Source organism: Marinobacter orientalis (genome assembly GCF_004792665.1).
GTDB classification, from domain to species: Bacteria; Pseudomonadota; Gammaproteobacteria; order Pseudomonadales; family Oleiphilaceae; genus Marinobacter; species Marinobacter orientalis.
The window spans coordinates 1-51,212 of record NZ_SRZX01000012.1; the positions used below are offsets into that span (position 1 = coordinate 1).

Genomic DNA, 51,212 nt, shown 5'->3' on the forward strand with positions numbered 1-51,212 from the left:
CGACCGTGCAGGGCTCCTGCCGCACCAATTGCTCAAGCAATTGACTGCGGCGCACTTTGCGCTTCCAGCCGCACTGGCCTTTCGGCCCCAGCCCGTAAAGGACAAAGGTGTTCTTTGCGAGATCAATACCAATCGTTGTAAGCTTAGTCATGGTCTCCTCCCACTCATGTCTGATAGGAAATCTCCTTCCCTATCCTGGCGCATCGCGACGCCGATTAGGAGGGGAGGAGACCATCTCATCGACCTACGGTTTAAGAAATAACTGTGAGGTTTGCAGGCGGGATTGGAAGGGCTTTTCCAAAAATGTGCGGAGCCAGGGATGGCGGAGCCCAAGCGCACATGGATGTGCTTGAAGCGTTTTTGGAAAAGCCCTTCCAATCCCGCCCAGCACCAAACAAGCAGGCTACAAACCGAGCTTTAGAGATCCTCCAATGCTGAAAGTGCATCACTAAGCTTGGAAACGGGAATAACCTTCATCCCCTCAATAGCCTTGCGAGGTGCATTGGACTTGGGCACCAGCGCGCGGGTAAAGCCGTGCTTGGCGGCTTCGTAGATGCGCTCCTGTCCGCTGGGCACCGGCCGGATCTCGCCGGAAAGGCCGACCTCGCCAAAAATGACCAGGTCCTGGGGCAGGGCACGGTCGCGGAAGGACGACACAATGGCTGCCAGCAACGCCAGGTCTGCACTGGTTTCATTGACCTTTACGCCTCCCACCACATTCACAAACACGTCCTGGTCAGACACATGCATGCCCCCGTGGCGATGCAACACTGCCAGGAGCATCGCCAGCCGGTTCTGGTCGAGCCCGACTGCCACGCGCCTTGGATAGCCCCCCTGGGCCATATCCACCAATGCCTGGATTTCCACCAGCATTGGTCGCGTGCCTTCCCAGACGACCATTACCACGCTTCCCGGAGCCGCCTCCTCGCCCCGATTCAGGAAGATCGCGCTGGGATTCTTCACCTCCTTCAAACCCTGTTCGAGCATCGCAAATACGCCCAGTTCATTGACCGCACCAAAGCGGTTCTTGATGCCCCGCAGAGTGCGGTAACGGCTGTCACTGGAGCCCTCCAGCAGGATGGAGCAGTCGATCATGTGCTCCAGAACCTTGGGGCCGGCCAGGCTGCCGTCCTTGGTGACGTGGCCCACCAGAAACAGAATGGTGCCGGTCTGTTTGGCAAAGCGGGTCAGGTAGGCCGCGCTTTCGCGGACCTGGGAGACACTGCCTGGAGCGGATTCGGTTTCGGCCACATGCATTACCTGGATGCTGTCCACTACCAGAATGCGGGGTTTTTCGAGTTCCGCGACCTGCATCACCCGCTCGACACTGGTTTCCGACAGCATTTTCAGGTCTTTGGTGGGTAACCCGAGGCGTTTGGCCCGCATGGCTACCTGTTGCAGCGATTCCTCGCCAGTGACATAGAGCGCAGGAACACTGGAGGCCAGGTGGCAGACAGCCTGCAGTAGCAGGGTGCTCTTGCCGGCGCCAGGATGCCCGCCCATGAGAACGGCAGAGCCCTCCACCAGGCCGCCCCCCAGTACCCGGTCAAACTCCTGCATACCCGAGCTGATGCGTGGCTGTTCCGCCAGGCTGACGTCGTCGAGGCTCTTTACTTCCGACAGGCTGCCTGCAAAGCCCTCGAAGCGTGCACCACGGGCACCCCTGGCATTGGCACCACTGACGCCACGAACTTCGCTGACGGTGTTCCAGGCCTGGCAGGCGGTGCACTGGCCCTGCCACTTGGAATAGTCGGCACCGCATTCGGTGCAGACGTAGGCGGTTTTGACTTTTGCCATTAGGCCAACTTCTTGTACTTCATTCGCTGAGGCACCATGGCCGAATCGCCCTTGCGCTTCTTGTGGTCCTCGTCGTATTCGCTGAAGTTACCCTCGAAGTATACTACTTCGCCGTCGTCTTCAAACGCCAGGATGTGGGTGGCTACGCGGTCCATAAACCAGCGGTCGTGGGAGATGACCAGGACGGAGCCGGGAAAGTTGAGCAGGGCTTCTTCCAGGGCGCGCAGGGTTTCCACGTCGAGGTCGTTGGTGGGTTCGTCCAGCAGCAGAACGTTGCCGCCCTCCTTGAGCAGTTTTGCCAGGTGCAGGCGGTTACGCTCACCGCCGGACAGGTCGGCCACACGCTTCTGCTGGTCGGCGCCCTTGAAGTTGAAACGGCCCACGTAGGCCCGTGACGGGGTCTCGTAGTTGCCGATCTTGATGATGTCGTTGCCGTCACTGAGTTCTTCCCAGACGGTGCTGTCGCCGTTCAGGTCCCGCATCTGATCGACATAGGCCAGCTTCACGGTTTCGCCCACAGTGATGGTGCCGGAATCCGGTTCGTCGTAACCGGCAATCATCCGGAACAGGGTGGACTTGCCGGCGCCGTTACCACCGATAATGCCTACAATGGCGCCAGGAGGAACGCTGAATGATACATCTTCGTACAGAAGGTGATCGCCGAAGGACTTGCTGATGCCGTCTACTTCGATCACCTTGTCTCCCAGGCGAGGGCCGGGCGGGATGTAAAGCTCATTGGTTTCGTTGCGCTTCTGGAACTCCTGGGAACTCATTTCCTCGAAGCGGGCCAGGCGGGCCTTGCTCTTGGACTGGCGGCCCTTGGCATTGCTGCGTACCCATTCCAGCTCGTGCTTGATGCTTTTCTGGCGGGAGGCTTCCTGCTTTGCTTCAACCTCCAGACGTTTTTCCTTGTTTTCCAGCCACTGGCTGTAATTGCCCTCGAAAGGGATACCGTGGCCACGATCCAGTTCCAGGATCCAGCCGGCTACGTTGTCCAGAAAGTAGCGGTCGTGGGTAATGGCGACCACGGTGCCGCTGTAGTCGTGCAGAAAACGTTCCAGCCAGGCCACGGATTCTGCATCGAGGTGGTTGGTGGGTTCGTCCAGCAGCAGCATGTCAGGGCTTGAGAGCAGCAGCCGGCAAAGGGCCACACGGCGCCGCTCACCACCGGACAGGTTCTTTACCATCGCGTCCCATGCCGGCAGGCGCAGGGCGTCGGCAGCTACTTCTTTCTTGCGTTCGATATCGTGACCATCGCTGGCCTGGATAAAGGCTTCCAGCTCACCCTGTTTTTTTGCCAGGTTGTCGAAATCGGCATCCGGCTCGGCATAGGCAGCATAGACCTGATCCAGTTCGGCCAGGGCATCGTGGATGCCGGACACCGACTCATCGACAATCTCCTTGACGGTCTTGGCTTCGTCCAGCACGGGCTCCTGCGGCAGGTAGCCCAGATTGATGCCCGGCTGGGGGCGGGCCTCGCCAGTGTAATCCTGATCTATGCCCGCCATAATGCGTAATAAAGTGGACTTGCCCGCGCCATTGAGGCCCAGGACGCCAATCTTGGCGCCCGGGAAGAAGCTCAGGGAGATGTCCTTAAGAATTTCACGCTTGGGCGGAACCACTTTGCTTACGTGGTTCATGGTGTATACGTACTGGGCCATGTCGTCAGAATCCTTCTTGCGAAGCTTGTTTCGGAAATACTGAAGGTGTCTGGCTGAGGCTATCGGGCAGGGCGATGGCCGGTACTCACAGCAGCCGCAACCAATGAATATTGACCGGCTAAGGTATCGAAACCAGGCAGGGATAGCAATTGAGCAAAAACCGGAACCGGCAGCGTGTCGGTATCTGCGGACGGCATAAAGGATGATTTTTCACCCATTTGTAAGATAGAATAGCGGCCCATTTTTTCGGGTAGCTACGCACACAGGGGCAGCGCATCAATGTTTAATCGTGATATGAAAATCGCCGGCTTTGACGACGAGCTCTGGAACGCCATGCAGGCGGAAGAGAAGCGCCAGGAAGCTCATATCGAGCTTATCGCGTCCGAGAACTATACCAGCCCGCGGGTGATGGAAGCCCAGGGGAGTGTACTGACCAACAAGTATGCGGAAGGCTATCCCGGCAAGCGTTATTATGGTGGCTGCGAATTTGTGGACATCGCCGAGAACCTGGCCATCAGCCGCGCTAAAGAGCTGTTCGGTGCCGCTTACGCCAATGTTCAGCCCCACTCCGGTTCCCAGGCCAACTCCGCCGTTTTCATGGCGCTGCTGAAGCCGGGCGATACCGTTCTCGGCATGAGTCTGGCCCACGGTGGCCACCTGACCCACGGTGCCAGTGTGAATTTTTCCGGCAAGATCTATAACGCGGTGCAGTATGGTCTCAACCCGGAAACCGGCCTGATTGATTATGATGAAGTGGAAAGCCTGGCACTTGAACACAAGCCGAAGATGATTATTGCCGGCTTCTCGGCCTATTCCCAGAAGCTGGACTTTGCCCGTTTCCGTGAGATTGCGGATAAGGTCGGTGCGTATCTGTTTGTGGATATGGCACACGTGGCCGGTCTGGTGGCTGCCGGCGTCTATCCGGACCCGGTACCCCATGCCCACGTGCTCGCAACCACCACCCACAAGACACTGCGGGGCCCACGGGGCGGCCTGATTCTGGCCTGCGACGACGCTGATCTGCAGAAGAAGCTGAACTCGGCGGTATTCCCGGGGGGCCAGGGGGGCCCGCTGATGCACGTTATCGCGGCCAAGGCGGTTTGCTTCAGGGAAGCCATGAGCGATGAGTTCAGGGCCTATCAGAAGCAGGTCATCAAGAACGCCAAGGCGATGGCCGAGGTGTTCCTTTCCCGTGGTTTTGACGTGATTTCCGGCGGCACTGAAAACCATCTGTTCCTGGTAAGCCTGATCAAGCAGGACATTACCGGTAAAGATGCCGACGCCGCTCTGGGCCGCGCCCACATCACGGTGAACAAGAATGCGGTGCCCAATGACCCGCGTTCGCCGTTTGTGACCTCGGGTTTGCGTATTGGTACTCCGGCCGTGACTACCCGTGGCTTCGGCGAGTCCGAGTGTCGCGGTCTGGCAGGCTGGATGTGCGATATTCTGGATAATCTGGAAGACGAGACCACCAGTGACCGGGTCCGTGAGCAGGTTGAAGGCCTGTGTTCACGTTTCCCGGTCTATGCCGGTTAATCAGTCTGAACGCACCGCCAGGCGCTCTGCAGCGCAACGCCTGGTGGATTGCAGGAGCTTCTGTGTATGCATTGTCCTTTCTGTGGTGAAGCGGATACCAAGGTAATCGACTCGCGGCTGGTAGCCGAGGGCGATCAGGTGCGACGCCGCAGGGAGTGTCTGTCCTGCCGCGAGCGTTTTACCACTTTTGAATCGGCGGAGCTGGTGATGCCTCGTGTCGTCAAGCAGGACGGCACCCGTCAGCCTTTTGATGAGGACAAGCTGAGGGCCGGTCTGATGAAAGCCCTGGAGAAGCGTCCGGTCAGCATCGAGGAAATCGAGGCTGCGCTCAACCGTATCAGATTCCGCTTGCGAGCCACCGGCGAGCGGGAAGTGAAGTCGATGCAGCTCGGTGAAGAGGTAATGACCGAGTTGCGCCAGCTGGACAAGGTGGCCTACGTACGCTTTGCCTCGGTGTATCGCAGCTTCCAGGATGTGAACGAATTCAAGGAGGAGATTGAGCGGCTTGCCGCAACCTCGGGCGATGACCCTGTGGATGTGGCCAAGGTCCTGGCGGATAATCACTCCTCCAAAGGGCAGGCATGATCGACGCCCAGGACACGGCTTTTATGGCCAGAGCGGTGCAGCTTGCCTGGCGTGGCCGCTATTCCACCCACCCCAACCCCCGTGTGGGTTGTGTTATTGCCCGGGGCAGTGAAATTCTTGGTGAGGGCTGGCACGAGCGAGCCGGTGAGGCGCACGCCGAGATCCGGGCGTTAAGCCAGGCGGGGCCGGATGCCAGAGGGGCAACCGCCTATGTCACACTGGAGCCCTGCAGCCATTTCGGTCGTACGCCACCATGTGCCAAGGCCCTGGTGGAAGCCGGGGTGGCCCACGTGTTTGCAGCGACCAAAGACCCTAATCCGTCGGTATCCGGTCGTGGTCTGCATATGCTCCGGGAGGCAGGGGTTCGGGTCACCGAAGGCCTGCTGGCGGAAGAAGCGGTACGGCTCAACCCCGGTTTCATGAAGCGGATGAATGTTGGCCGGCCCTACGTCAGGCTTAAAATGGCGGCCAGTCTGGATGGCAGGACCGCGATGGCCTCGGGCGAGAGCCAGTGGATTACCGGCGCCGAGGCGCGTCGTGACGTTCAGCGGCTTCGGGCGATCAGCGATGCGGTTCTGACCGGCGTGGGAACGGTGCTGGCGGACAACCCCTCCCTGACAGTGCGTCGCGGAGAACTGGGGGATATCGGCGATGCGACCGAACCGTCACGGCAGCCGTTGCGGGTGATCGCAGACCGCGATGCACGCACGCCTCCGGGCGCCACAATCCTTCAGGGTGGCAACGTTCAGATTTACTGCGCGTCGCCGACCCTGGCAACCGCGCAGGCGCAGGACCTTGCTGCGCTGGGCGTGGGCCTGAACGGCGTGGCCTGGAAGGACAACGGCATTGATGTCCGCGAACTGCTGGATTCCCTCGGCGAGCTTGGCATCAACGAACTGCTGGTGGAAGCTGGCCCCACATTGGCGGGAACCTTTATCAATGAGCGCCTGGTGGACGAGCTCTGGCTTTACCAGGCGCCGGTGTTTCTTGGCAGTACTGGTCGGCCAACGGCCAATCTGCCACTGGAGTCCATGGCGGACAAGGTACAATGGAAAGTGCTGGATCGCCGTCAGCTGGGTGAAGACCAGAGACTGATTCTGGTGCCGGCTTAACGGATATTAAATTCATGGTGGGCCGGTGCCGGTAGAAGGGCGGCCAGACCAAAAGGGTGCGAAAACGGTATGGCACTGAACAGCATTGAAGACATTATCGCAGACATCCGTCAGGGGCGGATGGTCATCCTGATGGACGACGAAGACCGGGAAAATGAAGGCGACCTGGTCATGGCTGCCGAACACTGCACGCCGGAAGCCATCAATTTCATGGCCCGGTTTGGCCGTGGCCTGATCTGTATGCCGATGACCCGCCAACGCTGCGAGCAACTTGGCCTGCCGTTGATGGTGCAGCAGAATGCCTCCGGTTTTGGCACCAAGTTCACGCTTTCCATTGAGGCCAGCGAGGGTGTAACCACCGGCATTTCCGCCGCTGATCGCGCCCGCACCGTTCAGGCGGCAGTTGCCCGCAACGCAACCGCAGCGGACTTGGTCCAGCCCGGGCACATCTTCCCGCTGATGTCGGATCCGGGTGGCGTTCTCAGCCGTGCCGGACATACCGAGGCATCCTGTGATCTGGCAGCTCTGGCCGGTTGTGAGCCTGCCGGTGTGATCTGTGAAATCATGAATGACGACGGTTCCATGGCGCGCCGTGAAGATCTGGAGAAGTTTGCCGAGGTTCATGGACTCAAGATCGGCACCATTGCAGACCTGATCCATTATCGCACGTTGAACGAGCGCACCATCGAGTGTGTGGAACAGTACGATCTGGACACCGAATACGGTGTGTTCAACCTGCGCACTTATCGTGACAACATCCAGGGCTCCACTCACCTGGCGATGGTAATGGGAAATATCTCCCCTGATGAACCGGTACTGGTGCGTGTGCACATCACCGATACCCTGCGTGATCTGCTCGGCGCCCGCCGCGCGGATTCCCGTAGCTGGCCGCTTCACCATGCCCTGGAGAAGGTCGCCGGAGAGGGGCGTGGAGTGGTAGTGCTGCTGAACAGCGCGGAAGACAGTTACAATCTTGAAGACCGTATTCACGAATTTTTTGAGCAGGACAAGAAATCGGCGGGCAAAGGCAGTTCCGGTGTCTATTTTACCGTCGGCACCGGTTCACAGATTCTGCGGGATCTTGGCGTTGGAAAAATGCGGCTGCTGAGCCCTCCCATCAAGTTCTCCGCGATTTCCGGTTTTGAACTGGAAGTAGTGGAATACGTTCCCTACACCCCTGAATGATGAACCCCGGCAGCGCCGTACCGCAAGGGCGGGGCTGCCAACGAAGGAGCCATGCATGGCGGATATCAAAGTAATTGAAGGTGATTTCACCCACTGCAGCGGCAAATACGCGCTGGTTGTGGGGCGTTTCAATAGTTTTGTGGTGGAAAGTCTGGTTGACGGTGCTGTGGATACCCTGCAGCGCCATGGTATTGCCGACACCGACATCACCATTGTGCGCGTGCCCGGGGCCTATGAAATGCCGCTGGCGGTCAAGCGGGTGGCCGAGACAGGCAATCACGATGCAATCATTGCGCTGGGAGCGGTTATCCGTGGTGGCACGCCCCATTTCGAGTATGTCGCCGGTGAAGCATCCAGTGGTCTGGGCGCTGTGAGCCTGGAGACCGATGTGCCGGTAGCGTTCGGTGTATTGACCGTTGACTCCATTGAACAGGCGATCGAGCGTGCCGGCACCAAGGCTGGTAACAAAGGTGCCGAAGCGGCGATCACGGCCCTGGAAATGGTCAGCCTCTTCAGAAAGCTGGGTGAATGATGAATACATCGGAAGACAGCACGGCGCAGCCGGCCCCCTCGGGCAAGCCCAAGGCTGGCGACAGGCGAAGGGCCCGGGCCCTGGCCATGCAGGGCCTGTATCAGCGCCATTTCAGCAAGAGCTCGATCACAGATATTGAGTCCGAATTTATTGTCGATAATGACATGTCGAAGGTGGATACCGCTTACTTCCGCGACCTGCTTCGGGGTGTGCATCGGGAGCAGGCCGAGCTGGACCGCTTGCTGGAGCCTTTTCTGGATCGCCCGATTCACGAAGTGGACGCCATCGAACTGGCCATCGTGCGTCTCGGCGCTTACGAGCTCAAGCACAGGCTGGACGTTCCCTATAAGGTGGTGATCAACGAGGGCATCGAAATGGCCAAGAGATTTGGTGGTACCGAAGGCCACAGATTCGTCAACAGCCTGCTGGACAAACTAAGCCATCGGCTGCGCCTGGCCGAGCGACGCCCACGCTGAGTGATGGGTGAATTCGAGCTGATCCGCCATTATTTCTTCCCCATCGCCGAGGCGGGGCATACCTCCGCGGTTGTGCTCGGCCCCGGGGACGACTGCGCAATTCAACAGATCGAGCCGGGCCGGGATCTGGTTTTCTCGGTAGACGCCCTGGTTGAGGGTGTCCACTTCCCTCCGCATTACGACCCGGAAAAACTGGGCTGGCGATGCCTCGCAGTCGCTGCGAGCGACCTCGCGGCCATGGGTGCGGATCCAGTCTGCTTTACCCTTGCTTTGACACTTCCCGACGCCGATCCGGACTGGCTGCACGGGTTTGCCCGTGGGCTGGCAAGCGCGGCGAAGCATTTCGGTCTGGCGCTCGCCGGCGGTGACACCACCCGTGGACCACTGACGCTGAGCCTGCAGGTGCATGGCACGGTCCCCCGGGGTCAGGCGATTCGGCGCTCCGGTGCACGGGCGGGTGATTATATCTGCGTTTCCGGCACCCTTGGCGGGGCAGGAGCAGCGCTGGATTATCTGGGCAGCGATAACCCCGGCGCCGACGAACAGGCGCTTCTGGTCCGCTATCACTACCCTGAAGCGAGGCTGGACCTGGGCGTGGCCCTGCGAGGATACGCTTCCGCCGCCGTGGATATTTCCGATGGGCTGGTGGCGGATCTGGGGCATATTCTTGCGGCGTCCGGCGTAGCTGCCAGCATTGATGCTACCAGGCTTCCGGTTTCAGCGGCACTGAAACGGCTTGCCGGCGAGGATGCCGTTAATCATGCAATGAACGCCGGTGATGATTACGAATTATGCATTACGATCAGCCCGCAAGCCTGGGAGAGCCTGCCAGAGGATATTCGCGGCCGACTAACCATCATTGGCGAAGTGAAATCCGGAGAAGGCCTTGCCATCACGCACAATGGCCAGTCACAAGCCCTAGCGGCAGGTGGTTATGACCATTTCAGAACCTGAGGCACGAGTAGCGACCACTGTCTGAGCGCCTGGCTGAAGCAGGGAGTAAACCCTGCTCAGTGAAGCTGTGAGTCTTCCGGCAGAAGCCGCACAACGTGCAAGAAACGTCTCAGACCAGTTTCTGCACGTTGTCGCGAAGCAAAGGGGCCACTGTCAAAACCCTCCCTGGTGGTGAAATACCACTTGCTGCCGACACAGAAGAATCGACTGCTTCGAAACGGGGCGCGACCTTCTTCTCCGGACCGACGTTGGGTGTCCATGTTTTCTCCTGAGCCCTTTATCGTTTTTTTCGGACCGGGCGGTGGATGTTTTGTTGGCCGATTGCTTAAAATTAAATCAATTCCTGCCAAATTCAACATTTTTTTACATTTTTTATCGTTCCGGTATGACTTTTTGGGTGTAATGGTGGTGTCATCAGGCTGCTGTAAACCGGAGTCATGTCTTGCTCTTGGTCCCGCCACTCTTCAAAATGCCTTTTTAATGCCAGTGACCATCCACCGAGCGTTACCGATGCACCGCACAAGGATAAAGTATGAGCAACTATGACGTTTCAGCTTTTTTCAGGAAAGCACGCTATCCGGCAATCGCCCTGATCGCGGTGCTGGTTTTTGCCGGCTGCAGCTCCACCATGAGCAATGTCAAAACCTGGGAGGGAGACGCAGACGTCTCGGGGACCGCTGTGCTCAAGGCGCCTGCCGAGATCGACGTGCTGCAGGTTAACGGCCGCAGGCTGACCAATTTCCTGATGGACGATCTGGCGCTGGACTTCGAGTTGCTTCCGGGTGAAAACCAGGTGGTATTCACCTACAAAACCATCTGGGCCAAAAGTGGGGTGGTTCGTAATGGCGAGTCCAAGGTGCATGTCATTGAAACCGCCCCGCAGGCAGTAACCATTGACGCTGAGCCTGGTGAAACCTACCGTTTCAGTTTTGAAGCCCCGGACAGCAGAAGTGAGGCAGAAAGTTTTGCCAGTGATTTTTCCGCCGATATCGTGAACGCATCCGGTGAGGCTGTTGCCAGCGCCAAAGCCTGGGATGGCCGGTCTGCAGAGCGAACCGCAGTTGCCCTGACGCCTGTCGGTTCCCGCAGTGATGACTCTGGCAACGGTGGCAGCGAGGAAGCGGGTACCCTGGAGGAGCTCAAGGCGCTTTGGGGAGAAGCCAGTGAGGAAGAGCGACGCAGCTTTTTACGCTGGGCTTTCGAATAACATCCCGGGGGTGGCTCTGATGCCACCCCTGTCGCTTTCGCCTGCCATTAACTCCGAAAGTTTTTGAACACTCTCTTCAGGGTGCCTTCCATCAGGGCAAACGCTTCGTCCGTCAGGGTCTTATGGCCATCCGGGTGGTAGTCCGGTTCCTCGGTCTCCGGTGTCAGGGATATGGCTGCCAATTCGATAGCCGACAGGCTTTCTTCAAGCAAGCCCGCCAGCGAGTCGCCATCGGCCACCACATCCGGGCATAGCGTGAAATTGATGGTGAGGCTGCCCTGGTAACTGACTGCCACGATAACCAGCCCGAGAGTGTCAAACAGTGGCGCCGAGTTGAACTGTCGGACCAGTCGGGCACCCTGGAGGTATAGTGGAACCTGAGGCCCAGGTACGTTGGTGATCGGCAGATTGAATACCGGCTGGTATCGCTGGGCTATCTGGAGTTCCGAATAAAGCCGCGCCGAGAGTGCCAGCATGGTGGATGGGAACAGTTCCGTCAGCCGGTCTGCCGCAATAGCCTCCCGGTATGGCTCCGATTCCACTGCATTCCAGTGTATTCGGCGAATCCGCTTTGCGGGATTGGTTTCCCGGGTGGCCAGGTCCAGCAGCATCGCCGACATCTGGTTTCCGGTTGCTTTACGCAGGCTGCTGGAACGAACCGAAATGGGTGTCATGGCGACCAGGGAACGATCCGTTTTCACATCATGGTTGGCCAGGTAGCGGCGCAGGGTTTCAGCGCAGAGACCAAGAACCACGTCGTTTAATGTGACATTCCCCAGGGATGCCTTGATCGCCTTGAGCCTCGACAGCTCCAGGCTGGCGGAAACGATCTGGCGATTGGCGGTGATCTGTCGGTTAAACGGGCTATGGGGGGCGGAAAACAGCGGAAAGGGCAGGGGCAGTTTCCGCATCTGCTTCTGGATCAGGCCTCTCGCTGTTGCCTCGGCCGCGTGCACGGCCAGAGATGTCATCTGCAGGGGCTTGCGCAACAGGTTGGCGCCAGCCTGGAGCATAACCCTCTCTTCCGATGGTTCAGGTCGTGGGGTCCATGGCCGGGGAGACTCTATGAGGCGGGCGTTGGGGGCGTACTCCAGTAACTTGCCCATGATCTCCTCACCGCTGAACGCATCAATGGCGGCATGGTGTAGTTTGACGATCAGCGCAAAGCTCCTGCTGTCCGGGTCATTCTCGTCGAGCTGAAAGCCATCGACGAAAGTGATGTGCCAGAGCGGGCGATCTCTTTTCAGTGGCTCTTCCAGAATCCGGGAGGCAAGCCCCATGAGGCTTGCCGTCTGACCATGTTGGCCAAGGTTTACATAAGCAAGATGGCGTTCAATGCTGAAATCCGGATCGTCAATCCAGTAGGGGCGCCCGAGCCTCAGCGGGATTTCCTTGAGCCGCTGGCGGAACTGCGGCACTACATGAAGGCGGCTGCGCAGGTAATCCACAAAGGTGCTGAAGGCCAATGGTTCGTCCCTTTCCCGGGCATCGAAGAGGTACACTCCGCCGATATGCATGGGCGCGGTTTCGGATTCCAGGTAAAGGAATGAGGCATCCAGCTCAGACAGCTGCCGCATGGTTTGAACTCCGTTCACAGGTTCTTTGCATGGGGGCAGTATAAACGAATAGAGAGCAAATCCGTTGGCTGTTTTGCCTGAAGAGTACCCGAACCCGGGCCCCGGGAATCAGTCTGCCAGGGTTCAGGCTTCCAGCCAGGCAGTAATGGCGGGTGATTTGCCCAGATTCTCCCAGAACCACATCAGTGCTTTTCCCTGGTCCTCTGAGTGCCTGGCGAGATGGAGCATGATGGGTTGCCGGGGTTCGTGGACATCCAGTGCAACCAGGGTGCCTTTCGCCAGTTGCTCGCGGACGCGGGTTTCCGGTAACCAGCCAACGGCCAGCCCGGCTTGCTGGATGGCGATTTTCTGATCGATGTTGGCCACGGTAATGCTTCTCTGACGACGGAATATACCGGCATGGCCCGGTGGTAGTGACCGCGATGTATCGGCCGCAACGGCGGCGGGAAAGCGCGCGATGTCCCCTTCGGTCAGCGGTTGGGTTGCGCTCGCCAGAGGATGATCGGGGGCGATGGCATAGACAAACCGCATTTCCCCAAGCGGTATGGTGGTAAATGAGCCTGCCGGTTTGCTGATCTGGTCGGCGCCGACGATAAGGTCCACCCTCCGGCTCTGCAGGGCATCCCAGGAACCGGCAAAGACTTCTTCCACCAGCTGCACCTCCACTGGCACGCCGAGCGCGTAGAACTCTTTCACGGCAGGAAACAGGCATTCGGCAGGCAGCAGGGAATTGAAGCCGATGCGCAACCGGGTTTCCCAGCCCTGAGCCACCTGCCGGGTGGTATGAGCCAGGTTTTCGGCGGCCTCCAGCAGGGTGCGACCTTCTTCCAGCAGGTAGCGTCCGGCCGGGGTGAGGGTGGCGCGGTGACCGGTCCGGTCGAAGATGGCAACGTTGAGGTCTTCCTCGAGTTTCTGGACGGTGTAGCTGATTGCGGATGGCACGCGGAACAGTTCGTTGGCCGCGCCGGCGAAACTGCCTTTGCGATCGATGGCATCGAGGACTTTGAGGGCGTCTATGGTAATGGCTGTGTGCATGTTCGAATTATCTGATTGTGTTGGCCAGAATTGATTGTTTGAGAGGGTAGCAGGGTGGCCGCTATTCTACCTTTAAAATTATTGAGTGGAGATGTTATGGGACTTCTTGTCGACGGCAAATGGCACGATCAGTGGTACGACACATCGAAGACCGGTGGCAAGTTTGAGCGTGAGGCTGCGCGGTTTCGGAACTGGGTGACTGCCGATGGTTCTCCCGGGCCGGACGGCGAGGGTGGCTTTGCCGCGGAGTCGGGGCGGTACCATCTGTATGTGTCCATGGCGTGTCCTTGGGCGCACCGAACGTTGATTTTCCGGGCTCTGAAGGGGCTCGAGAAGCATATCTCAGTGTCGGTGGTGCATCCGGATATGCTGGAGAATGGTTGGGAGTTCCGGCCGGATGCTGCTGCGCATCGGGACGATGTGAATGGTAAGCGCTTCCTGTACGAGGTGTATCTTAAGGCCGCACCGGATTATTCCGGGCGGGTGACGGTACCCACGCTGTGGGACAAGCAGCGACAGACGATTGTCAGCAATGAGTCCGCCGAGATTATCCGGATGCTCAACTCGGCGTTTGATGGGCTTGAAGGTGTTCGGGATGATCTGGATTTTTATCCGCAAGAGTTGCACGACGAGATTGATGAGGTGAATGAGCGGGTTTACCACACGGTCAATAACGGCGTTTACAAGGCGGGATTTGCCACTGCGCAGGACAAGTATGAAGAGGCCTACGGGGCACTGTTCGATTCGCTCGATTGGCTGGAGTCGCGGCTGTCAGGGCAGCGCTATCTGGCGGGCAATCGGTTGACGGAGGCGGATTGGCGCCTTTTTACTACGCTGATCAGGTTTGATGCAGTGTATTACAGTCACTTCAAGTGCAACCGTCAGAGGATTTCGGACTTCCCGGCACTTTCAGGCTATGTGCGGGACCTCTACCAGGTGCAGGGCGTCGCGGAAACCGTGGATATCGGGCAGATCAAGCGGCATTACTATGTGAGCCAGCGGACGGTCAATCCGACACAGATTGTGCCGGTGGGGCCGGCGCTCGATTTTGAGGCGCCTCATGGCAGGGAAGCTCTGGGCTGAGTCGCTCGTGGATGGGATTGGCTCTGTCGGATTACGGCTTCGCCGAATCCGACCTACAATGACTAATCCGACCTACGGTTTGCACGGAACTCTGATAGCTCCCGCGTAGGTCGGATTAGCGAAGCGTAATCCGACAATCAAGAAGCACCCACCTAACTAACGCGTGCAACCGCAATCTCAGTCAGCATTGCCAGCGCTTCTTTATGATCTGACTCGGGGAGGGTTTTCAGGCATGCAGCAGCCAGCGTGGCGTGTTCCCTGGCTTTCGCCATGGTGTACTCCAGCGCTCCGGAGCGATTGACGATTTGCAGAATGCGGGGGAGGTCATCCAGTCCCCCCTTGCGGATGGCCTGACGGATCAGTTGTTTTTCGTCATCACTGCCTTCAGCCATGGCGTAGATGAGTGGCAGCGTGGTTTTGCCCTCGGCCAGGTCGTCGCCCACGTTCTTGCCCATGGCTTCGGCATCGCCGCGGTAGTCCAGAACGTCATCGACCAGCTGAAAGGCCAGGCCCAGATGTTTGCCATAGTCTCTGAGGGTTTGCTCCCGGGCTTCATCTGCGCCGGCCAGCAGTGCACCGGTGTGGGAGGCAGCTTCGAACAGCATGGCAGTCTTGTTGTGGATGACTTCCATGTACTTGTCTTCGCTGACGTCCGGGTTCTTCACATTCATTAATTGCAGTACTTCACCTTCGGCGATGACGGCGGTGGCGTGGGAGAGTACGTTCATGATGCGGAGGTCCTGGAGTTCCACCATCATCTCGAACGCCCGGGCGTAGAGGAAATCACCTACCAGTACACTGGGAGCGTTGCCCCAGCGGGCATTGGCCGTGCTGCGGCCCCGGCGCATATCGGAGGTGTCCACCACATCGTCGTGCAGGAGCGTGGCGGTATGCAGGAACTCGATCACCGCCGCGAGTTTCAGGTGGTCATCCCTGTCATAGCCCAGGGCGCGACTTGAGAGTAAAACCAGGAGCGGCCTCAGGCGCTTACCACCGCTTTCAATAATGTACTGGGCGATTTTTTCCACCAGAGGAACGTCTGATGAGAGCCGCTTGATGATCAGATCGTTGACGCGGCTGAAGTCGTCCGCGACGGTGTCGTAAATGGGCTGGGCTGTCATGCGGCTGGTCCGGTCCCTTGTCAGGTGTTTTTCGTGGTAAAATAGGCAGGTGCCGCAATGCTAGGTATTGCAGTGATCAGTGTCAACTTGGCTTGTAAAGCGGCAGCGCTTTTCGTACAATCACGCGCCCAACTCATCCCAACCTGCGCTCCCTGCTATAGGGTTGCCGAAGCGCTTCCCTTAGAACCAGGTGGATAAGAGCAGGGATGGGTCAATCGCGGAGAACGTTAATGTACGCAGTTATTGTTAGCGGTGGTAAGCAGCACCGGGTAAAAGAAGGCGAAACTCTGAAGCTGGAAAAGCTGGAAGTGGAAACCGGCGGTAACGTCGAGTTTGACCGCGTTCTGCTGATCGCCGATGGTGACAAGGTTCAGGTTGGTGCGCCGGTTGTTGATGGTGCCAAAGTGACAGCGGAAGTGATTAATCACGGCCGTCACGACAAGATCCAGATCATCAAGTTCCGTCGTCGGAAGCATTCCATGAAGCGTCAGGGCCACCGTCAGTGGTTTACTGAAGTCAAGATCACGGGTATCCAGGGCTAAGCCCCCGGAGTAACCCCTTAGATAAGGAGGCTTGTAATGGCTCATAAAAAGGCAGCAGGTAGTACCCGTAACGGTCGCGATTCCGAGTCGAAACGACTTGGTGTCAAGCGCTTCGGCGGCGAGAGTGTATCTGCAGGCAGCATTATTGTTCGTCAGCGCGGCACCCGTTTTCACCCGGGTAACAACGTTGGCCTCGGCAAGGACCACACCCTGTTTGCAACTGCAAACGGACAGGTAGTCTTCGAGGTGAAGGGTCCGGAGAACCGTAAGTTCGTGAGCATCGTTCCGGCTGCGTAAGCAGCGGCGATCTCGGGTTCTGTCGAACCTGGGGCGGCCCTGATATGATTTGATATCAGAGTCCCCTGGAGCCCCGCATAGCTTCCATGAGGCTGCGGGGCTTTTTAGTTTATGCGCATTGCGCAAAGGGTTGATTGATGAAGTTCGTAGACGAAGCCACCATTATTGTTGAGGCGGGCAAGGGCGGCCACGGTTGCCTGAGTTTTCGCCGTGAAAAATACGTGCCCAGAGGCGGCCCCGATGGTGGTGACGGCGGTGACGGCGGTTCTGTGTATCTGCAGGCCGACAGCGCTCTCAATACGCTGGTCGACTACCGCTTCCAGCGCAAGCACAAGGCCCAGAATGGCGAGCCAGGCTCGGGCCGGAACTGCACCGGCAACAAGGGTGAAGACCTGGTGCTGCCGGTACCGGTGGGCACCACGGTTGTGGATATGGATACCCATGAGGTATTGGGAGACCTGACCCGTCCGGGCGAGCAGCTGAAAGTTGCGCAAGCGGGTTTTCACGGCCTGGGCAATACCCGTTTCAAGTCCTCGGTGAACCGCGCTCCACGCCAGACCACCAAGGGTTCCGAAGGCGAGCTTCGCAATCTGCGGCTGGAGCTGAAAGTGCTGGCAGATGTCGGGTTGCTGGGCATGCCCAACGCCGGCAAGTCTACTTTTATCCGCTCGGTATCGGCAGCCAGGCCAAAGGTGGCGGACTACCCGTTCACCACCCTGGTGCCGAATCTCGGGGTGGTCAGCGTACAGGCGCACCAGAGCTTCGTGATTGCCGATATCCCAGGCCTGATCGAAGGCGCGGCGGAAGGTGCCGGCCTGGGTATCCGCTTCCTGAAGCACCTGGTCCGTACCCGCCTGCTGCTGCACCTGGTCGACGTGGCGCCCTATGACGGCTCCTCGCCAGTCGAAAGCGTTCGCGCCATCGAGCACGAGCTGGAAAAGTTCAGTGAAACCCTGGCCGGCAGAGAGCGTTGGCTGGTGCTGAACAAGGTGGATATGGTCGCGGAAGAAGACCGCGACGCCCACTGCCAGGCCATCATCGACGAACTTGGCTGGAAAGGCCCGGTGTTCAGCATCTCCGCTCTCAGCGGCGAGGGTACCAGGCCACTGACGCAGGCCGTCATGCGCTGGATTGAAGACCAGGCCCGGGAAGAAGCGGAAAATCCCGAATTCGCCGAACGCGAAGCCGCCCGTCGCCGCCAGATGGACGAAGAGGCACGGGCGAGAATCGAAGCGGAGCGCCAGATACGCCGCGAAGCCCGGCAGGACAGCGACGATGACGACGATTTCGATGACGATGATTACGACGTCGAGGTAGTTTACGCTCCTGAATAGTGGGGTAGCGCCGGCGGACAGGGCGCTGGGGGACACGCTGTGAATACATCCATGTACGCTCGACAAAAACATCCCTGTTTTTGACGGTCCCCCAACGCCCTGTCCGCCGGCTTATCCATGGACTGAGTTAGCATGAGCAAAAGAATACAGCTGCGCCAGGCTCGCCGCCTGGTCGTAAAAATAGGAAGCGCACTACTCACCAATGATGGCAGGGGGCTGGACGTGGCCGCCCTTGGGTTATGGGTGGACCAGATCGCCGAATTGGTCAGTGATGGTGTTGAAGTGGTTATTGTGTCCTCAGGCTCCGTGGCCGAGGGCATGAGCCGCCTGGGCTGGACTGTTCGTCCTGAGCAGTTGCATGAGCTGCAGGCGGCAGCGGCTGTCGGTCAGATGGGCCTGGTTCAGACCTGGGAAGCCCAGTTCAAGCGCCATCATATCCATACCGCACAGATTCTGCTTACTCACGACGACCTGTCCGACCGCAAGCGCTACCTCAATGCCCGCAGTACCCTGCGGGCACTGCTCGATTTTGGCGTAGTCCCCATCGTTAACGAAAACGACACCGTGGTCACCGACGAAATCCGGTTCGGCGACAACGATACCCTGGGCGCTCTGGTTGCAAACCTGATCGAAGCCGAGGGGCTGATCATCCTCACCGACCAGCTTGGACTGTTCGACAAGGATCCGCGCAAAAACCCCGACGCCCAAATGGTCGACGAACGCCGAGCCAGCGACTCCGGACTCGACGCCATGGCCGGCGGCGGAGCCGGTGCCCTCGGCCGCGGCGGCATGCAGACAAAAGTCCGCGCCGCGCGCCTGGCTGCCCGCTCCGGGGCCTTCACCGTCATTGTTGGCGGTCGCATCGAAAAAGCCATCGCGCGCCTGCGCGATGGCGACAGCATCGGCACCCTCCTGCTCCCCGAACAGGGCCGAATCGCCGCCCGCAAACAATGGCTTGCCAGCCATCTCCAGACCCGCGGCAAGCTCACTCTCGACCAGGGCGCCGTCAACGTTCTTTGCCGAGGCGGCCGCAGCCTGTTACCGGTTGGTGTGAAAAGCGTCGCCGGCCAGTTCCGCCGCGGCGAAATGGTCTCCTGCGTCGACGAAGCCGGCAAAGAAATCGCCCGCGGCCTGATCAACTACGACGCCGACGAAGCCAGAGCCATCGCCGGTCGCTCCAGCGATCGCATCACAGAAGTGCTGGGCTATATCTCCGACGAAGAAATGATCCACCGCGACAACATGGTGATCGTCTAGCGTTTTCCCGAGGGAAGGGAGGCGGGGCCGACAGGGTTCTCCGAAAACCGTGCATTGCCAGGGATGGCAATGCCGAGCCCCCATGGATGGGTTCACGGCGTGTTTTCGGAGAACCCTGTCGTCCCCGCCTGTGCTGCCAAGTAAGCAGGTAACCCAGCAATCAGGCACAAAAAAACCGACCAGACGGCCGGTTTTTCATTCAGGTTACGAAAAAGCGATTTACGCGCTCTTCAGAGCCTTGATGCGGGCACTCAAACGGCTCTTCTGGCGAGCAATCTTGTTCTTGGCGAACACGCCCTTGTTAACCATGCTGTCCATGATCGGCTGGGCCTTCAGGAAAGCGGCTTGCGCTTCTTCCGGCTTGTTAGCTTCAATGTTGGCCTGGACCTTCTTGATGTAAGTGCGCGCCATGGAACGCAGGCTGGCGTTATGCTTGCGGTTTGTCTCGTTCTGACGTGCGCGCTTCTTGGCTTGCGGGGAATTTGCCACCGTATAACTCCTGAGATCTGTGAAATCCGAAATTCGTGTGAAACGATTCGTAAAAATCGCGGGCGCGCCAAAACCAGCGCGTCGAAATAAATGACGCGGAACTATGCCGCCAACGCCCCGAAATGTCAAGACGCAGCGCTATTTCATCCCGGTATTCACAGGGGCTGTGGTAAACTCGCCGCTCGTTACCGGAGCGCCCCCGAAGATCTTAAGTAAATACCGAAACCAGGGCCATTGCGCGCCGGGAAACTCCAAAATCTACCACACCATTGTCCAGGCCACGAATGTCATCCGAACCTGAGCGGACAGAAAAACTACAGAAGGCATTGCCCGGGCCGCCGGGACTGCTGAGGTCCTCCGGCGTTGTGGGCGTAATGACCATGCTGTCACGGGTCCTTGGCCTGGTGCGGGACATGGTAATTGCCCGCTATTTCGGTGCCGGCGCCAGCGCCGATGCCTTCTTCGTGGCCTTCAAGATCCCCAACTTTCTGCGCCGTCTGTTCGCCGAGGGCGCATTTTCCCAGGCCTTCGTGCCGGTGCTTTCCTCTTATCGGGAGCAGGAGTCGGTCACCGAAGTCCGGCGCCTGGTCAATGCGGTTGCCGGCTCCCTGGGCCTGGTGCTGCTTGGGGTGACCGTCGTTGCCATGGTGGGCGCACCGCTGTTGACCGCGGTTTTCGCGCCGGGTTTTCTGGATAACGACCTCAAATTCGGCCTTGCCAGTGACATGCTGCGCATCACCTTCCCTTACCTGCTGCTGATCTCGCTGACGGCCTTTGCCGGCGGCATCCTTAACAGCTACGACCGTTTCGCCATACCCGCTTTCACACCGGTACTGCTGAACCTGGCAATGATCGGTGCCGCCATTTTCCTGTCACCGCTGATGGAAACCCCCATCATTGCCCTTGCCTGGGGTGTGTTCATTGCCGGTGCGTTGCAGTTGTTCTTCCAGATTCCCTTCCTGATGCAGTTGGGGCTGATGCCGCGGCCAAAGGTGGACTACAAACACGAAGGGGTCAGCCGCATACTGAAGCTGATGGTTCCTGCATTGTTCGGCGTTTCCGTGAGCCAGATCAACCTGTTGCTGGACACAGTGCTTGCTTCGTTCCTGCAGACCGGCAGCGTTTCCTGGCTGTATTACTCGGACAGGCTCGCTGAACTGCCGCTGGGCGTGTTCGGTATAGCCATTGCCACTGTGATTCTGCCCAGCCTGTCCCGCAAACACGCCGCCGCATCGGCGGACCAGTTCTCGGCAACGCTGGACTGGGCGGTGCGGGCCGTTCTGTTGATTGGTCTGCCGGCTGCGCTGGCGTTGGCCCTGCTGGCGGAACCGTTGATCGCAACCCTGTTCCATTATGGGGAAGTCACGGACCGGGATGTGACCATGGCGGCCCAGAGCCTGCGTGCCTATTCCGCAGGGCTGCTCGCCTTCATGTTGATCAAGGTGCTGGCACCTGGCTATTTCGCCCGTGAAGACACCAAAACCCCGGTCAAGATCGGCATTATCGCGATGGTGGCCAATATGGTGTTCAACCTGGCACTGATCTTTCCTCTTGCGCATGCAGGGCTGGCGCTGGCAACGTCGCTGTCGGCCTGGCTGAATACCGGCCTGTTGTGGCGCGGATTGATAAAGGAAGGCGCCTGGAAGTGGCAGCCGGGCTGGCCCCGTTTCCTGGTACAGATCAGCCTTGCCAACGCGGCGCTGGCGGGAGCAATCCTCTGGCTGCAGCCGCCGGTTGACCGTTGGCTGGGTGCGGGTGGCCTCCAGCGTGCCACGGATATGGGTATTCTCGTAGTCTCCGGCGTTGCTGTGTATTTTATCGTGTTGGCACTGGCCGGGGTTCGGGTAAGACATTTCCGCCACAGGTAGGTTATAATCGCGCGTTTTCTCACCAGTGAAACCATGCACCGCTGGCAAAACAAGGGTTCGCTTTACATGCGTCTGATCCGGGGCCTGACCAACCTGAAACACTTTGCGCAGCAGGCCGACGGGCCGCTGGCCAATGGGTGCGTTGCCACCATCGGGAATTTTGACGGCGTTCATCTGGGGCATCAGACCATTATTGATCAGGTGCACGAGAAAGCACTGGAGCTGGGCGTGCCCTCTGTGGTGATGGTATTCGAGCCCCAGCCGCGCGAGTTTTTCCAGGGTCGTGAGGCTCCTCCCAGGCTGACGGCATTCCGGCAGAAATTCGAATCGTTGCTGGCGTCGGGTATTGATATTGTCCTGTGCCTGCGTTTTAACGAGCGGTTTCGCAGTTATTCCGGCATGGGATTCATTGAGGACGTTCTGATTGACGGCCTCGGTGTCCGCCATCTGGTGGTCGGGGACGATTTCCGTTTCGGCTGCGACCGCGCCGGTGACTTTGCGCTGCTGCGGGAGGTGGGCGAAAAACGGGGGTTCACGGTTGAAAACACCCGCACCGTCACCGTTGATGGTGAGCGGGTCAGCAGCACCCGGATTCGCAATGTGCTGGCCGAGAACCGGATCGAAGAAGCCGAAGCCCTGCTGGGCCACCCTTTCCGCATCCGCGGAAGAGTGGTATACGGACGCCAGTTGGGGCGCGAGATCGGCGCGCCAACGGCCAACCTGCTGCTGCCCCAGATGCCGCCCCTGAGAGGTGTCTACGTGATAAGCGCGACCCTGGAGGATGGAAGGGTGGTGGACGGCGTTGCCAACATCGGGTTGCGCCCGACGGTGGATGGCAAGCAGCCCTCGCTGGAAGTGCACCTGTTTGACTTTGCTGGCACACTTTATGGCCAGCGACTGGATGTGGTTTTCCGCCATGCCTTGCGGGACGAAGTGAAATTCGACTCGGTGGATGACCTGAAACAGCAGATTGCCCGTGATTTCGACGACGCCCGGGCGTGGATTGCAGTCCATGGCTCCTCCGCCACCGGACACTGACCGACATTTAACAACCTGAGCTACGCACTTTTACCATGAGCGACTACAAGCACACACTGAATCTGCCTGAAACCGCCTTCCCCATGCGCGGCAACCTCGCCAAGCGGGAACCGGACATGCTCAAACGCTGGCAGGACCTGAACGTCTACGGCACCCTGCGCAAGCAGCGCGAAGGCCGCGAAAAGTTCATCCTTCACGATGGTCCTCCCTACGCCAACGGCAGCATTCATATCGGTCATGCGGTCAACAAGATTCTCAAGGATATGATCGTCAAGTCCCGCAGCTTTATGGGCTACGACGCACCTTATGTGCCGGGCTGGGACTGCCATGGCCTGCCTATCGAACACAAGGTGGAGCAGGAGATCGGCAAGGCTGGTGTAAAGGTGGACTACAAGACCTTTCGCCAGGCCTGCCGCGACTATGCCACCAGGCAGATCGCCGGCCAGAAAGACGACTTTATCCGCCTGGGTGTGATGGGGGAGTGGGAAAAGCCCTACCTGACCATGGACCCGAAAGTGGAAGCAGGCATTGTACGGGCTCTGGGCAAGATCGTTGCCAAAGGTCACCTGGTTCGTGGATTCAAGCCGGTTTACTGGAGCGTCGTGGGTCAGTCGGCGCTGGCAGAAGCCGAAGTGGAATACCAGGACAAGACCTCGGTACAGATCGACGTTCGCTTCACGGTTGTGGATCAGGCGCGGGTGCTTGACTTGTTCGGAACGGATAAAGGCGAGGGTGATGTCTCGGTTGTGATCTGGACCACCACGCCCTGGACCATCCCGGCCAACCAGGCGGTGTCCATTCACCCCGAACTGGAATACGCGCTGGTGCAGGTAGATGCTGGCCAGGGCCCCGAGCGGATGATTGTGGCGGCAGACATGGTCGATGGCATCATGGCGCGCTGGGGTGTGGAGAACTATGAGGTTCTGGCGACGGCACCCGGTGCCAGCCTGGAAAAACTTGCCCTCCACCATCCGGTCTATGACAGGCAGGTACCGCTGATTCTCGGTGAACACGTATCCACCGACGCGGGTACTGGCGTCGTTCATACCGCGCCGGATCATGGTATTGAAGACTTTGAAGTGGGCAAGGCCTATGGCATTGGCACCATCAGCCTGGTTAAAGCCGATGGCACCTATACCCAGGCCGCTGACGAGTTTGCCGGCGTGCACGTGTACAAGGCCGACGATCCGGTGTGTGCCGCTCTGGAGCGAGAGGGCAAGCTGGTGCGGGCCGAGAAGTTCAGCCACAGTTACCCCCATTGCTGGCGCACCAAGACGCCACTGATCTATCGTGCCACGCCCCAGTGGTTTATCAGCATGGATAAGGAAAACCTCCGTGCCGACGCCCTGGAGGCCATCAAGGGTGTGCGCTGGGTCCCCGCGTGGGGGCAGAACCGTATCGAGGCAATGTTCAGACAATCCCCGGACTGGTGTATCTCGCGCCAGCGCACCTGGGGTGTGCCGATCACCCTGTTTATCCACAAGGAAACCCAGGAACTGCACCCGGACACCCAGAACCTGATTGAAGCAGTGGCGAAGGAAATCGAGAAGGGCGGTATCGACGCCTGGTACGACATCGACACCGCAGAGCTGCTGGGCAGCGACGCCGACCAGTACGAAAAGGTCACCGACACCCTGGACGTGTGGTTTGATTCGGGTGTGACCCACGAGTCCGTGCTGCGACCCCGCTCGGAGCTGGGCCAGTTCCCGGCGGATATGTACCTGGAAGGCTCTGACCAGCACCGCGGCTGGTTCCAGTCGTCCCTGAAAACCTCCATCGCGATGAACGGTGTTGCGCCCTACAAGCAGGTGCTGACTCACGGTTTCACCGTAGATGGTAAGGGCCGCAAGATGTCCAAGTCCCTGGGGAACGTGATTGCGCCCCAGGAAGTGATGAATGAGCTGGGTGCCGATATCCTGCGGCTGTGGGTGTCTGCCACTGATTACAGCGGAGAGATGACAGTCTCCAAGGATATCCTCAAGCAGACCGCGGACGGCTATCGCCGCATCCGCAACACCGCCCGCTTCCTGCTCAGCAACCTTACCGGGTTCGATCCGGAGCAGCACTCCCTGGCGCCGGCAGACATGATTGCCCTGGACAGCTGGATGGTCGACAAGGCTCTGCGGCTTCAGGAAGAACTGCACGAGGATTACCAGAATTACGCCTTCCTGCGTATTTACCAGAAGGTGTATAACTTCTGCGAGGCCACTCTGGGCGGCTTCTATCTGGACATCATCAAGGACCGCCAGTACACCACCCAGGCTGACAGCCGCGAGCGCCGCTCCTGCCAGACAGCTCTGTACCATGTGGCGGAAGCGCTGGTGCGCTGGATTGCACCAATCCTCAGCTTCACCGCTGATGAAATCTGGCAGCACCTGCCAGGCAGGCATGGCGATACCGTGTTCTACGAGACCTGGTATGAGGGTCTGACTCCGCTGCCGGCTGACGCAGAACTTGGTCGTGATTACTGGAGCCGCATCTACAGCGTCAAGGAAGCGGTCAACAAGCGCCTGGAAGAGGCCCGTGGCCGTGGCGAGATCAAGGGTTCACTGAGCGCGGAAGTAACACTGTACTGCGACGGTGATCTGGCGAACGACCTCAACTATCTGGGCGAAGAGTTGCGCTTTGTGCTCATCACCTCCGAAGCGACGGTAAAACCGGCCTCTGAAGCCGGCGATGCCGAGCAGACCTCCCACGAAGGCTTGTGGGTGAAAGTAACCCCGGCCAGTTATGCCAAGTGCGAGCGTTGCTGGCATCACCGGCCGGATGTTGGTCAGAACGAGAAGTACAGCGATCTCTGCGGCCGCTGTGTAATCAACGTGGAAGGGCCGGGCGAGTCCCGCTCTTTTGCCTGATGGAAGCCGGACTGTGGAAGGTGTAATGAGCGACACGGAAGCAACCGGCTCCAAGCTTCGCTGGCTGTGGCTGTCGGTGCTGGTCATCGTACTGGATCTCGGCACCAAGGCCATGGCGAGCGCTATGTTGACCTACGGCGACCCGGTGCCGGTGATGCCCATGTTCAATCTGACGCTGCTTCACAATACCGGTGCGGCGTTCAGCTTCCTGGCCGGTGCTGCCGGCTGGCAGCGCTGGTTCTTTATTACCCTGGCGCTGGTAGTCAGTGTGGTGCTGGTGTACTGGCTGAAATCCCTGCGGCGCCATGAAACCTGGTCGGCCATTGCCATCGTATTAATTCTGGGTGGCGCTCTGGGCAACGTGTATGACCGTGTTGTGCATGGCTATGTGGTGGATTTTCTGCATTTTTACTGGAACAACTACCACTTCCCCGCCTTTAACATTGCCGACACCGCCATCACCATTGGTGCCGGCATGATGATACTCGACATTTTCCGCAAGCCCCGGGAACCCGATGGTGATCCGGAGTGACGGAAGACAGGAGCGATAGCTGCCAATGAAAGAACTTCCCGTAGATCAGGGTACCCGCGTTACTCTCCATTTTGCGCTGAAATTCAGTGATGGAGAGATCATCGATTCCACCTTCGAGAAAGAACCGGCGACGCTGGAGATCGGTGATGAGAATCTGCCCGAGAATTTCGAAGCCTATCTCATGGGCATGAAGGCTGGTGAGCGGAACAGCTATGAAGTCCCGCCGGAAAGAGCTTTCGGGCAACATAACCCGAACAACGTGCAGACCTTCAAACGCAGCGAATTCAGTGCGGATATGGTTCTCGAGAAAGGCGTTATGATCTCGTTCGCCGACGCCCGCCAGAGCGAGTTGCCGGGGATGGTCAGCCGCGTTGAGGGGGATCAGGTTGAAGTGGACTTTAATCACCCTCTGGCGGGGCGTACACTGACGTTCGAAGTGGAAATTATTGATGTGGAGCCTGTTGGGGCTGCCCATTGAGGGACTGGTCTTCCGGCCTTGGTTCATGCCAGCAAGTGGGAAGAGCTTTCAGGGATACGCTGTGAATACGTCCGTGTACGCTCGACAAAAACATCCATGTTTTTGACGATCCCTGAAAACTCTCCCCACTTGCTTCCGCCGACTTTTTCGATATCTCAGGGCAATGTTTATGCAAATTCGACTCGCTAATCCTCGTGGCTTCTGTGCAGGTGTCGACCGTGCCATCGAAATTGTGAACCGTGCTCTGGATGTGTTTGGCGCGCCTATCTACGTGCGCCACGAAGTCGTGCATAACAAGTTTGTGGTGGACAATCTGCGCAAGCGTGGCGCAATTTTTGTGGATGAGCTGGAAGAGGTGCCGGACGACAAGCTGGTGATCTTCAGTGCTCACGGCGTGTCCCAGGCAGTGCAGAATGAGGCAGCACGCCGGGGCCTGAAGGTGTTCGATGCCACCTGCCCACTGGTCACCAAGGTGCACCTGGAGGTAATGAAATACAGCCGTGACGGGCGTGAATGTATTCTGATCGGCCACCATGGCCACCCGGAAGTGGAAGGCACCATGGGGCAGTATGATCACAGCAGCGGTGGTGAAATCTATCTCGTGGAAGACGCGAAAGATGTCGCCGAGTTGATAGTGAAGGACCCGTCAAGACTGTCTTACGTCACCCAGACCACGCTGTCCATGGATGACACCGCCCGAGTCATTGATGCCCTCAGGGAGAAATTCCCTGAAATTCAGGGCCCCCGCAAGGACGATATCTGCTACGCCACCCAGAACCGCCAGGATGCCGTCAAGCAACTCGCCGGCGATTGTGATCTGATGCTGGTTGTTGGCTCCCCGAACAGTTCCAACTCCAATCGCCTGCGTGAACTGGCAGAGCGCATGGGTACTCCTGCCTATCTGATCGACGAAGCCTCACAGATTGACCCGCAATGGCTGGAGGGTAAAACAGCTATCGGCGTAACAGCAGGCGCCTCCGCGCCGGAAGTGCTGGTGAATGATGTGATTGCCCGCCTGAGGGACCTTGGAGGCGAGGTGCCGGAGGAGGTGTCGGGCCGTGAAGAGAATATTGTTTTCTCCATGCCGCGGGAGTTGCGGATTGATGTGGTGGAAGTTAATTGACTTTTGGTCTGCCAAACGTCCACCCGCGTTGTTTTTTTGAAGCAACAGGCTTCTCAGGTTTGTGAGCTGTGTCACCTCAGGAAGATTTTTTTGCCGTTTATCCTCTCACACCTGCCGCTAATCGGCTGTGCCTGGCTTTCCCGCTCACTTCTTCAATAAACTGAAGTTAATCGGAAGTGGGAAAAATTTATGTCGGGAATACAGCGCAGTTCTGGTTTTACTCTCCTGGAACTTCTTATCACAATTACCATACTCGGGATTGTCGCAACAGTTGCGGTACCTTCCTTCCGTGAGATGGTGCTGAATAGCCGCATTTCCACGCAAACCAACGAAATCACCGGCCTCATCAGTTTTGCCCGTAGCGAGGCATCCAAGCTTCGCGAGGGTGCGGTCACTATCTGTGCCTCGACTGACAGTACTTCCTGCAGCGGAAGTTCCTCATGGGAGACTGGGTTGATCGTGTTCCGGGATGACGACATGAACGCGGCGTTTGGCGGTACCGATCAGTTGTTGAAAGTCAGTGGTCCTCTTGCTGGTGGCAATACGCTCAGAATTCGCGACATGACGAGTGACGGTGGGGGCTATGTGCAATTTGACAGCAAGGGATTTCCCCGAGCTTCTGCCACGGACGAAACTGCCGGAAGTTTTATAATTTGTGATGACCGCGGCGCCGCTGAAGCTCGTGCCGTCTCTGTAAACTTTTCGGGTCAGGCCAATTTGGCAAGGGATACCGATGCCGATGGCGTTCTGAACGACCATAAAAGTAACAACATCTCCTGTCCCTGATGGCGAGCCATGACATGAATGCAGTGAGCAGTCGCAATCGTCCGGTTTTCTGTATCGGGCGCCGAGTTCAGAAACAGAATGGTTTCACGCTGATCGAGATACTCGTAACCGTGGTTATTCTGGCAGTCGGCCTGCTTGGGCTCGCAGGCCTGGTTCTCGAAGGTATGCGGAATAACCAGGGGGCATACCTCAGGACACAGGCCAGCATCCTCGCCTATGACATGGCCGACCGAATGCGTGCGAATAAAGAAAGGGCAGCGGACTACGCCGCGTTCAGCACGGATGGCGCAACAACCGCTCTCCCGACTTGCGCCACCGATCCGGCAGGCTGCACACCTGCGGGGCAGGCCCAGGTGGATCTGGTGGAGTGGACGCGCCAGATCCAGGGCGTGGGCAGTGACATGGCCTTGCTGCCAGGCGGCGTTGGCGTCATCCAGCAAGATGCGTCAACTTCCAGGTTTACCGTTACGGTTACCTGGGATGAGGTCAGCCGCGAGGGAGATCAGGGAGAGGCGATCTCTGATGACAGTTCCTACTCCGTCCAGTTTTCATTGTGAGGTGCCAGATGAACGGAGCTCTTGAAATAAGGCTTATCGCGAAGGTGCAGAAGAAACAGGGTGGCCTTTCTCTGGTGGAGCTGATGATCGCCCTGGCCCTGAGTGCCACGCTCATTTTGGGCATCTTTACCGTCTACCTGGACTCCAGCCAGACTTCCCGTGTAGGTGCGTCGCTTGCTCGCATCCAGGAGTCTGCCCGTATAGCAACTGATCTGATGGCTCGCGACATGCGGATGGTTGGGTTTCAGGGCTGTGCCGACCCAGATGACGTGACACTGAATATTATCGCTGACAACCCCCCCACGGCTGACTTTTTTGAAACAACCCTGAGAGGGTGGGAAGTGACCGATGGAACCTGGGCAAATGGAACCGAGTTTGCCGGCACGGCCATTGAGTCCGGCGCGGTTATCGGTAGCGACGTGATCTCGGTGCAGCGTGGTGAAACCATGGAGATCGAGATGGACGGTCCCATGAAGGCTGATAACGCCAATATACAGGTAAAAGGTGATGACGTCGTCCGGTTTGCCCAGAATGACATTGTGATGATCTCCGACTGCGAGGCGGGGGATCTGTTTCGTATATCGAGTAAGCCCGAGTCCAATACCTGGGCTCATGCCAGTAATGTCAATAGTACGAATTTCCTGAGTCAGGCTTACAAGGACGATGCCCGCATCATGCGTTTCTCGTCCTCGGTATATTTTGTGGCGGACACTGATAGAGATGATAACCGGGGCAATGATATTTTTGCGCTTTATCGGCAAATCAACCGGTTGGACGGTAGTATTCAGTCTCCGCAGGAGATTGTCGAAGGCGTGGAAAGTCTCCAGATTGAATACGGGGAGCTGCTCGGGACCAACAATATCCGGTACCGGCCTGCGGACGAAGTGGGAGATATGGCCAGTGTCGTAGCGCTTCGTATAGGCATGCTGATCGGCAATGCTGATCCGGTCCGGGATGATAATGATACCTCGACCTATGCTCTTCCCGGAGAAACGATCACCCCGGCCAGCGGTGGCGGTGCTGTTACACACCCCGAAGATCGACGCCTGCGGCGAACCTTTGTAACCACAGTCATGCTTCGTAACCGTGACTGACAGATAGTCCAATGGTGACCAGATGATAAGCAGACAGATCAGAAAATCTTCGGTTTCACGGGAGCGGGGGGCAACCCTCATTGTGTCGCTGATCGTATTGCTCGTGCTGACGCTGATTGGCGTTGCAGGAATGAATACTTCAGTGATGCAGGAGCGAATGGCGGTCAACTCACAGAATTCAAACCGCGCATTTCAGGCGGCAGAAAGTAGCCTGAGTGCCCTGCTGGATGATGTTCAGGCAAATGATCTGGACCTTTTGCGTCAATCAATGCAGCGAGCTTCCGGAGAAAGCGATCCGGTCCCGGTCACTATTGACGGTGACAATGGAGTCACCGGCAGTTATCAGGCCCGTTTTCTGGGCGAGGTTATTATCACCAGTGGTAGTTCCATGGACGCTGACCAGAGTTCCAACCAGTTGAAAGGTTTCAGGTACGAGCTGGAAGCTGAGGCTGATATGGCAAATACTGGCGCTTCCGCTCGGGTATTCAAAGGCATTGAGTATTACTGATATTGACAGAGGGGATAAACCCCCGGAGGCAGAAATGAGGACAGTTTATTCCTATTACTCGACGGCGCTTTCAACAGTCTTGGCGATATTACTTATGATCGCCTCTTCTTTCGGCTGGGCTGGGGAGCCGGTTGGGCAGTTAATTGATTCCCCATATGAAGCGCTAGAGGCAAGTTCTGTTGATTTCGTGAGAAATGCCACCGGTGATGTTGTCGGAATTCAAGCTAAAGGCTGTCCAGGATGCCCATCTTCGTCGATTCTTCCCGCCAGGGATTTCACAGTGGATGCTGGCAGGAGTCGAACCAGGGATGTCGAAATAGACCGTTTAACCGGCAAACCAGGCGTGATTCACGTCTACAAGCCAACTGGAATGGCTCATCGAGTGTCGTTCCCTGGTGTTGTTTTGTCCGGAGGTGGTGAGCAATGAAGGCAAAGTTGAATTTTCGCCTAATTTTCACGATTGCTGCGATCGCTTTTGCTGCGACCGCAACCAGCCCCCTCCATGCGGATGATACCGAGATTTTCTTCACGCCTCCGGGCACTTCCCAGATCGTCAAGCCTAATATCATGTTTATTATTGATAATTCGGGAAGCATGGGTAACTGGGTAGACGACACCGGCACAACGCGCATGGATGTGGTACAGACTGTTACCAATAGCCTCATTGACAAGATGCAGGATATCAATGTTGGCGTAATGAAGTTCAACATTCAGACAAAGTGTGATGATAATAATGAAAATTGTTCACGCTATACTGAGAGTGGTGGACACATCCTGTCACCCCCCGTGGACGTGGTTACCAATGCAGCGGACCTTAAAACCTTGGTCAATGCTCTTGAGCCGATTGGTAATACGCCTCTTTCAGAGACATTGGCCGAAGCTGCCCGTTATTTCCGTGGAGATGCTCCGTTCTATGATGACAAACCAACCGCATCCGTTGTTTCGTCCGAAGGCGGTCCATATGTCTCGCCGGTCAGCTATCAATGCCAGAAAAATTACGCAGTTTTCCTGACAGACGGTGCTCCCACAGCTGACGACACAGATGCAGCAATCAGCACGTACATTGACCAGAACTGTGGCACCGCCGATTCAACCGACACAAATAAAAGCTGCCTTGATGATGTGGCCGGCTTTCTTGCTGATGGTGACCTCAGCAGTTCCCTGGAGGGTGATCAGTACGTGATTACTCACACGGTCGGTTTCACTACGGCGCAAGACCTCCTCTCGGACACAGCTGCCGCCGGGAAGGGAAACTATTATCTGGCGAATGACCAGGCCGGCCTGGAAGCCGCATTTGACAAGATCTATCAGGCAGTACGTGCCCAAGGTACAACCTATGTGTCGCCCGGCGTTGCGATTAATACCTTCGATCGCCTCAATCACCTCAATACCCTGTATTACGCTCTTTTCCAGTCTGACAAGGGCGCCATCTGGAACGGCAATCTCAAGCGCTACAAGCTTGAAATCCGGGAGGATGCAAATGGTGATAAGACGGCGGTAATCGTCGATGAAAACGGCAATGCGGCCATAGACAACACAACCGGTTTCTTCAAGGAGACCGCCCAGAGCTGGTGGAGCCCCGTTGCTGACGGGCCCGATGTCGCTCTTGGCGGTGCCGCCTCCCAGTTACCTGCTGCCACCGCGGATCGGAAAGTCTACTCAAATCTGGCTTCCAACAATACAGATCTTACCGCCGCGGGAAATCAGGTTGCAGCCACGAACACCAATCTCACAAAGGCAGACTTCGGTGACAGCACCATGGCTGACGCAGAATTTGCGAAGGTCGTCAGCTGGACACGCGGCGTGGACGTGAATGACGAGGATGGTGACAACGATACGACTGACGCAAGAAAACTGCTGGCGGATCCTCTGCACTCAGTTCCCCAACTGGTTATCTATAACGCAACTACAGATCCTCAGGCGACCACCATCTATTACGGTGATAACCAGGGATTTATCCACGCCGTTAATGGCAATACGGGTGAAAGTCAGTTTTCCTTTGTTCCTCGGGAACTGTTAACAAACCAGGTACCGATGATGAACAGCACGGATGCCTCCTCTAAGCTTTATGGTATGGACGGGTCCGTTGTTAAGTGGATTCACGACAAGAACGTCGACGGGGCGATCAACGCTGCAGACAATGACTTTGTCCGCATATTCTCGGGAATGCGCCGTGGCGGTAAGAGTTATTACGCGCTTGATGTAACCAGTCCGGATTCGCCCTCACTGATGTGGTCCATCACCGGTGGGGCCAATGGTACAGCCGGCTTCGAGGAATTGGCACAAACCTGGTCTACGCCAATCAAAACCACGATAAGGGACAGGAAAAATGTTATTGATGTGCTCATTTTCGGGGGCGGCTATGACGTTGATCAGGATAATGCGACGGTTCGTACCGCGGATGACGAGGGTCGGGCGCTGTATATTGTTAACGCGAATACCGGCGAATTGATCTGGCGAGCAGGTCTTACCGGTACCGGCGCAGATCTGGAGCTGGACGACATGCAGTACAGCATTCCCGCCTCTCCCAAAGTAATCGATGTGAACGGCGATGGCTCGGCGGACCAGGTATATGTCGGCGACATGGGTGGCCAGATCTTCCGGTTTGATATCGGTGTCACGGGTAACAACGACGATATGCATATAACCGGTGGCCGTATCGCGGACCTGGGTGTAACCCACCCGGATCTGACAGAGACTGCCGAGGAAAAAAACCGTCGTTTTTATCATACCCCGGACATCTTCGGGTTAAAGCAGGGTGGCAAGCGGTATCTGGGACTGGTGATTGGTTCCGGCTATCAGGCGCACCCGCTGGATACCGTCGTCAAAGACAGAATCTACATGCTGAAAATTGACGCTGTCAGTTCTGCTCCCCTCGATCCCACAGATGAGACGGAAACGACCGTTCTCTACCAGACGCTGACGGAAGAGCACCTTTACGATGCCACTGACAACACCATTCAGGAGGGCGACACCGAGACAGCGCGGACCGATGCAGCTACCGCGCTGGCAGGAAAGCAGGGTTGGTTTATCCGGCTTACGAGGGCAGGCGAAAAGGTGCTTTCCGCAGCCACGACGGTCAATAATGAAATTTACATAACGACCTACGAGCCGAAAGCGAGCACCAACCCCTGTTTCCCGCCGACAGGCACGTCCCGGATGTACCACCTGTCAGCATTTGATGGTACCGCGGTTCGCAACTACACCGCTCTTGACTCTGACGTTGAAGGTGAGTTGACCAAGGAAGACCGAGAGGTAGAGCTCAGTACGGCTGGCTTGCCTCCAACTCCCCAAAGAATGCGGGTTGACGATACTGATGTTATCTGCATCGGTACAGAGTGTGAGACGATCAAGACAGTGAAGGGCGTTGTGGAAACCTACTGGTATGAGGATTGATGTTGATGGAACCAGATAAGAAGCAGAGTGGGTTTACGCTGATTGAGTTGATGATCGTGGTAGCGATTATCGGGATTATTGCCGCAATCGCCTACCCCAATTATACGGATTATGTCGACAGAGCGCGGAGGTCCGACGCGCAGGGGGCTCTCATGGGACTGGCCGCCGCCATGGAGCGTCATTACGCTACCAATAACAGTTATCTTGGAGCGGCAAGTGGTGGTGATACCGGCGCTCCTGCGATTTATCCGGACGAGGCGCCCCTTGATGGTAATAACAAATATTACGATCTGACGATTCAGTCGGCTACTGCCTCATCGTTCACATTGCGGGCGGCGCCCAAGGGCGCCCAGGCCGGTGACGGATGGCTGGAGCTTGACTCCACGGGTGCCAGAAGGTGGGACAGTGATGCCAGCACCACGTTCGAGACCGGTGAGAACACCTGGGACAACTGAGGCATTGGAAAGCCAGCCTGGTGACTGGCTTTTCAGGCTGTTTCAGCAGGTTATCCTGGCGCCCCAGCGCAGCTGTATGATCCCGTCGCCATCTTCATCGGACTGGACACGAAACCGGCCCGTCATGTTAACCGCCATGTATGTCATCGTTCCGGTTGTGGGGTTTGCCGGGCATAGCACGAGGCTTCCCGGGGAACCATATGCAAACCCCTCCTCATTGAGCTGAAAGTACCCGCGCCCTGCTGTTCGTGAGCGCATTGTGAACGGATGCCGGACAGGTTGCATTTTCTTCAGGACCTCCCCGTTATCGGGCTGTTTGTCATTATTTGCATCCACAAAAACTGATACCGGCCGTTCCCACTCATCCACACACTTGTTTTCCTCGGAGAGAGGGCAGATGGTAACGAGAGATCGCTTACTGACAGCGGTCCAGCGCGCAAAGGCGAAAAAACTGTGATAGGTCTCGAGAATGGTTCGGTGTCTGCTGTGCTCTGAGGCCGAGCTCCAACCCTGAGCGGCAAGGCTGGAAACGATGCCCAGTATGGCGATAGTGACTACCAGTTCGGGTAAGGTGAAACCTGCGAATCGTTGCTGGATCTGCATGTTGAATAACGCTCCATGTTAGATGTTCTTCCTTGAAGGCTCCCGCTTCCTGCTGGAGCCCAACTTCCTTTCATATCAACCTTTCAAAGCGATACTGGGTACTGGGTTGGCCTACTCCATCCCCAACTTCTTCAACCGGTACCTCAACGCCCGGAAGCTGATCCCCAGCCGTTTGGCTGCCGCCGTCTTGTTCCAGCGGGTTGCCTCAAGGGCTTTCTCGATGGCCTGGCGCTCAATGGTTTCCAGGTAGTTTTCCAGGTCAATTTCTCCCGCGGGCAACGGCGGCGCTTGCTGCTCTTTGGAATGTGCTGCTGCGCCGCCTGCACCAGATAGCCCTGCGGTGGAAGGCCCGTTGCCGATATGCAGGTCCTCCGGCCCAATCAGATCGGCATCGCACAGGGTAAACGCCCGCTCCAGAATGTTTTCCAGTTCCCGCACGTTGCCGGGGAAGTCATGATCTTTCAGGCGGTCGACGGCATCCGGAGTCAGTGACGCGGGCTCGCATTCGTATTCCCGGGCAATGCGTTCGAGAATGTGGTTTGCAAGCAGACTGATGTCGTCCGGCCTGTCCCGTAGCGCCGGTACCGAGAGCTCGATGACATTGATGCGGTAGAACAGGTCCTGGCGAAACTCACCACTCTGGACAAGCCCCGGCAGATCCTTGTGAGTGGCGCTGAGCAGGCGGATATCCACCGCTACTTCCCTGGTATCGCCCACCGGGCGGACGGCTTTCTCCTGGATCGCCCTCAGCAGTTTCACCTGCATGGCAAGCGGCAGGTCGGCGACTTCGTCCAGAAACAGGGTGCCGCCATCGGCTGAACGAAACAGGCCATCCTTGTTGTCCACGGCGCCGGTAAAGCTGCCTTTCTTGTGGCCGAAGAATTCGCTTTCCATCAGCTCCGACGGGATGGCGCCGCAGTTAACCGCGATAAACGGCCTGTCCCGGCGCGGGCCCTGCAGATGAATCATGCGCGCCACCAGTTCCTTGCCACTGCCCGACTCGCCACTGATGAACACCGGCGCCTGGCTTCGTGCCAGTTTGCGTACCTGGGTCCTCAGGCGCTTGATTTCTGCCGATTTGCCCAGCAACAGGCCGGGCTCATCAGAGGAACTTTCCGCCCCGGATTCCGGTTCCGACAGTTTCAGGGCGCTGTTGACAAGTTCCCGCAGTCGCGGTAACTCAACAGGCTTGGAAACAAAGTCGAAAGCCCCGGCCTTGAGAGATTCAATGGCCGTGTCCATGTTGCCGTAGGCGGTGATCATGGCGACCGGGGTCGAGGGTGTGTGCTGCTGGATCCACTGCACCAGCTCGATGCCATTGCCGTCAGGCAGGTTCATATCGGTCAGACACAGCTGCGGCCGGTGTTCCCCCAGAAGCTTCTTTGCGCTGGTTATATCCGGCGCTGTCAGCGTGTTTATGCCCATTCGGGTGAGGGTGATTTCCAGAAGGTCCCGGATGTCGGGTTCGTCGTCTACGATCAGCGCTGTGTGAGTGGTCATTGGATTGTTGTCGGGTCCATGTCGTTGTTCAGACTACCGGGCTTCCGGATTGGTCATATCATTCGCCCGTGATGGGCAAATGTAATGCGGAAACAACAGCCGGGCTGGTTGTCATCCACTAGGGACAGGTGAGCCTGGTTAGCCTCGCACAGTTCACGTGCCAGATAAAGGCCAAGGCCTGTCCCGCTTTTATCAGTTGTGAAGAACGGCTCAAAAACGGAAACCCGGTGCTCCGGCGCAATACCGGGGCCGAAATCACGAACATCCACAAAAGCCCTCTCGCCATCGGCCGTGGCCCCGGCGTAAAGCTCTATCCTGCGTGCCCCGGTGGCCTGTTCACTGTAGCGCAGCCCGTTGTCGCAAAGATTTACCATCACCTGCTCGATCTGGCTCACGTCGAAGCGGCCCTGGGGCAGGTTCGTGTCTGTTCGCAGTTCAATACGGGCAGGTTTCTGGTGTTCATTATTCTGGGTCTGGAGGTAATCGTCACGAAATGCCGAAAGCCAATCGCCGATGTCGATGAGATCGGAATGGGCAGCGCGGCGCCGGGACAGATCCAGTACATTCTCTATGATGCCGTTGACCCTGCGGGAGTGCCGCTCAATGATATCCAGCATTTTGCGGTCACCGTTATCAAGGTTGGGGGATTCCCCCATTAACTGGGAAGCGTGGCTGATGGCGCCGAGTGGATTGCGGATCTCATGGGCGATGCCGGCGGTCAGTCGCCCCAGGGAGGCCAGTTTCATCTGTTGTGCCTGCTGCGTCACCTTGCTCATGTCATCGATGAAGACCAGAATCTGGTCGCCACGCTCCTGGTCAAGCTGGGTGAAGTTTACCTGAACCATGGGTGAGGTAGGTGTGGCCTGGAAAGGTTCGGTTCTGCGGCTCGGATCTTTCAGCCAGGCTTCCAGGCCCATGCGAAGCGGCTGGGGCAGGTTGCGCCCGCGGCTGTGCTGGTGGCTGGCATCTTCACTGGCGATACCAAAAAGCAGTTCTTCGGCTGCCGCATTGGCCAGGCGGATATGCCCGAAGCGGTCGAGAACAAGAATCCCCGTCCGCATCCGCCGTATGATCTGGCGGTTAATCTGTTCCAGTTCGGCAATGCTTCTGGCACGGGAGCTCGCCAGCGCCTCACTGCGCAGCATGCGCCGGGAAACGTACTGGAGAATGAACGCCGCCGCAAAGTAAAGAATGCCGAGCGAGCCGGCGCGGACGATTTCATCGGCCGAGTCGCCAAATACCATGACTGACCAGCCCGAAATGCCCAGTGAGCAGATTGCTGCCAGAGCGGCATAGAACGTGCCGATTCTGCTTGGTGTCAGTATATTACCGGCCGCCACTGACACGATAACCAGGTTGGCCAGGCCGTTGGTGATGCCGGTACTGGTGAGCAGGAGGCCATGGAGGATCAGAATATCCATCAGGATCGAGATGGTGATATGACGGCTTCGCGGCTGGAATCCGGCCATCATCACCAGGGCGAAAAAGCCGTTGATGGCCAGATAGCTGATGACTCCTGCCTGGTAATAATCCATGGCGCGGAAGCGGGAGTCGAAATTGATCGGATCAACGAACAGGAGCGCTACCAGGATAACGCTGACAACAACCCTGTAGTGGTTGTAAATACGAAACAGCCTGCCCCTCTGACCGGCAGGAGGGGTGTCCGCATCGGGTTGGATATCCGTTGCTGATGTTTTTGCCATAATCTGATGGGTATCCCGCGAGAATTCTGTAGCCTTGCGGGGTTATAATAGCCTTTTAACGGCAATGAGTTACAGGAGCTGAGTTATGTCCGTGCAAAAGCATCAGTCAGCCGGCGGCCAGGGGCCCGGAAAACTGAAAGTGGTTATGGCCCAGCTCGATTTTCTGGTGGGCGATATTCCCGGTAATACCGGCAAGGTGATTGAGGCTACCCGGCGGGCAGAGGAGGAGCAACAGGCCGACCTGGTGATTTTTCCGGAATTGTGTCTGACCGGTTATCCCCCCGAGGACCTTCTGCTTCGCCCGAGCATGGATTTGCGCATTGCCGAAGCCCTGGCTTCCTTGCAGGATGCCAGGCTCGGCCCGGCAATTGTCATCGGGGCCCCGATCAGGGAGGGCGCGCTGTTATACAATGCGGCAGTGGTGATCGAAGACGGACAGGTCACCGGCCGCTATTTCAAACGGTTTCCTCCCAACTATCAGGTATTTGATGAGAAGCGTTATTTTGCGGCCGGTGCAGACACCCTGGTCATAGAGATCCGCAAAGTGCCGGTGGGCATTACCGTATGTGAGGACATCTGGAGCGATGGCCCGGTGGAAGATGCCGCGGCAGCCGGTGCGAAACTGGTTCTCAACCTGAATGCGTCCCCCTACGACATCGACAAACAGGCGCGCCGGAAGGCGCTGATCGAGCGCAAGGCTCTTGAAAACCGCGTCAGTATTGCCTATGTGAACCTGGTGGGCGGCCAGGACGAGCTGGTTTTTGACGGTGGTTCGGTGGTCTATGACCATGCCGGTATCCTTGCAGCGGAGGCGCCCCAGTTCAGTGAAGGGCTGTACCCGGTGGAATTCATCTGTGAGCATCATTGTCAGCCGATACCACAGCCCGCTATTGCTGAGCCGTCCCTGGAAGAGAATGTCTACAAGGCACTGGTAGTGGGTGTGCGGGATTACGTCAACAAAAACGGTTTCAGATCAGTGGTTCTTGGCCTGTCCGGGGGCATTGATTCCGCCGTGACCCTGGCAGTGGCGGTTGATGCACTCGGAGCCGACCGTGTGCGCGCGGTGATGATGCCGTTCCGCTACACCGCCAGTATGAGCATCGAGGACGCGGAAGCCGAAGCGATGGCTCTGGGTGTGCAGTATGACGTGTTCTCCATTGAGCCCATGTATGATGCGTTTATGGAAACCCTCGCAGCCCCGTTTGAAGGTACGCTACCGGACACCACCGAAGAAAACCTGCAGGCAAGATTGCGGGGTGTGCTGTTGATGTCCCTGTCCAACAAGTTCGGCTCAATGGTGCTGACAACAGGCAATAAAAGCGAAATGGCGGTAGGTTACTCGACCCTGTACGGCGATATGGCCGGCGGTTTTGATGTACTCAAGGATGTTCCCAAAACCCTGGTATACCGCCTTGCCTGGTACCGCAACAGCCTGTCACAGGTCATTCCCGAACGGGTTATTACCCGCCCGCCATCGGCGGAACTGGCGCCGGGCCAGAAAGACGAGGACAGTCTGCCGGGCTACGATGTGCTTGACCAGATTCTCAACCTGTATGTTGAGCGTGATATGAGCGCTGACGCTATCGTGGTGCAGGGCTTTGACAGGGCAGATGTGGACAGGGTTGTGCGACTGGTGGATATCAACGAATACAAGCGTCGGCAGGCACCCATAGGCGTGCGCATTACCGAGCGGGGCTTTGGCAAGGATCGCCGCTATCCCATCACCAATGGCTGGAAAATCGGAAATTGACAAAAAACGGGCTGCGCGGTGCAGCCCGTCAGTCGGTTATTTACTCGTCGCCCATCAGGCCGAAGGTGACGACGCTGGACAGTGACCGGTCCTTGCGTTTGAGGATGTCTGCCTCGAATTTGCCGTCCGCGTTGAATGCGCTGCTGTCCGGGAAGTTATCTTCCAGCATGGCCACTGCATCGGCAGATGCTTTTTTCAGGTCCATGAAGCGGAACGTTTCCGCCATGATTATCAGCGCCTCTTCAACGGACGGGGTGGCGGAGTAGTTTTTCACCACGAAGCTCGCCCGGTTATTGGCGGCAATATAGGCTTCCCGGCTGATGTAATAGCGGGCGGCAACGATTTCCAGTTCGGCCAGGCGGTTGCGGATCGCGATCATGCGCTGACGGGCGTCGGGGGCGTATTCGCTGGACGGATAACGGTTCAGCAACTCGGAAAAATCACGGAAGGCCTGGCGTTGCTCGCCAGGATCCCTGGCCGCGACCTCGATAGGGAAGTATCGTGCGGCCAGGCCAATGTCCAGGTTGTAGGACGCCAGCCCCCGCATATAAATGGCATAATCCGCATGGTCGCTTTGTGGATTCAGGCGAAGAAAACGATCAGCTGCCGCGCGGGCGCCCTCCAGATCCAGATTCTGGTAACGGGCATAGATCAGGTCCAGCTGGGCCTGTTCCGCGTAGCGGCCGAACGGATAGTAGGTTTCCAGATAGTCGAGGTTGAGTTCCGCTTCGTTGAAGTTGCCCGAGTTCATGGCATCCCGGGCGTTTTCGTAATAGGTCTCTTCCGGCAACACTTCTTCCTGCTCGTTTGAGGCGCACGCACTGATCAATAGTGCTGCGGTAGTCACTAGCAGTAATCGGACAACTGATCTCATGCCGGAATCCCGTATAATGGCCAAAATTCGAATGGTGATCCATTGTAACGGGGATCTGCTCCCTTGTGCAGTGGCACTCACTGTCGATTGGAAAATTCTGACTCAAACGTAACACTTATCACGGCCCCGGGGGCTCAATGTCATCTGAAAACCGTATTATCGCCAGCTTTTCTGTTCCGCCGGAACACAGCGACCGCCGCCTGGACCAGGCCGTGGCAGAGCTGATGCCGGAGCATTCCCGGTCACGACTGCAGGGCTGGATCAAAAGCGGGGCGCTGACGGTGAACGGGAAAGCCTGCAAGCCCCGTGACAAGGTCATGTTGGGAGACAGGCTGGAACTGGACGCCGAGCCGGAGGCGCAGGTCAGCTGGCAGGCGGAATCGATTTCCCTGGATATCGTCTATGAAGACGAACATCTGCTGGTGATCAACAAGCCGGCAGGCCTCGTGGTTCACCCCGCCGCAGGCCATGCTGACGGCACGCTGGTCAACGCGCTGCTTAACCATGCGCCGGAAGTGGAAAACCTGCCGCGGGCGGGCATTGTGCACCGTCTCGACAAGGATACGTCCGGGATCATGGTGGTGGCGCGCAGCCTGATTGCCCACACCTCACTGGTTGACCAACTGCAGACCCGGACCATGGGGCGTGAGTACGAAGCCATCGTGGTGGGCACACTGACGGGAGGCTCCACGGTGGACGCACCAATCGGCCGTCATCCCCGCGAGCGTAAGAAAATGGCGGTGGTGCCAACCGGCAAGCCTGCGGTTACCCATTATCGTCTGGTCGAGCGCTTCGCTGCCCATACCCATGTGCGGTGCAAGCTTGAGAGTGGCCGTACCCATCAGATACGGGTGCATATGGCCCATGTCAAACATCCCCTGGTTGGCGACCCGCAGTATGGCGGACGGCTCCGCCTCCCGAAAGGCACCACGGAGGAGCTTCGGGATGTGCTGGCCGGTTTCCAGCGCCAGGCACTCCACGCCCGGCAGCTTACACTGGAGCATCCGCAAACAGGCGAGACAATGACCTGGGAGGTGCCTCTGCCTGAGGACATGGAAACGCTACTGGCGGCGCTCCGCAAGCACGTCAAGGACATGGAGCATCATGACTTCTGAGTTGCCTCTCATTATTCCGCACTGGCCTGCGCCGTCGTGGGTAAAAGCAGCCTCTACCACCAGGGTGGGCGGCGTAAGCAGGCCCCCGTGGGACACCCTGAACCTTGGTACTCATGTGGGAGATGCGCCGGAGGACGTGGCCCGAAATCGCAATATTCTGCATCAACGGTTGGGGCTTGCGGCCGGAAGTTTCGGCTGGCTGAACCAGGTCCATGGCACTGATGTGGTTGAACTGCCGGCAACCGGGACGGTTCGTGCCGATGCCAGTGTGACCTCCCGGCCAGGGAATGTCTGCGTGGTGTTAACCGCGGACTGCCTGCCAGTGCTTTTCTGCGATCCGTCAACTGGCCGGGTGGCTGCGGCTCATGCCGGCTGGCGGGGTCTGGCTGATGGCGTGCTCGAGCAGGTCGTGGCCCGGTTCACAAATCCTGCCTGCGTCCTGGCATGGTTGGGGCCGGCTATTGGTCCTGATCAGTTCGAGGTGGGGCCGGAGGTGCGGGAGACGTTCCTGTTGAATGACCCGTTGGCGGCCGATGCGTTTGCCCCAAGTCCTTACCGGGAGAAGCACTACCTGGCCGATATATACACACTGGCGAGGCAGCGGCTCGCTGCCGCTGGCGTGCTTCAGGTGTATGGCGGGGATTTCTGCACCGTAACAGACCAGAAGCGTTTCTTCTCCTACCGCCGTGATGGGCAAACCGGAAGGATGGCGAGCCTGATCTATACTTCATGATCCCCGTCAAATTTCTGACACTTATTGATCCCGGCTGCTTGAAGTCCTGCCGATCGCCCTTACATTAACTGTCAAAGCAGACCAGATGCCGCCTCAGGAAAAATGTTCCGGGCCGCATGACAGAAATTAGGGAATCCAGGATTATGAGAATCGACAAACTGACCAGTAAATTGCAGACCGCGCTTGCGGACGCCCAGTCCCTGGCAGTCGGCAAGGACCATAACTTCATCGAACCTGTGCACCTGATGCAGGCGCTGATGGATCAGCAGGGCGGCTCCATCAAGCCATTGCTGAAGCAGGCGGGCGCAGAGCCTGGCCGTATCCGTCAAGCCGTGGCCCAGGAAATCGAGACGCTGCCGGAAGTAAAGGGTTCGGCCGGTGATGTTTCCATGTCCAATGACATGGGACGACTGTTCAATATCGCTGACAAGCTGGCGCAGAAACGCGGCGACCAGTTTATTTCCAGTGAGTTGATGCTGCTGGCAGCCCTGGAAGACCGGGGCTCCCTGGGGCGGGTTCTGCGCGAGCAGGGGGTTGACAAATCGGCGCTGGAAACCGCTATAGATGAGGTTCGTGGTGGTGAGTCGGTCGATGATGCCTCCGCGGAGGAAAATCGCCAGGCCCTGTCCAAATACACCATTGATCTTACCGAGCGCGCAGAGGCCGGCAAACTGGATCCGGTCATCGGTCGTGATGATGAAATACGCCGAACCATCCAGGTGCTTCAGCGTCGTCGCAAGAACAATCCGGTCCTTATTGGCGAGCCCGGTGTGGGCAAGACTGCCATAGTGGAAGGGCTCGCCCAGCGCATCGTGAATGGCGAAGTGCCGGAAGGGCTGAAGAACAAGCGCGTGCTTTCGCTGGATATGGGCTCGCTGATTGCCGGCGCCAAGTTCCGCGGTGATTTTGAGGAACGCCTGAAGGCCGTGCTCAATGAACTGGCCAAGCAGGAAGGGCAGATCATTCTGTTTATTGACGAAATCCACACGGTGGTAGGGGCCGGTAAAGCCGAAGGCTCCATGGATGCCGGTAACATGCTCAAGCCTGCATTGGCACGGGGTGAATTGCATTGTGTGGGCGCCACCACCCTGGACGAATACCGCGAGAACATCGAGAAGGACGCGGCCCTTGAGCGTCGCTTCCAGAAGGTGCTGGTCTCCGAGCCCAACGAGGAGGATACCATCGCCATCCTTCGGGGCCTCAAGGAACGCTATGAAGTTCACCACGGTGTGGAAGTCACAGACGGCGCTATCATTGCAGCAGCCAAGCTGTCCCATCGCTATATTGCGGATCGCCAGCTGCCAGACAAGGCCATTGACCTGGTGGACGAGGCGGCCAGCCAGATCCGCATGGAAATGGACTCCAAGCCGGAAGCACTGGATCGTCTCGAGCGGCGTCTTATCCAGTTGAAAATCGAGCGTGAAGCGCTGAAGAAGGAAACCGATCCAGCGTCCAAAAAGCGGCTGTCAGAACTTTCTGATGTGATTACCGGCGTTGAGCGCGAATACGCGGATCTGGAAGAGGTCTGGAACACGGAAAAGGCCGCCCTGCACGGTTCCCAGAAGATCAAGAGCCAGCTTGAGCAGGCCAGGATTGATCTGGAGAATGCCCGTCGCGCTGGTGATCTTGGCCGCATGTCCGAGCTCCAGTACGGCCAGATTCCGGAGCTGGAGCGCCAGCTGGATATGGCAAGCCAGGCGGAAATGATGGAGATGACGCTGCTTCGCAACCGCGTGACGGACGAGGAAATTGCCGAGGTGGTGTCCAAGTGGACCGGCATTCCGGTGTCGAAGATGCTGGAAGGCGAGCGCGACAAACTGATGCGCATGGAAGAGGCGCTCCACGCCCGTGTTATTGGTCAGGATGAGGCTCTGGAAGCGGTATCTAACGCAGTACGGCGTTCGCGTGCGGGTCTTTCCGATCCTCACCGTCCGAATGGTTCTTTCCTGTTCCTTGGCCCGACGGGTGTCGGTAAAACAGAGCTCTGCAAGGCCCTGGCAGCCTTCCTGTTTGATACGGAAGAGGCCATGGTCCGAATCGATATGTCCGAGTTCATGGAGAAACACTCCGTCGCTCGACTGATTGGTGCGCCTCCCGGTTATGTGGGCTATGAAGAAGGCGGGTACCTGACTGAAGCGGTGCGCCGCCGGCCCTATTCGGTGTTGTTGCTCGACGAGGTGGAGAAGGCGCATCCGGACGTGTTCAACATACTGCTTCAGGTACTGGAAGATGGTCGACTGACAGATGGCCAGGGCAGAACGGTGGATTTCAGGAATACTGTCATCGTGATGACCTCCAACCTGGGTTCAGACATCATCCAGCGGAAAGCGGGTGAAGAGAACTACGAGGTCATGAAAGCAGCGGTTATGGAGGAAGTAGGTACTCACTTCCGGCCTGAGTTCATTAACCGCGTGGATGAAGTGGTTGTGTTCCATCCTCTGGCGAAAGGCCAGATCCAGGGCATTGCCAGGGTGCAGATCGAGATTCTCAACAAGCGCCTGCAAGAACAGGACATGAAGCTGGAGCTGGACGATGGAGCCATGGAACTGTTGGCTGAAGTGGGCTATGACCCGGTTTACGGTGCTCGTCCACTGAAACGAGCCATCCAGCGGATGATCGAAAATCCGCTGTCACAAAGGCTGCTTCAGGGAGATTTCGTTTCCGGGGATACCATTCGCGGAACGGTGAAGGATCACGCTCTGGAGTTCTCCAGGGCTTGATAATTGAAGCGGAAAAAAGGCGGCGCAACCTGCTCCGCCTTTTCTGTTTCAGTCTTTGTCTGCGCTGCCTCTGACCGGGTTCAGGCCCCTGAAGGTTCGCCGCAATTTTCTTCGGCAACTTCCTCAAACTTTTCGCGCTGCTCTTCGATTTCTTGCGGTGACAAATACCGCTGCTCGCCATCCTCTTCCACGCGTATGCGACTGTTGCGCTTGAGAATGCTCAGGTTGCTGCGCGCGGTTTCACAGTTTGCTTCCCTCTGTTTGCGTCGCGCCTTTTTCACGGCGCTTTCCTGTTGCCGCTCGGCCTGTTCTTCTTCCCGGTTTTCCAGGGCTTCGACGCGTTCCTGTGGGCTCGGGCGGCTGCTTTCTGAGCGTTTCCCGGTGCGTATGCTCACAGACTCCGCTTGTTGTCCGGCCGGTTGCCGGTCACCGAAATGTGTAACTCCGTCCTTATCGGTCCATTTATAGACGGAGGCAGCCGAAGATATCGCCGGTGCCGTAACCAGTAGTACTGCCAGGGTTATGATTTTTCTGTTCATGCCTCTACTCATTCCGGATTAGCGTTGTCGGAGCGCTGTGTTGGACAGCACCGTCTCTTTCTAGCCTATGTGTATCATGCCATTTGTAAAGCCAACTTTCTTGAGTCTGGTTCAAATACCTGGCACAAACTATGGCAGACCTTTGTCGGGTATGGACAGAGAATACAGTCGCCGCTATTGACAGGGAGTTTCGCGCTGTCAAAATTGCAGATCGCCTGAAGACTGGGGCCAATACGGCAGGCAATCCCGTGCGAGTATCCCCCGTTAATGACCACACTGAATGCCCCGCGCAGATCGCGGACTGGTTGTTGCTTACGTGCAACCCGTTGAATGGCCGTTCTCCGCAACCCTCAGGAGGGCGGCTGGCCAGGAGACAACCTCTTACGGCTGGTGTGGCGGAGTATCCGGTTCAGCTTTCACAAGAAGCCTGATGCCCGGACATCCAGGCAACCGGGACGTTTCCCGGCTCATTCACTCGTAGAAGAGGGTAGAACATCGTGGAGTTATTGTCTGGCGCCGATATGCTGATCCGGTCCCTTCAGGATGAAGGTATCGAATACATATATGGCTATCCGGGTGGTGCAGCGCTGCATATCTATGATGCGTTGTTCAGGCAGGACAAAGTCAAACACATTCTGGTGCGTCACGAACAGGCGGCGGTCCATATGGCTGACGGCTACGCCCGTGCCACCGGATTGCCAGGCACCGTACTGGTGACCTCGGGTCCTGGAGCCACCAACACCATTACCGGCATTGCCACTGCGTTTATGGATTCCATTCCCCTGGTGGTTCTGTGCGGTCAGGTCGCATCAACACTGATCGGTGAAGATGCGTTTCAGGAGACCGATATGATCGGCGTCTCCCGTCCTGTCGTGAAACACAACCTGAGCGTTCGTCATCCGGAAGAAATTCCGGGAATCATCCGCAAAGCGTACTATATTGCTGCAACCGGCCGGCCCGGCCCCGTGGTCGTCGATATTCCCAAGGATATGACCACGCCCAACGAGCGCTACGAATATGTTTTCCCCAAGAAGGTGAAGCTGCGCTCGTACAACCCGGCTATTCGCGGTCATGCTGGCCAGATCAAAAAAGCGGTTGATATGCTGATGGCGGCCAAGCGCCCCATTATCTATGCGGGTGGTGGCGTCATTCTTGGCAAGGCCACCGATCAACTGACCGAGCTGGTCAGGATGCTGGGTTACCCGATTACCAATACTCTGATGGGGATTGGTTGCTATCCGGCTTCCGACAGGCAGCACCTTGGCTGGCTAGGTATGCATGGTACCTATGAGTCCAACATGGCCATGCATCACTCGGACCTGATCCTTTGCGTGGGCGCACGATTCGACGACCGGGTGACCAACGCCACCGAGAAGTTCTGTCCCGGGGCACGCATCGTTCATATCGATATTGATCCGGCTTCCATTTCCAAAACCATCGATGCGGACGTTCCCATCGTGGGTCCCGTGGATGCGGTACTCAAGGAAATGATCACCCTAGTCAGGGAGAGCAAGGAAAAGCCGGATGCCGATGCCATCGCCGCCTGGTGGAAGCAGATTGAAGAGTGGCGGGCGTTCCATGGTATGCGCTATGAGACCAGCCCGGATGTGATCAAGCCTCAGGAAGTGGTGGAAGCGCTTTGCCGGCTCACCAACGGCGAGGCGTTTGTTACCTCGGATGTGGGCCAGCATCAGATGTTTGCGGCCCAGTACTACAAATTCGACAGGCCCAATCGCTGGATCAACTCCGGGGGGCTCGGCACCATGGGTTTTGGTCTGCCAGCTGCCATGGGCGTCAAACTGACGCATCCGGATGACGAGGTGCTCTGCATTACCGGTGAGGGCAGTATCCAGATGAACATCCAGGAATTGTCCACCTGCAAGCAGTACAACCTGCCGGTGAAAATCATCAACCTGAACAACCAGGCTCTGGGCATGGTCAAGCAGTGGCAGGACATGAACTATGAATCCCGCCATGCCGAGTCCTACATGGGATCCCTGCCGGACTTCATCAAACTGGCTGAAGCCTATGGCCATGTTGGTGTGCGCATCGACCGCAAGGAAGATCTGGAACCCAAGCTGAAAGAGGTTCTGGCGATGAAGGACGATCTGGTATTCGTTGATATCTACGTTGACCGGTTCGAGCACGTCTACCCGATGCAGGTGGCACGCGGCTCGATGAAGGATATGTGGCTCAGCAAGACGGAGAGGGTCTGATCATGCGTCGAATCATTTCTGTTTTGCTTGAGAACGAACCAGGGGCCCTGTCCCGCGTAGTGGGCCTGTTTTCGCAGCGCAACTACAACATTGAAACGCTGACGGTCGCGCCTACCGAGGATGAGACTCTCTCGCGCCTGACGGTCACCACCAGCGGCTCCGACAAGGTCATCGAACAGATCACCAAGCAGCTCAACAAGCTGATCGAGGTAGTCAAGCTGGTGGACCTTACCGAGGGCGCGCACATCGAGCGTGAGCTGATGCTGGTCAAGCTCAAGGCAACCGGCTCCCAGCGGGCCGAGATCAAGCGTACCGTTGATATTTTCCGGGGCCAGATTGTGGACGTCACCAGTTCCGTCTACACCGTTCAGCTGTCCGGTAACAGCGAAAAGCTGGATGGCTTTATCCAGGCCATAGGGACATCAGGCGTACTTGAAGTCGTCCGCAGCGGTGTTTCCGGCATTGCCCGTGGCGAGAAGGTATTAAGCCTGTAACAGACGTTGACATCATTCTGTACAATGACGGCCCCTAACAGGCCAATACAAAATATATAGAGGTTATACATGCAGGTTTATTACGATAAGGATTGCGATCTTTCCATCATCCAGGGCAAGAAAGTTGCCATCATCGGTTTTGGCTCACAGGGTCACGCTCATGCGTGCAACCTGAAAGAGTCCGGTGTCGATGTGACTGTGGGTCTGCGACCGGGTTCTTCTTCCATTGCCAAGGCAGAAGCCTATGGCCTGAAAACCAGCGATGTTCCGGCTGCCGTTGCCGCTGCTGATGTGGTTATGGTTCTGACGCCGGACGAGTTCCAGGCGCAACTGTACAATGCAGAGATCGAGCCCAACCTCAAGCAGGGTGCTACGCTCGCCTTCGCCCACGGCTTTTCGATCCACTACAACCAGATTGTGCCGCGCAAAGATCTGGACGTGATCATGATCGCACCCAAGGCGCCGGGCCACACCGTACGCACCGAATTTACCCGTGGCGGTGGTATCCCGGACCTGATAGCGATCTTCCAGGACGCTTCCGGTAATGCCAAGAACCTGGCACTGTCCTATGCCAGCGGCATTGGCGGCGGCCGTACCGGTATCATCGAAACCACTTTCAAGGACGAAACCGAAACTGATCTGTTCGGTGAGCAGGCTGTTCTGTGTGGCGGTACTGTTGAACTGGTCAAGGCGGCTTTTGAAACGCTGGTCGATGGCGGTTACGAGCCGGAAATGGCGTACTTCGAATGTCTGCACGAGCTCAAGCTGATCGTTGACCTGATGTACGAAGGTGGCATCGCCAACATGAACTACTCCATCTCCAACAACGCGGAGTATGGTGAATATGTGACGGGCCCCGAGATCATCAACGAGCAGTCCCGCGAGGCCATGCGCAATGCACTGAAGCGCATCCAGACCGGTGAATATGCCAAGATGTTCATTCAGGAAGGCAGCAGCAACTACCCGTCGATGACGGCCCGTCGCCGCATCAATGCCGAGCATCAGATCGAGACAGTAGGTGAAAAACTGCGCTCGATGATGCCCTGGATCTCCGCGAACAAGATCGTGGATAAAGAGAAAAACTGAGCCGGTAGACCGGCCCGGTTTGAAAAACGCGGCCCGGGTGGCCGCGTTTTTCGTATATACTCCGCCTAAATGCTTTCCGGAGTGAGTGGTATGACTGACGAGAAAAAGCAGACCAAGACAGGCCCAGAAAAGAACGATGCTCAGGAGGTTGATGATCTGCAGGAGCACGAATTCGATATCGAGGCCGGGGAGGTCGTTGAGGAAGAGCTTGTTGGAGGTGCACCGGTCCGCCGTAAGGGTATATATCTTCTGCCCAATGCGCTGACGACCGCTTCATTGTTCTCTGGCTTCTACGCCATCGTCGCGGCTGCCAATGGGGTTTTTGATAACGCGGCGATTGCGATTTTTGTATCGATGATCCTTGATGGCCTTGATGGCAGGGTCGCCAGGCTCACCAATACCCAAAGCAAGTTTGGTGAGGAGTACGACAGTCTTTCCGATATGGTTGCGTTTGGCGTAGCGCCGGGGCTGGTGGCTTTTTTCTGGTCACTGAATAATCTCGGCCAGGTTGGCTGGGCCATTACTTTTATTTACGTGGCTGGTGCGGCTTTGCGGTTGGCACGGTTCAATACCCAGATCGACTCTGTGGATAAAAAGTTCTTTGTCGGCCTGGCCAGTCCTGCGGCTGCCGCCTGTGTGGCCGGATTGGTCTGGACCTTCCATGCTGTGGAGCCGGCCAGCTGGTTGACGTTAATGACGATCATCATTGTTGGTGGTTGTGGTGTGCTGATGGTCAGCAACATTCTCTACAAAAGCTTCAAGGACCTGGATATGCGTGGGCGGGTTCCGTTCGCTGCGATTCTTCTGGTAGTCCTGGTGTTTGTGGTGGTCGCGCTTGACCCGGCTACGGTTCTGTTCACCGGCTTTCTTGTCTATGCATTGTCGGGTCCGGTTCTGGCGCTGCTCAGAAAATCGCGCCACTCGGCAGGCCAGTCAACGTGAATTCGGGGTGGAAAACAGGCAGATTGATCGCGGTTTGATCAGCGGTATAGGTGCTAACCGAGACAGTGTAGAAATAGTTGATTAAGCTCGTTGACACCTGCGCCTGGCTCTGTAGAATGCGCATCTCGTTCGAGGGACACGCCACTGAGGCGGGTCACAAATCGGACGACAACCGTTTGATTTAATTGATAGTTTACCGGTTCTGAATCGGCATCAAAATAAACAGTTGACAAGGCAGCGATTCGATGTAGAATACGCCACCTTGATCGGGCAAGTCCCGAACGCTCTTTAAAAAGTTGACCAAGTAATTCGTGTGGGCGCTGGCCGAGGTATTTCGGACATGAAATATCAGGACAGTGACTCGTCGAAAAATTGAGTTTTGTCTTGAGCAGAAATAAAGGATCTTCGGATTCTTGTATGATTTAAACTGAAGAGTTTGATCATGGCTCAGATTGAACGCTGGCGGC

At 57.4% G+C, this 51,212-nt stretch carries 46 protein-coding genes; 34 read left to right on the forward strand and 12 right to left on the reverse strand.

The features are described 5' to 3' along the window. Positions 1–417: 417 nt before the first annotated feature. Together radA and ettA are read right to left on the reverse strand one after the other, a co-directional pair. Positions 418–1,797 (reverse strand): DNA repair protein RadA, encoded by a 1,380-nt coding sequence (radA, locus tag DIT72_RS18015; RefSeq protein ID WP_135956627.1) that lies wholly within the window; start codon positions 1,795–1,797, stop codon positions 418–420. Next, complete coding sequence (ettA, locus tag DIT72_RS18020; protein ID WP_135956628.1) at positions 1,797–3,458, reverse strand: energy-dependent translational throttle protein EttA; 1,662 nt, start codon at positions 3,456–3,458, stop codon at positions 1,797–1,799. Before ettA ends, radA begins: the two co-directional genes overlap by 1 nt. A 279-nt stretch (positions 3,459–3,737) precedes the next feature. On the opposite strand from ettA, the gene glyA reads away from it, so the two are divergent. The 7 genes from glyA to thiL all read left to right on the forward strand — a co-directional run bounded on the left by glyA (position 3,738) and on the right by thiL (position 9,838). Then, positions 3,738–4,994, forward strand: a complete 1,257-nt coding sequence (gene glyA, locus DIT72_RS18025; RefSeq protein ID WP_135956629.1) for a serine hydroxymethyltransferase — start codon at positions 3,738–3,740, stop codon at positions 4,992–4,994. Positions 4,995–5,060: 66 nt separating this feature from the next. Then, the gene (gene nrdR / locus DIT72_RS18030; RefSeq protein ID WP_135956630.1) at positions 5,061–5,579 is read left to right on the forward strand and encodes a transcriptional regulator NrdR; all 519 of its coding nucleotides are present in this window, start codon (positions 5,061–5,063) and stop codon (positions 5,577–5,579) included. Further along, complete coding sequence (gene ribD / locus DIT72_RS18035; RefSeq protein ID WP_135956631.1) at positions 5,576–6,691, forward strand: bifunctional diaminohydroxyphosphoribosylaminopyrimidine deaminase/5-amino-6-(5-phosphoribosylamino)uracil reductase RibD; 1,116 nt, start codon at positions 5,576–5,578, stop codon at positions 6,689–6,691. Before nrdR ends, ribD begins: the two co-directional genes overlap by 4 nt. Positions 6,692–6,760: 69 nt before the next feature. Further along, positions 6,761–7,876 (forward strand): bifunctional 3,4-dihydroxy-2-butanone-4-phosphate synthase/GTP cyclohydrolase II, encoded by a 1,116-nt coding sequence (gene ribBA / locus DIT72_RS18040; RefSeq protein WP_135956632.1) that lies wholly within the window; start codon positions 6,761–6,763, stop codon positions 7,874–7,876. A gap of 55 nt (positions 7,877–7,931) precedes the next feature. Further along, a complete protein-coding gene (gene ribH / locus DIT72_RS18045; protein ID WP_135956633.1) occupies positions 7,932–8,408 on the forward strand; it encodes a 6,7-dimethyl-8-ribityllumazine synthase in 477 nt (158 codons plus the stop codon). Then, positions 8,405–8,884, forward strand: a complete 480-nt coding sequence (nusB, locus tag DIT72_RS18050) for a transcription antitermination factor NusB (RefSeq protein WP_407658012.1) — start codon at positions 8,405–8,407, stop codon at positions 8,882–8,884. The genes ribH and nusB overlap by 4 nt, the downstream gene beginning before the upstream one ends. Before the next feature lie 3 nt (positions 8,885–8,887). Continuing rightward, on the forward strand, positions 8,888–9,838 hold the full coding sequence (gene thiL, locus DIT72_RS18055) for a thiamine-phosphate kinase (protein WP_135956634.1): 951 nt from the start codon (positions 8,888–8,890) through the stop codon (positions 9,836–9,838). A gap of 56 nt (positions 9,839–9,894) precedes the next feature. Here the strand turns inward: thiL and DIT72_RS18465 are convergent, their stop codons facing one another. Continuing rightward, positions 9,895–10,197 (reverse strand): DUF6316 family protein, encoded by a 303-nt coding sequence (locus DIT72_RS18465; RefSeq protein WP_323053160.1) that lies wholly within the window; start codon positions 10,195–10,197, stop codon positions 9,895–9,897. Positions 10,198–10,370: 173 nt separating this feature from the next. On the opposite strand from DIT72_RS18465, the gene DIT72_RS18065 reads away from it, so the two are divergent. After that, positions 10,371–11,045, forward strand: a complete 675-nt coding sequence (locus DIT72_RS18065; protein ID WP_135956636.1) for a DUF2057 family protein — start codon at positions 10,371–10,373, stop codon at positions 11,043–11,045. 47 nt (positions 11,046–11,092) lie between these two features. On the opposite strand, the gene DIT72_RS18070 is transcribed toward DIT72_RS18065, so the two are convergent. Then, positions 11,093–12,622 carry a WS/DGAT/MGAT family O-acyltransferase gene (locus DIT72_RS18070; protein WP_135956637.1) on the reverse strand — a complete coding sequence of 510 codons (1,530 nt, stop codon included), beginning with the start codon at positions 12,620–12,622 and terminating at the stop codon, positions 11,093–11,095. 123 nt (positions 12,623–12,745) lie between these two features. Continuing rightward, complete coding sequence (locus DIT72_RS18075) at positions 12,746–13,657, reverse strand: LysR substrate-binding domain-containing protein (RefSeq protein ID WP_135956638.1); 912 nt, start codon at positions 13,655–13,657, stop codon at positions 12,746–12,748. A 96-nt stretch (positions 13,658–13,753) separates the two neighbouring features. Here DIT72_RS18075 and DIT72_RS18080 point away from each other — a divergent pair, with 96 nt between their 5' ends. Next, positions 13,754–14,740 (forward strand): glutathione S-transferase family protein, encoded by a 987-nt coding sequence (locus tag DIT72_RS18080; protein ID WP_135956639.1) that lies wholly within the window; start codon positions 13,754–13,756, stop codon positions 14,738–14,740. A gap of 152 nt (positions 14,741–14,892) precedes the next feature. Here the strand turns inward: DIT72_RS18080 and ispB are convergent, their stop codons facing one another. Further along, the gene (gene ispB / locus DIT72_RS18085; RefSeq protein ID WP_135956640.1) at positions 14,893–15,861 is read right to left on the reverse strand and encodes an octaprenyl diphosphate synthase; all 969 of its coding nucleotides are present in this window, start codon (positions 15,859–15,861) and stop codon (positions 14,893–14,895) included. A gap of 230 nt (positions 15,862–16,091) precedes the next feature. Between ispB and rplU the strand changes: the two genes are divergently transcribed. The 4 genes from rplU (at position 16,092) to proB (ending at position 19,291) form a co-directional block, all read left to right on the forward strand. Further along, the gene (rplU, locus tag DIT72_RS18090) at positions 16,092–16,403 is read left to right on the forward strand and encodes a 50S ribosomal protein L21 (RefSeq protein WP_135956641.1); all 312 of its coding nucleotides are present in this window, start codon (positions 16,092–16,094) and stop codon (positions 16,401–16,403) included. A gap of 36 nt (positions 16,404–16,439) precedes the next feature. Then, positions 16,440–16,700, forward strand: a complete 261-nt coding sequence (gene rpmA, locus DIT72_RS18095) for a 50S ribosomal protein L27 (protein WP_135956642.1) — start codon at positions 16,440–16,442, stop codon at positions 16,698–16,700. A 137-nt stretch (positions 16,701–16,837) separates the two neighbouring features. Next, complete coding sequence (gene cgtA / locus DIT72_RS18100; protein WP_135956643.1) at positions 16,838–18,034, forward strand: Obg family GTPase CgtA; 1,197 nt, start codon at positions 16,838–16,840, stop codon at positions 18,032–18,034. A 132-nt stretch (positions 18,035–18,166) separates the two neighbouring features. Further along, positions 18,167–19,291: a glutamate 5-kinase gene (gene proB / locus DIT72_RS18105; RefSeq protein WP_135956644.1), complete on the forward strand. Its 1,125-nt coding sequence runs from the start codon at positions 18,167–18,169 to the stop codon at positions 19,289–19,291. Between the two features lie 219 nt (positions 19,292–19,510). Here the strand turns inward: proB and rpsT are convergent, their stop codons facing one another. Beyond that, positions 19,511–19,780, reverse strand: coding sequence for a 30S ribosomal protein S20 (rpsT, locus tag DIT72_RS18110; RefSeq protein WP_114614202.1), 270 nt, complete (start codon positions 19,778–19,780; stop codon positions 19,511–19,513). A 284-nt stretch (positions 19,781–20,064) separates the two neighbouring features. On the opposite strand from rpsT, the gene murJ reads away from it, so the two are divergent. The 13 genes from murJ to DIT72_RS18175 all read left to right on the forward strand — a co-directional run bounded on the left by murJ (position 20,065) and on the right by DIT72_RS18175 (position 34,470). Then, positions 20,065–21,648 (forward strand): murein biosynthesis integral membrane protein MurJ, encoded by a 1,584-nt coding sequence (gene murJ, locus DIT72_RS18115; RefSeq protein WP_135956645.1) that lies wholly within the window; start codon positions 20,065–20,067, stop codon positions 21,646–21,648. A 66-nt stretch (positions 21,649–21,714) separates the two neighbouring features. Next, positions 21,715–22,686 carry a bifunctional riboflavin kinase/FAD synthetase gene (ribF, locus tag DIT72_RS18120; protein WP_135956671.1) on the forward strand — a complete coding sequence of 324 codons (972 nt, stop codon included), beginning with the start codon at positions 21,715–21,717 and terminating at the stop codon, positions 22,684–22,686. A gap of 35 nt (positions 22,687–22,721) precedes the next feature. Then, positions 22,722–25,541, forward strand: a complete 2,820-nt coding sequence (gene ileS / locus DIT72_RS18125; protein WP_135956646.1) for an isoleucine--tRNA ligase — start codon at positions 22,722–22,724, stop codon at positions 25,539–25,541. 25 nt (positions 25,542–25,566) lie between these two features. Next, positions 25,567–26,073: a signal peptidase II gene (gene lspA / locus DIT72_RS18130; RefSeq protein ID WP_135956647.1), complete on the forward strand. Its 507-nt coding sequence runs from the start codon at positions 25,567–25,569 to the stop codon at positions 26,071–26,073. Between the two features lie 25 nt (positions 26,074–26,098). Next, positions 26,099–26,551 carry an FKBP-type peptidyl-prolyl cis-trans isomerase gene (fkpB, locus tag DIT72_RS18135; protein WP_135956648.1) on the forward strand — a complete coding sequence of 151 codons (453 nt, stop codon included), beginning with the start codon at positions 26,099–26,101 and terminating at the stop codon, positions 26,549–26,551. A 169-nt stretch (positions 26,552–26,720) separates the two neighbouring features. Continuing rightward, positions 26,721–27,674 (forward strand): 4-hydroxy-3-methylbut-2-enyl diphosphate reductase, encoded by a 954-nt coding sequence (gene ispH, locus DIT72_RS18140; protein ID WP_135956649.1) that lies wholly within the window; start codon positions 26,721–26,723, stop codon positions 27,672–27,674. 189 nt (positions 27,675–27,863) lie between these two features. Further along, positions 27,864–28,460 carry a GspH/FimT family pseudopilin gene (locus tag DIT72_RS18145; protein ID WP_135956650.1) on the forward strand — a complete coding sequence of 199 codons (597 nt, stop codon included), beginning with the start codon at positions 27,864–27,866 and terminating at the stop codon, positions 28,458–28,460. A gap of 14 nt (positions 28,461–28,474) precedes the next feature. Further along, the gene (gene pilV, locus DIT72_RS18150) at positions 28,475–29,017 is read left to right on the forward strand and encodes a type IV pilus modification protein PilV (RefSeq protein WP_135956651.1); all 543 of its coding nucleotides are present in this window, start codon (positions 28,475–28,477) and stop codon (positions 29,015–29,017) included. 8 nt (positions 29,018–29,025) lie between these two features. Beyond that, positions 29,026–30,111 carry a PilW family protein gene (locus tag DIT72_RS18155; protein WP_135956652.1) on the forward strand — a complete coding sequence of 362 codons (1,086 nt, stop codon included), beginning with the start codon at positions 29,026–29,028 and terminating at the stop codon, positions 30,109–30,111. 22 nt (positions 30,112–30,133) lie between these two features. Next, positions 30,134–30,619, forward strand: coding sequence for a pilus assembly PilX family protein (locus tag DIT72_RS18160; protein WP_135956653.1), 486 nt, complete (start codon positions 30,134–30,136; stop codon positions 30,617–30,619). Positions 30,620–30,653: 34 nt separating this feature from the next. Further along, complete coding sequence (locus tag DIT72_RS18165) at positions 30,654–31,046, forward strand: hypothetical protein (RefSeq protein ID WP_135956654.1); 393 nt, start codon at positions 30,654–30,656, stop codon at positions 31,044–31,046. Continuing rightward, positions 31,043–34,015: a PilC/PilY family type IV pilus protein gene (locus DIT72_RS18170; protein ID WP_135956655.1), complete on the forward strand. Its 2,973-nt coding sequence runs from the start codon at positions 31,043–31,045 to the stop codon at positions 34,013–34,015. Before DIT72_RS18165 ends, DIT72_RS18170 begins: the two co-directional genes overlap by 4 nt. Before the next feature lie 5 nt (positions 34,016–34,020). Further along, positions 34,021–34,470, forward strand: coding sequence for a type IV pilin protein (locus DIT72_RS18175; RefSeq protein ID WP_168355084.1), 450 nt, complete (start codon positions 34,021–34,023; stop codon positions 34,468–34,470). A 42-nt stretch (positions 34,471–34,512) separates the two neighbouring features. Here the strand turns inward: DIT72_RS18175 and DIT72_RS18590 are convergent, their stop codons facing one another. The 3 genes from DIT72_RS18590 to DIT72_RS18190 form a co-directional block, all read right to left on the reverse strand. Then, positions 34,513–35,073 (reverse strand): GspH/FimT family pseudopilin, encoded by a 561-nt coding sequence (locus tag DIT72_RS18590; RefSeq protein ID WP_135956657.1) that lies wholly within the window; start codon positions 35,071–35,073, stop codon positions 34,513–34,515. Between the two features lie 111 nt (positions 35,074–35,184). Then, complete coding sequence (locus DIT72_RS18185) at positions 35,185–36,573, reverse strand: sigma-54-dependent transcriptional regulator (RefSeq protein WP_135956658.1); 1,389 nt, start codon at positions 36,571–36,573, stop codon at positions 35,185–35,187. Positions 36,574–36,626: 53 nt separating this feature from the next. Then, positions 36,627–38,276 carry a sensor histidine kinase gene (locus DIT72_RS18190; protein WP_135956659.1) on the reverse strand — a complete coding sequence of 550 codons (1,650 nt, stop codon included), beginning with the start codon at positions 38,274–38,276 and terminating at the stop codon, positions 36,627–36,629. 85 nt (positions 38,277–38,361) lie between these two features. Between DIT72_RS18190 and DIT72_RS18195 the strand changes: the two genes are divergently transcribed. Then, positions 38,362–40,026 (forward strand): NAD+ synthase, encoded by a 1,665-nt coding sequence (locus DIT72_RS18195; RefSeq protein ID WP_135956660.1) that lies wholly within the window; start codon positions 38,362–38,364, stop codon positions 40,024–40,026. A 40-nt stretch (positions 40,027–40,066) separates the two neighbouring features. Here the strand turns inward: DIT72_RS18195 and DIT72_RS18200 are convergent, their stop codons facing one another. Then, the gene (locus tag DIT72_RS18200) at positions 40,067–40,900 is read right to left on the reverse strand and encodes an outer membrane protein assembly factor BamD (protein WP_135956661.1); all 834 of its coding nucleotides are present in this window, start codon (positions 40,898–40,900) and stop codon (positions 40,067–40,069) included. 137 nt (positions 40,901–41,037) lie between these two features. Between DIT72_RS18200 and rluD the strand changes: the two genes are divergently transcribed. The 3 genes from rluD (at position 41,038) to clpB (ending at position 45,468) form a co-directional block, all read left to right on the forward strand. Then, the gene (gene rluD / locus DIT72_RS18205; protein ID WP_135956662.1) at positions 41,038–42,015 is read left to right on the forward strand and encodes a 23S rRNA pseudouridine(1911/1915/1917) synthase RluD; all 978 of its coding nucleotides are present in this window, start codon (positions 41,038–41,040) and stop codon (positions 42,013–42,015) included. Continuing rightward, positions 42,005–42,748: a peptidoglycan editing factor PgeF gene (gene pgeF / locus DIT72_RS18210; RefSeq protein WP_135956663.1), complete on the forward strand. Its 744-nt coding sequence runs from the start codon at positions 42,005–42,007 to the stop codon at positions 42,746–42,748. Before rluD ends, pgeF begins: the two co-directional genes overlap by 11 nt. Before the next feature lie 143 nt (positions 42,749–42,891). Further along, positions 42,892–45,468, forward strand: a complete 2,577-nt coding sequence (clpB, locus tag DIT72_RS18215; protein WP_135956664.1) for an ATP-dependent chaperone ClpB — start codon at positions 42,892–42,894, stop codon at positions 45,466–45,468. 80 nt (positions 45,469–45,548) lie between these two features. Here the strand turns inward: clpB and DIT72_RS18220 are convergent, their stop codons facing one another. Continuing rightward, positions 45,549–46,007: a DUF4124 domain-containing protein gene (locus DIT72_RS18220; protein ID WP_168355085.1), complete on the reverse strand. Its 459-nt coding sequence runs from the start codon at positions 46,005–46,007 to the stop codon at positions 45,549–45,551. A 497-nt stretch (positions 46,008–46,504) separates the two neighbouring features. On the opposite strand from DIT72_RS18220, the gene DIT72_RS18225 reads away from it, so the two are divergent. The 4 genes from DIT72_RS18225 to pssA all read left to right on the forward strand — a co-directional run bounded on the left by DIT72_RS18225 (position 46,505) and on the right by pssA (position 50,745). Continuing rightward, positions 46,505–48,223 (forward strand): acetolactate synthase 3 large subunit, encoded by a 1,719-nt coding sequence (locus DIT72_RS18225; RefSeq protein ID WP_135956666.1) that lies wholly within the window; start codon positions 46,505–46,507, stop codon positions 48,221–48,223. A gap of 2 nt (positions 48,224–48,225) precedes the next feature. Beyond that, positions 48,226–48,717, forward strand: a complete 492-nt coding sequence (gene ilvN, locus DIT72_RS18230; RefSeq protein ID WP_135956667.1) for an acetolactate synthase small subunit — start codon at positions 48,226–48,228, stop codon at positions 48,715–48,717. Between the two features lie 69 nt (positions 48,718–48,786). After that, on the forward strand, positions 48,787–49,803 hold the full coding sequence (gene ilvC / locus DIT72_RS18235; protein WP_135956668.1) for a ketol-acid reductoisomerase: 1,017 nt from the start codon (positions 48,787–48,789) through the stop codon (positions 49,801–49,803). 90 nt (positions 49,804–49,893) lie between these two features. Next, positions 49,894–50,745: a CDP-diacylglycerol--serine O-phosphatidyltransferase gene (gene pssA, locus DIT72_RS18240; protein WP_135956669.1), complete on the forward strand. Its 852-nt coding sequence runs from the start codon at positions 49,894–49,896 to the stop codon at positions 50,743–50,745. Positions 50,746–51,212 lie beyond the last annotated feature (467 nt).

Coding starts and splice junctions, on each gene's coding strand:
- radA (WP_135956627.1), bottom strand. CDS start 1,797: ATGGCAAAAGTCAAAACCGCCTACGTCTGCACCGAATGCGGTGCCGAC.
- ettA (WP_135956628.1), bottom strand. CDS start 3,458: ATGGCCCAGTACGTATACACCATGAACCACGTAAGCAAAGTGGTTCCG.
- glyA (WP_135956629.1), top strand. CDS start 3,738: ATGTTTAATCGTGATATGAAAATCGCCGGCTTTGACGACGAGCTCTGG.
- nrdR (WP_135956630.1), top strand. CDS start 5,061: ATGCATTGTCCTTTCTGTGGTGAAGCGGATACCAAGGTAATCGACTCG.
- ribD (WP_135956631.1), top strand. CDS start 5,576: ATGATCGACGCCCAGGACACGGCTTTTATGGCCAGAGCGGTGCAGCTT.
- ribBA (WP_135956632.1), top strand. CDS start 6,761: ATGGCACTGAACAGCATTGAAGACATTATCGCAGACATCCGTCAGGGG.
- ribH (WP_135956633.1), top strand. CDS start 7,932: ATGGCGGATATCAAAGTAATTGAAGGTGATTTCACCCACTGCAGCGGC.
- nusB (WP_407658012.1), top strand. CDS start 8,405: ATGATGAATACATCGGAAGACAGCACGGCGCAGCCGGCCCCCTCGGGC.
- thiL (WP_135956634.1), top strand. CDS start 8,888: ATGGGTGAATTCGAGCTGATCCGCCATTATTTCTTCCCCATCGCCGAG.
- DIT72_RS18465 (WP_323053160.1), bottom strand. CDS start 10,197: ATGTTGAATTTGGCAGGAATTGATTTAATTTTAAGCAATCGGCCAACA.
- DIT72_RS18065 (WP_135956636.1), top strand. CDS start 10,371: ATGAGCAACTATGACGTTTCAGCTTTTTTCAGGAAAGCACGCTATCCG.
- DIT72_RS18070 (WP_135956637.1), bottom strand. CDS start 12,622: ATGCGGCAGCTGTCTGAGCTGGATGCCTCATTCCTTTACCTGGAATCC.
- DIT72_RS18075 (WP_135956638.1), bottom strand. CDS start 13,657: ATGCACACAGCCATTACCATAGACGCCCTCAAAGTCCTCGATGCCATC.
- DIT72_RS18080 (WP_135956639.1), top strand. CDS start 13,754: ATGGGACTTCTTGTCGACGGCAAATGGCACGATCAGTGGTACGACACA.
- ispB (WP_135956640.1), bottom strand. CDS start 15,861: ATGACAGCCCAGCCCATTTACGACACCGTCGCGGACGACTTCAGCCGC.
- rplU (WP_135956641.1), top strand. CDS start 16,092: ATGTACGCAGTTATTGTTAGCGGTGGTAAGCAGCACCGGGTAAAAGAA.
- rpmA (WP_135956642.1), top strand. CDS start 16,440: ATGGCTCATAAAAAGGCAGCAGGTAGTACCCGTAACGGTCGCGATTCC.
- cgtA (WP_135956643.1), top strand. CDS start 16,838: ATGAAGTTCGTAGACGAAGCCACCATTATTGTTGAGGCGGGCAAGGGC.
- proB (WP_135956644.1), top strand. CDS start 18,167: ATGAGCAAAAGAATACAGCTGCGCCAGGCTCGCCGCCTGGTCGTAAAA.
- murJ (WP_135956645.1), top strand. CDS start 20,065: ATGTCATCCGAACCTGAGCGGACAGAAAAACTACAGAAGGCATTGCCC.
- ribF (WP_135956671.1), top strand. CDS start 21,715: ATGCGTCTGATCCGGGGCCTGACCAACCTGAAACACTTTGCGCAGCAG.
- ileS (WP_135956646.1), top strand. CDS start 22,722: ATGAGCGACTACAAGCACACACTGAATCTGCCTGAAACCGCCTTCCCC.
- lspA (WP_135956647.1), top strand. CDS start 25,567: ATGAGCGACACGGAAGCAACCGGCTCCAAGCTTCGCTGGCTGTGGCTG.
- fkpB (WP_135956648.1), top strand. CDS start 26,099: ATGAAAGAACTTCCCGTAGATCAGGGTACCCGCGTTACTCTCCATTTT.
- ispH (WP_135956649.1), top strand. CDS start 26,721: ATGCAAATTCGACTCGCTAATCCTCGTGGCTTCTGTGCAGGTGTCGAC.
- DIT72_RS18145 (WP_135956650.1), top strand. CDS start 27,864: ATGTCGGGAATACAGCGCAGTTCTGGTTTTACTCTCCTGGAACTTCTT.
- pilV (WP_135956651.1), top strand. CDS start 28,475: ATGAATGCAGTGAGCAGTCGCAATCGTCCGGTTTTCTGTATCGGGCGC.
- DIT72_RS18155 (WP_135956652.1), top strand. CDS start 29,026: ATGAACGGAGCTCTTGAAATAAGGCTTATCGCGAAGGTGCAGAAGAAA.
- DIT72_RS18160 (WP_135956653.1), top strand. CDS start 30,134: ATGATAAGCAGACAGATCAGAAAATCTTCGGTTTCACGGGAGCGGGGG.
- DIT72_RS18165 (WP_135956654.1), top strand. CDS start 30,654: ATGAGGACAGTTTATTCCTATTACTCGACGGCGCTTTCAACAGTCTTG.
- DIT72_RS18170 (WP_135956655.1), top strand. CDS start 31,043: ATGAAGGCAAAGTTGAATTTTCGCCTAATTTTCACGATTGCTGCGATC.
- DIT72_RS18175 (WP_168355084.1), top strand. CDS start 34,021: ATGGAACCAGATAAGAAGCAGAGTGGGTTTACGCTGATTGAGTTGATG.
- DIT72_RS18590 (WP_135956657.1), bottom strand. CDS start 35,073: ATGCAGATCCAGCAACGATTCGCAGGTTTCACCTTACCCGAACTGGTA.
- DIT72_RS18185 (WP_135956658.1), bottom strand. CDS start 36,573: ATGACCACTCACACAGCGCTGATCGTAGACGACGAACCCGACATCCGG.
- DIT72_RS18190 (WP_135956659.1), bottom strand. CDS start 38,276: ATGGCAAAAACATCAGCAACGGATATCCAACCCGATGCGGACACCCCT.
- DIT72_RS18195 (WP_135956660.1), top strand. CDS start 38,362: ATGTCCGTGCAAAAGCATCAGTCAGCCGGCGGCCAGGGGCCCGGAAAA.
- DIT72_RS18200 (WP_135956661.1), bottom strand. CDS start 40,900: ATGAGATCAGTTGTCCGATTACTGCTAGTGACTACCGCAGCACTATTG.
- rluD (WP_135956662.1), top strand. CDS start 41,038: ATGTCATCTGAAAACCGTATTATCGCCAGCTTTTCTGTTCCGCCGGAA.
- pgeF (WP_135956663.1), top strand. CDS start 42,005: ATGACTTCTGAGTTGCCTCTCATTATTCCGCACTGGCCTGCGCCGTCG.
- clpB (WP_135956664.1), top strand. CDS start 42,892: ATGAGAATCGACAAACTGACCAGTAAATTGCAGACCGCGCTTGCGGAC.
- DIT72_RS18220 (WP_168355085.1), bottom strand. CDS start 46,007: ATGAACAGAAAAATCATAACCCTGGCAGTACTACTGGTTACGGCACCG.
- ilvN (WP_135956667.1), top strand. CDS start 48,226: ATGCGTCGAATCATTTCTGTTTTGCTTGAGAACGAACCAGGGGCCCTG.
- ilvC (WP_135956668.1), top strand. CDS start 48,787: ATGCAGGTTTATTACGATAAGGATTGCGATCTTTCCATCATCCAGGGC.
- pssA (WP_135956669.1), top strand. CDS start 49,894: ATGACTGACGAGAAAAAGCAGACCAAGACAGGCCCAGAAAAGAACGAT.